We start from the raw sequence: 57671 nt of genomic DNA on the forward strand, positions 1-57671 counted from the left end.
GCTTATAGGGTCATTAACCCAAATACTTGTCATGAATTTCTTTAAAATTTACGCCTGTCAAATCAAGATATTGTAAAGTTGTGTTCATGGAACTGTGGCCAAGAAATATCCGTACATCGTTAATGTCCATTCCGTGCTTTAATGCCAATGTTGCGGCTGTCCTCCTGAACTTGTGCGGATGAGCATGCCTCACATTCGCCCTTTCAGCAATAACAGAAATCATTTTTTGAATGCTAGATACATCCATTGGCGTTCCTTGTTCACGCCCTTGAATAATCGGCCCGCTATTATGCCCCGATTTATTTAGATAATTATCAATGGCAACTTTAGCTTTTGCATTAACGAATGCAATTCTTTCTTTGTTGCCTTTTCCGATGACTGGAATCGTCCCACGGTCCCGGTCATAGTTTTCTAAGGTGAATGACACTAACTCGCTTACTCTACAACCTGTAGAAAGTAACAGCTCAATTACTGCCTTTTCCTTTAAGCTAGTAGCCGCATTTCTCATAAGTTCAATCTCAATCGGCGTAAAAGCTTTTTTGATTCTTTTTTCTACTTTTATTTCCTCAACCCTTAACCCAGGGTCTTTCGACAGATATTCTTCTTTGTACAACCAAGTAAAAAATCTACAAATGCACCCACGTTCTCGGCTCAAAGTGGCACTAGAGATATGATCGATCATATTTCGATTCGCGATGAACATCCGAATATCATTTGTTGTAATATCCGCAAATGGCCTTCTTACAGTCCTCATGAATCTATCAATTGTGGACTTGTACAGATTCAAAGTCCCTAGAGACAGCCCTTGCAATTTTTTACTGACGAAGTATTGCTTGTATGCTGCTATATCACTTGTTTCATCGTAAATAATTAAGTCATTTTTTGACTCTTCAATTTGGTACTTGTTCAAGTTTAATGTCAAAACTATTTTTAGTTTTCTTAACTGATCCACTTCTAGCTCTGAATCCATTCCCCTAACTACAGAATCTATGAATCTTTCAGTCGGTTCCATGATGGTCCCTCCTATTTGCTTTTGTTTGTTCGTTTTTAGTTAGCTAGTCTAATGGTTCAAACAAAATTGCATAGTCATCAATGTCCAGGAGTTCTGCTATTTCTTGCGCTCTTTTTAAGGAAACATTCAATTTGTGAGACGTTGCAAGACCACTGTTTCCTCCAACAAGCTCATACCAAGGTATTTTTTTATTTTTTCGATGCCAGTCTACATTTTCCCAAAAAACATCTAAAATATTCATCCATGTCTCACCTCCTAAAATGGTAAATCATCATCCGAAATATCAATTTTTTCACTACCAAATGGATTATCTTCTCGATCAAAATTGGGCATATTGTCCTCAGCTGGCTGCTGGTTATTTTGCTCTTTATTATATTTACTTGTAGAACCGTCACTGGCATCCATATGAGGATTGTTTTGACGTTGGTCATTCGCTGACCGAGTCTCTAACATCTGAAAGCTATCTATAATTACTTCAGTCACATATACTTTTTGTCCTTGCTGATTCTCGTAATTTCTCGTTTGGATCCGTCCAGTAATTCCGACCAATGAACCTTTTTTAGCAAAGTTCGCAAAGTTTTCTGCAGCTTTCCGCCAAATCACACAATTAATAAAATCTGCATCACGATTACCACTTTGGTTTGTAAAATTACGATTCACTGCTAAAGTAAATGTCGCTACTGCTTGTCCACTACTTGTGTATCTTAGATCAGGTTCTTTCGTGAGACGACCAATCAATACAACATTATTTATCATCTGCTATTACCCTCAAGCCTTTCTGAGTTAAATGTAGGGTTCGAGATGATTGCTTAATAAAATCTAGATAACCTTTGTCTTTCAATCGATGAAGATGTCCAAACATAGTAGAAGTTGAAGCTATTTCCATTTTTTCCATCACTTCCCTTGTTGTCGGCTGATAACCATATAAGCAAGAAAAGTCATTTATAGATGTCAAAATTTTTATGTGTCGTTCTATTAACATATAATCCTCCTTTTTCTTTCATATTAGGCTTTGCAATCATCTAACATCTTTTTCTGATTAATTTCCTCATACTGTTTATTCCCTAGTAACTTGATATATCGCCCAGATTCTGTAATGATAACGTCAATTTTATTACCGTCTGGATCAAACACTACTGACTGCAATTGTTTCTTATTCTTAACGTTGGGAACCAATTTGAATATGCACCAGCCAACTAAAGAACAAAAATTTCTGAATTCTAATTCCAGTTCTTTTCTAGTAAGTTTCATAGGTAATTGCCTCATTTTGATAATTCAAGAAATCTATGAATCCAGGTGTTTTAACTGCAAACTCTTTTGCTTCAGACTCAGTCATATATAAACGCCCATATCTTTTCTTCATATCACACCAAATTTTCCAAGGTATAAATGCATACACATTCTTAATCCGAATACACACACCAGTTAATGCACCGTTAATATAGTGATAATTCAATTTCTTCTTTTGTTCTTTAGAAATCACACTTTGTTTGATGTGATCGTTCGTTGTTGCTTTAGCTTCAAAAACAATTGATCTTCCTCCCTGTAATGTGCCGGAAAAGTCTGGTTGAGCTAATCCAGTAAATCTGCCTGAGAAAGAACCATCCCTATTTGCCTTTACCACACGGAAGTGTTCTGGAATGCGGTTGATCTCTGCCAACTGCTTTTGCCGGTAATGCTGACAACCAGCAAGAATTAATTCTTCAAATTGCTTTCCTATTTGATTGTTTACGTTGCTTTGAAAGCTTCTTGAGTATTTTTCCACTCCTAGCCCCTCCCATTATTTTTAAAAATGTGCTATAGCTGGTTTTAGAATCAAAACTTGCGTAATCTTCAATTTTTTTACTTTCTGCAATCTCAGTCCATTTAAACTCACTATGGATATGTTGCATCTCATTGATGTCTTTAAACATTAGAACCATCTGGTTATTAGTGATGGTCCAATTTTCCTTGTCCATCTTGAATGCACCTAGAAAGGAAAAATTTAGTCTGATAAGTAAGTAGTATTCTTTTATTTCCTGAATCTTGTCTTCTTTGTCTAAACAAGCTACTAGATAATATTTTGTTTTCATAAATCTCACCTCTTAATCATTTGTAAATAGATATGCCAACCTTTTCTATCGTTATAAACAGGTTCAATACTTGTTATATGGTATTTGGCATACTCTTTTTCAAAGTACTCGAATCCATAGTCATTGGATAAGCTGAATTTTTCAACTTTTCTCCTGGAGTATTTATTATTATTAACCTGCTTTACAGGCTTTTCTAGATTCCTTGAACCAGACCAAGTTTTTACTCCTTTTTTCCAACGAGGTTTCTTTTTTAGATAGTTCACTAAAGCTTGAATCCCGTCAGAGTCCGGTTGAATGATTTTTGTATTTCTCCTGCCTAATGATTCCTTCTTCTTTCCCCTACCAACAGACCAACACTCCTCTACTACATCCCTGCTAATACCACTACTCATTAAAAAATGAAAATGAATCCGTTCAATAGAATTCCCATCTTCATCTTCCTGATATTCCATTACAAACAAGTACTTTAATTCTTTACCAGCTTTTTTAAATTGATATCTTACTTTCCGAATAAAGGTATCCTTAAAAATCTTCTTTGCTTCTTCTGGATTACTTGGTAAATACTTTTTTGAAAAAGTATAAGTGCCATAATAGTCTCCTTTTTTAAAATTACCCTTTGCTAGTAATCCAAAATATCGCCTACTTCTTTTATCATTATTATTAGCTTGTGCTGGTCGAGGTAATATTTCTTTTCTTTTTTTAGTTTTCTTTCTGCTAGTGTTGGATAAAGGAATGATGTCTACTTCTTGATAGTCACCTATTGACAATCTCTTCTCTTGAATAAACATAGATGCCACTCCTGATATTTCTTCTGCTCTTGTGTTAGTACCTATTACAAGGACGATAAAACACTGATGTTCAGTGTTTTTTTGAAAAAAATATCCAGAAATGCTATACTGTAGGTATATATATTTTCATTTCTGGAAAATTATTTAATTTTTCGTTTAACTGCATGCTAGTACATGCAGTTTTTTTATGCGATTACAGTAATGATTTCTTTTTCTACTAAATCCTTCAAGTTACTTTCCAAATATTTTTTTATAGACTCTTTTGCTGTGCTCTTCCATAAGCCACCATCAGCCTCAAACAACGCACAATCTCCACGATCGTTAATTCTGAAAATGAAACTACTCTCTGGTTGATCCACTTCTAAAAATGTTCTATACGGTTTTAAAACAGCTGGACTAGGAACCACACCATCACCCACAGTACTAGCTCCTGTTTTAACGGTCGCCATCTGAGAAATCCCATCATCTCTCAAATCTGAGCTACCTTCTAATCTGATAGCACTAGCAAATGCTAAAATGGCTTCTGCATCATCTGTTCGGTCAAAAAGAGCCATCATATTAATTTTGAAACGTTCTTGATCAAGGAAACTTTTGTATGGGAATACATCAAGTTCAGCATTTGCTGCAATGAGACTTTCACGTCTTCGCTCTTCATCTAATTTTCCTAATACCGAAACCTTTGTGGGTGATTCCACATGAATAATTAATGAATCTGGTTTTTCCGCATCCTGATCAAACATGGATTGTAAGTACTGAATCAACCCTGTTAACGAGTTTACTTCTAATGTCCCTGCATACTTCTTCGGAAACAACTCTTTCAAACTGGCTTTACTTGTGTCATAAAAAGTTTTTCCTTCTTCTTTAAAAATGACTTCTTGTTTTTCCCGAAGTTCAACGGCATAAGCTAAAGCTTCACTAATATTTTCTGACATACTTTTTCCCTCCTAGTTATTTCTTCTTTTTTTAAAATCTATTACTTCATTTTTTTCTTGTTCTTCTATTTCATCTACGGATTCGCCAACATCTGTTTTAATTTTTAAATCATCTGGGTCCATAAATAGCTGACCTCTTGCACCAGAGACAAGCTCACTGGCTTCAATGAATCCGGAACCACTATTTCTTCCAAAAAGTATTTTGGTTGAAGTTTCATCACGAGGAACAAGTTTGCTTTTACTGCTGATATTTAGAACAACTAACTCACGATCTTTGTCTGGTATAACATCAACAGTTAATGTTACTGTCCTTTTCTTTGTTGCTTCAGTATTTTTATCCAAAATATTTTCGAACACTTTTTCCATTTCGTATTCAAATTTTTCTTGTGCTGCACATTCATTAATTTCAGATAGATTTAAACTGATATTTTTCATCATTCCACCTCCCTTCATTTATGCTTTGATAGTTAATACCAGATAAAAATGATCTTTGATTGATTTTTTTAAATCCTCCAACTGCTTATCTGAAGAAATAAAGTAGAATTTGACTACTTGATTTTCATCATTTGAAAATGAATAGTTCTCAATCTCTGCATTTGTATCAAAATTGTTCCAGAGAATGTTTTTAATCTTAGAAATTACTGATTTTACATAATTTTTTTCTACATTTATTTCAAGTTCCTGTTTCTTAAACATCTGATCTACTCCTTTTTATGTACATATATTTTGTTCATGATAGTATTTACGTTTAACTTCATAAGAAATTTCTGTGTAAATTAATTGATGGCCAAATGCCAAAATAGAAGAAACTATTTTTAGCCAAGTGGGAACGTTGCCGGTCAATAGTGCTCCAATAACTAACATGAACAATAAAAGACCAATTCTTCTAAACATAAATATTCTTTTCACTGATTTATCCTCCTTTTCATTTGCACTCCCCACTAGAGATCAATTAGTAATCCAATCATCAGCTTGCAAATCTTCTGCAGTAGGCTGCCAACCTTGAATAAGATTCTGTTCTACAGGCTTTCTAGTATCCATAAGAATCATACATGCAGATGTATTGGTAGGAATTACCCATAACATTCTTTCCTCTTCTATCCATGATTTCTTTGTGATTGCATTCCCTTTTGGTAACGCAACATCTATAGCTTCTTTTATATTCACTACTTCAACCCTTTCTAATGACTTATTGAAACCTAATTTCCATCTAAACCAAAAGGATCTTCTTTCATCTTTTCGATTGATTCTTGCAGCATATCAACATTAGAAATAAGAGTTTGTTTCAATTCTTTATTAGTCTTAGTTTCTTCTGCCAAAGTACTAAGGCTATTTGCTATACTTTCTAGTGAATCAATTGCTCGGTGTATTAACTCTGCTGGTATTTGATTCATGAAATTCCTCCTTGTGATAGCTGAAGATATTTATTGGTTCTAATTGATCATTTTTGAGTTTCATAGATATGCACTCCCGAATATGGAAATTATCGAGAGAATTAGACTAATTATTATTAATACAAATTTGAACTTGTCTTCTTTATTCATCTTGATAGGTCTTCTTTCTTGCAACCAATTCAAACAATGCGATGGAATTAAATTTCCATTCACTAGCAATCTTTACTCCAGGAATCTTTCCAGCTTTTACTTCCTTGAACAATGTTGGTAAAGTAATTTCTAGATAATCCGCTGCTTGTTTCGAATTCCATGTTTCATTTGGAATAGCTTTTTCTGATATCAATACTTTCAATTCATCTAGTGAAACTAACGCAAGGTTTTGCATTGATAATCCCTCCTATCTTATTTTGTATTTAGAAACAATATTCGTAATCTGTTTCCAATGGTCATCTGGGTTATTCAAAATTTTTCTTAAATACTGCTCAGTAATATTCATCGCACTTGCAACATCTGGAATGCTCCAACCATTGTCTTTGAAATGATTTAGAATTTTTTGCTTTGTTTCTTGTGCATCAGCCATCTGTAATACTCCTCTCATATAGAATGTAAACGAGAACGGCAACTATTTTCTAAACTATATTGACATGGATAGATAGATAATCTATACTTAGGGCATAGTTAAACAAGACATAAAAATACTGTTAAATAGCTTTCTTGGCGGTCAGCTTTCAATATGCAGTTTTATTTTATGTTGTCTTTTTTGTTGGCGACTCGTTTACAAAAACTAGTATAGATTATAAATGTATATTAGTCAAACTATTTTACATTATTTATCTAAACTATTTTTGTAAGCATTCAGAAAGGTTGATTTATCAATGAATACTTACGAAAGAATAAAAGAATTAGCAAAATTAAAAAAACTATCCATTCGACAATTAGAAATTAATTTCGGTTATTCAAATGGATATATAGGTAGTTGGAAAAAACAAACACCTAGTTCAAAAGAACTGGCTCGGTTAGCTGATTATTTCGATGTTTCTGTAGACTATCTACTTGGCAGAACAGATAATCCCTCACCAATAAAATCAGAATTAAATCAAGATGATAAAGACCCTTTAGAAGAAGAATTACTTATTGCTTTTCGTTCTCAAAGTAATGATATGACTTCTGAAGAAAAAGAAAAATTTAATGAGTCTCTGAAAGGTATGATGAAAATAGCTCGAGGATTACTGGATGATGATTCTAATTGGAAAGAATAAAATGGTGTTTTCCTATGGCAAAATTTGAATATCGACAAATTAACTTAGAACAATATAATGATTATTCTTTCAAAGCTAATCTACTATTACAAGAAATTAGTTCCTACTACAAATTATCTATAGAAGATATACATTACAAGATGATCATACGTTTTTTTCAAGAAAATTATAATCTACATTTTTGTTTTTATGATGTTAATCCTTTAGAGCGTTATGGAGATAATGAATGGACGAAAACAAGACCCACAAAAAATTTTATAAAATATAAAACTATTATTAAAGGAGCAAATTTCTGTTTCTTAGATTCTGATATTGTTGACAGAATATCCGGTTTTACCATCCCAGAGAAAAATAGAACTTTAATCATGATCAACCAAAGTTGTGTTAAATCGCGAATAATATTTACAATTTTACACGAGTTATGCCATTTTTATTTTCACATAAGAAATGGATTAAAAAAGGAAATTTTTGTTTCTCTGACAAATGATAAAATCAAAGGATTGTATTCTGATGAAATGTTACCTTATGAAGACGAAGCAAACAATATTGGGTCAATGTTATTTTGCTCAGAAAAATCCCTTGAAGAAATGATACTGCATAAAGCTAATTTTAAAGAAATGTGTCATCAAACTGGAATGAGTGAGCCAGCAATGCACAATAGACTTTTAAATTATTTTCAACATCGATTTAAACTTAATCACTCCATAGCCTTAAATTATGTTATTAAATTCAGAAATCAAAATGTGAATATTATCAATATTATTTGTCGAGAGGTTTCATTAATTCAAAGAAATAGAGCTGATAACGATAAAAAAAAAGTGCTCTCTGAAATACAAGCGGATTACATTGATGATTCTCAGGAAAGGTTTTTCTTCTTTTTCTTCGATGAAAATGCTTGAATAATTAGCACTCTAAACATAGGGATTAGTCATATGACCGAGATATGAAAAAAATGCGACAGTGTTAATATTGTTTGATATCGCCTCTTTTCCCCACCCTCGTTAATTGAAATATAGGTGCAATTGCTATAATAAAAACTAAGATCGACATAGATTTTAAATTATTTAACAAATAAATAGCCCACGCTGCAACGTGGACCAACAACCCTATTGCTAGGATATTGCTTACAAATATTATATCAGAAATGGAGAAATGGGGGTATAAAATGAAAAAAGTTTGGATAGTTTGTTTGGTCTTTCTAGGTTTTGTCACAATTGGAATAATTGCGGTTAATGTTTATAGCAACATGGTTATTAAAGCTGCGGAAGAACAATATGATTTAGACGAAGATGATGATGAGTACGAAGGACTTGGAGAGGTTGTAACAAAATCTACCAACGCTCCACAAACTACCTCATCCACTCAAAAAGATGAAACGGATAAAAATTCGGAAACACAGATCCACTCTGCATCGACTGAGCAAAAGAATACTTTAATTTCGTTCACTCAACTTGATGCTGAAGATAGAAATTTTAATCTCACTTATGAGGGGGAAGATTTGTGGAATGTTACTCTCAATTATATTGATGGAAAGAATACATGGATTGTTACTACTCAGGACAAAAATTACGGACGTGTAAAGTCCATTTATGATTGGGATGGAAGTCAGGATTCAGGAGCAACGCTTTCGTATCTTTTGATTGATGGAAAAGAGCTTGTAAATAATCTTAATTAAAAAACACATCCCGCCCGACCAAGAACGTGGATGTGATCTGAAAAAAAGCATACGCTTATTTAGCTATGCCTATTTTATCAAATTGAAAGGATTGATACAAATGGCAATTGAAAAAGGTTCCGTTGACAAATTACCTAGTGGCTCATTTAGAATGCGTGTCACAGTTGGCTACAATGAAAAAGGTAATCCTGTTCGACTTAGTAAAGTATCAACCGCTACTACCCTGAGAAAAGCATATAGTGAATTAGATGAATGGATCGAATACCTTGAAGAACATGGATATGAAGATGTCTCCTCCATTACGTTTAAAAACTTTTACGAAGGCATGTGGAAGAAAGAAGCTCGGACCATTTTAGAACCACGTACAGTCAGAGAATACTCTGATATTATAGAAAAAAGATTTATTCCGACATTCAGTAATAAAAAAATAATAGAAATTAGACCCTATCAAATAAAAGATGTAGTATTAGCCGCCCAACCAATAAATGAAAGTAAGAAAGAATTATCTAGAAAGACAAAAAAGCGCTTTTTAAACGCTATTAGTAGTGTTTTCTCAGTTGCTAAAGATCAATATAGAATAATAAGCCACAATCCAGTTTCAGATGTTAAACTACCTAAAGAATCAATGAAAAATACTCTTATTCCAGAACCTTATTCCATTGATGAAGTTAAGCTAATGCTGCAAGCTCTCGATGAACATGCATCTGATAAAACAAAAGTTCTTGTTTTGACAGCCTTTCTTACTGGTGCTCGCGAAGGTGAAATAGCAGCCTTAGAAGAAAAAGATATTGATTTTAATAAAAATACAATCTTTTTCCACCAACGTATTGTTTTAAACGAAGAAAAAAAGTACGAGAGACGTGATGGATTGAAGGCATCGCAGTCCAAATTAATTCCAGTTCCTGATCACTATCTACAGGTTTTAAAAGAATATATATCTATAAATCAGGAAGCTAGGAAAAAACTAAAGATTAATCCTAAAAACAAATATGTTTTTGGAAGTCCGGAAGGTCAATTTGAATTACCAACCTCATTGTATCGAAACTGGTATAGATTTGTGAAACGAGCTGGCCTCCGTAAAATTCGTTTTCACGACCTTAGACACACTTCCGCCTCTTTCTTGCTGGCTGATCCTGAAATCCCTATTAAGACCGTTCAGGAGCTTCTAGGGCATAAAGACTATCGTACTACAATGAACATATATGGGCACGCTTTGGAAGAAACAAAAAGAGCTGCGAGCGACCGTTTTTCAACACTTCTTGAATAATTGTGAATCGTTATTTTATTTTTTTTATTTAAAATCTCTGCCCACGCCTCTGCCCACGAAGCAGATTTTCAAATAAAAAAGACTGATATAAAAAGGCTATAAACCTTAATATATCAGTCTTTATAACTAGTGCCAGCTGCAGGAATCGAACCTGTGACCTACGCGTTACGAGTGCGTTGCTCTACCGACTGAGCTAAGCTGGCAAACTACAAAAAAATTATAGGAAACTTTTCAAAAAAAGTAAAGGCAAAACTTCGAAAAAGTCCCATAGATGAAAAAATGGCTAAAAAATGTTATAATATAATGTGAACACTAAAGGAGGCGAGTTTTTTTGGCAACATTTGGTAAAATGGACACGCAGATCGACCCTTCCGAATTAGGAAAAACTTTTCCTATTACTACGCAAGTTACTTTTACTGTTCATGGCAAGAAACAAACTGGTAAGGTAACGAAACAACTACGTAACGCAGCAATTGTTGAGATCGATGAAACAACAGCAAATACAAATTTGATAAATGAATCAAATGGTGTCGCTGTAATTAACTACAAACAGCTAGAAAAAATTTAAAGCTGATAAGATAAAAGACCGATTCTTTAAAAAGAATCGGTCTTTTTCTTATTTAGTACCGAATAAACGGTCGCCTGCATCACCTAAACCAGGTACAATGTATCCTTGTTCATTTAAATGATCATCTAATGCTGCAGTATAAATATCAACATCTGGATGAGCATCTTGTAATACTTTTACGCCTTCTGGAGCAGCAACTAAACAAACGAATTTGATGTTAGAAGCGCCACGTTTTTTTAATGAATCAATTGCCATGATCGCAGATCCACCAGTCGCTAACATTGGATCGACTACGAATAATTGACGAGAATCAATATCTTCTGGCATTTTAAAGAAATATTCGTGTGGTTTTAAAGTTTCTTCATCACGGAACATTCCCACATGACCTACTTTGGCAGCTGGAATTAATTCTAAAATACCATCAACCATTCCTAAACCTGCACGCAAGATTGGCACAATTGCCACTTTTTTCCCCGATAAAGTTTTTTGAGTGGACATAGTGATTGGTGTTTCGATCTCTACATCTTCTAAAGGCATATCGCGAGAAACTTCATAAGCCATTAACATGGCAATTTCGTCTACAACCTCACGGAAAACTTTTGTACCACAGTTTTTATCGCGAATAATTGTTAATTTGTGTTGAATTAAAGGATGATCGATTACTTGAAACTTACCCATTTTTAATTGCTCCTTTTGTGCTCATTTTGTCTTATTATAAGCTATCTTTTTCCATAAGAAAAGTTTTTCTTACAAAGGATTTTTCTGAGTGAGTCTCAACACTTCAGCTTTAACTTTATCTAATTGTTGGCTGTCGCCTTTTGATTTTAGTGTAGCGATAATTGCTTGTGCCACAGCTTTTGTATCTTCTTCATCAAAACCACGAGAAGTAATCGCCGCTGTACCGACACGAATGCCACTGGTTTCTCTTGAGCTTTTTGTTTCAAACGGAATTGAATTTTTGTTTACAGTAATATTCACTGAATCCAGCATTTCTTCAGCTTCACGTCCACTAATCTCAAAACCAGCTAAATCTAATAAAAGTAAATGATTGTCACTGCCGCCTGAGACAACTCGCATTTCTGGCGTATCATTGAAAACAGTTTCCATCGCTTTAATATTATTTAAAACTTGTTGGCTGTATTCTTTAAAATCAGGCATTAAAGCTTCTTTAAATGCGACAGCTTTAGCAGCAATTACGTGCTCCAATGGGCCACCTTGCGTTCCTGGGAAAACAGCACTATTGATTTTTTTCGCTAACTCAGGATTATTAGTTAAAATTAATCCACCACGAGGTCCTCGCAAAGTTTTATGAGTCGTAGAAGTAACAATATCAGCATATGGCACTGGATTTGGATGTAATCCAGTCGCAACCAATCCAGCAATATGGGCCATATCTACCATTAATTTTGCATCCACTTCATCAGCAATTTCTTTAAACTTAGCAAAATCAATTGTTCTAGAATAAGCACTTGCTCCTGCGACAATTAATTTTGGTTTGTGTTCAAGCGCTAATTGGCGCACAACATCGTAATCAATAGTTTCAGATTCTGGATCAACACCATAGCCTACAAAGTGATAGGTTTTCCCGCTAAAGTTTACAGGAGAACCGTGAGTTAAGTGACCGCCCGCTGATAAATCCATTCCTAAAACTAAGTCACCAGCTTCAATCAGTGACAAATAAGCTGCTTGATTGGCTTGAGAACCAGAATGAGCTTGAACATTCGCAAATTTTGCATCAAATAATTCCTTGGCACGATCAATTGCTAAATTTTCTACAATATCAATAAATTCACAACCACCATAATAGCGACGACCAGGGTAACCTTCTGCGTATTTATTCGTTAAAACGGTCCCTTGCGCTGCACGAACAGCCGTTGAAACAATATTTTCTGATGCGATCAATTCTAAATTGTTCTGTTGGCGCTCCTCCTCTAAGGAAACTGCTCGCCATAAATCTGGGTCTAATTCTTTGTAATTCATCAACACTCCACCCCTTAACTGTTTAGTAGTTTTAAGTATACGAGATTTGTAACCTTTTATCGAATATTATGCCAAATTATTTTTTGAAGTATTTTTGTCCTGCCGCTTTTTTTAATCGATTCATATAAGCCAAACCTAGATCTGTCTCAGAAAAAACATTAGCAAAAATAATGTCAACATCTTCTCTCTGATCCAGTGCTCGTAACCCACTAAACAAACCATGAGTAGCTGCTTCAATCGAATCGTTCTCAAAAATAAAATGATTCAATCCAGTAAATTTATCACTTATCGCTGGACCTGCTAAAATACCCACTCGTAAATTCTCACTTTTTGCCCAATCAATAGCGGCTGACCAATCAGAATTTTCCACCATATAAACCGGTGTGTCCGGCGAGTAATGTTTATATTTCATCCCCGGTGCTTTTGGCGTTTCAGTTTCTTTCACCAAATGAGCGTCCAAAGGAACCTCAATTCCTAAAACATCTTCCAAAATTTCCTTAGTGACTGCTCCCGGTCGTAAAATAGTCGGTACGTCACCACTTAAATCTAATACGGTTGATTCAACACCAATTTGTGTCGCACCGTCATCTAGAATCCCTGCTATTTTTCCATTTAAATCGTGATAGACATGTTCAGCTGTCGTTGGACTCGGCTTGCCAGAGGTATTGGCACTAGGTCCGACTAAAGGAAATCCCGCTTCTTTTATTAATTTTAACGTTATTTTATTGTCTGGCATTCGAAATGCTGCTGTGGATAAACCACCTGTAACAACAGGATTTAATGCACCTTTTTTTAATTCAAAAATTAATGTCAACGGTCCTGGCCAGAATTCTTTTATGATCTGTTGAGTTAAAGGATGATACTTTTCCACAAATTGTTTCGTCATTTCAAAGTCCGATACGTGCACAATTAAAGGATTGTCAGCGGGACGTCCTTTGACCGCAAAAACTTGCTTGACAGCTGCTGGTAAAAGCGCGTCAGCACCCAATCCATAGACAGTTTCCGTGGGAAAAGCGACTACCTCGCCGCTTTTTAATAAATCAATCACCTGCGGCAAATCTGCCGCTTTAAATATTTTTGTTTCCACAGTTTATCCACAACTCCTATTATCTTGATTTCCCAATTTTCCAAACACTTATTTTAAGTTACCCACGACTTGTGGATAAATCTTTTGTCAAGTGTGCATAACCTTGTTGATAACTTTTAATTCGTTTTCAAGACTGATACCATCAGTTTTTTTATAAATTATGAAGGAAAAATAAAATTTTTATCCCCAGATTTTATTCAACGACAATCATCCGATCCAAACCAAACAAATCTTTTTTCAGATTGACTTCTTTAGCTGGAAAAGCTTGTTGAAAGATTTCTTTAACAGAGTCTGCCTGTTGGAAGCCAATTTCTAAATAAATTTTTCCTTGAGGATTTAATAATTTTGGTGCTTCTTCAGCAATTTTCTGATAGATTGCCAATCCTTGATTATCGGCAAATAATGCTTGTTTCGGTTCAAACTTACGGACACTGACATCCATTAATTCCCATTCATCAGCTGAAATATATGGCGGATTACTAATAATGATATCTTGTTTTTCCGTCAATTTTGCTAGAACATCACTTTTTTTAAAATGAACTTCTGCAGACAAATTTTCAGCATTCATTTTTGCCACTTCCAGTGCTGCTGTTGAAATATCTAATGCTGTGACTTGCCAAGAAGGTCGTGCTAATTTCAAACTAATGGCAATCACCCCTGTGCCTGTCCCGATATCGGTCACTTTTAAATCTTTTTTAGGATTGTCAGCTAGACATAAAGCAACTAATTCTTCTGTTTCAGGTCGCGGAATTAAAGTGTCTTTAGTCACTTTAAAAGTTTGACCATAAAATTCTTCATAACCTAATAGGTATTGGGGTGGAATGTCTTTCATTAGCTCAGCTAAATCAGCTTCAATGATTGCTTCATCAACCGGTGAGATTGACTTGCGCATATTTAATAACCAAGTGGTTTTATCCCAATTTTTGCGTGCTAAAAATAAATATTCTATTGCATGGCCTTCTTTTCCATGACGCTCTAAAAAAGAAGAAGCCCTGGTCAGGACTTCTAAATAGCTGTTAGACATTTTGTAATTCTTCCAATTTCTTCGTTTGATCGTAAAGAATCAAGGCATCAACTACTTCATCTAATTTACCAGCTAAAATTTGATCTAGTTTTTGGATTGTCAAACCAATCCGATGATCAGTTACTCGATTTTGTGGGTAATTATATGTTCTAATTCTTTCAGAACGATCACCAGTACCGACTGCTGATTTTCTTGATGCATCGTATTCGCTTTGAGCTTCTGATGAAATTTTATCGTACACTCGGGCACGTAAAATCTTCATAGCTTTTTCGCGGTTTTTTATTTGTGAACGTTCATCTTGCATTGCTACTACCACTCCAGTTGGAATATGTGTTAAACGAACAGCCGATGCAGTCTTGTTGACGTGCTGCCCGCCGGCGCCTGAAGCATGATAGATATCTGTTCGAATATCTTTATCAGCAATATCAATTTCAACTTCTTCCGCCTCTGGCATGACTACCACTGTCGATGTTGAAGTATGAATCCGACCTTGCGATTCAGTCGATGGTACCCGTTGCACTCTGTGGGCACCACTTTCATATTTTAATTTTGAGTAGACATTGTCACCAGTAATCATCATGATAACTTCTTTATAACCGCCGATGCCTGTTACATTCGCTTCTAAAACTTCAGTGCGCCAGCCTTGGCCTTCAGCATATTTTTGGTACATATTAAATAAGTCACCAGCAAATAAAGCTGCTTCATCACCACCAGCTGCACCACGAATTTCCATAATAATATTTTTATCATCATTAGGATCTTTAGGTAGCAACAAAATTTTGATTTCGTCTTCTAATACTTCTTTTTCTTTTTTTAAATCCGCTAGTTCTTCTTTTGCCATTTCAGCTAGTTCAGCATCTAAGTTTTCACCTAGTAATTCTTCGGCTTCACTGATTCCTTCAACGACCTTTTTGTATCGACGATAAGTTTCAACGATCTCACGAGTATTTGCTTCTTCTTTTGACAATTGCATAAAACGATTTGTATCAGAGATTACCGCTGGATCACTTAATAATTCTCCGAGTTCTTCATATCGATCTTCAATTGCTTGCATTTGATCGTACATGGATTATGTTTCCTCCTTAATTTCTGGGTGTAAATAGTGGTTACGACAAACTGGGTAATAAGCTTCATTTCCGCCAATTTGCACTTGGTCTCCTTCATAAACGGGTTTGCCATCAATATAATGCAAGTTCATGATTGCCTTTTTGTGACAGAACCAACAAATGGTTTTTAATTCTTCTAATTTATCTGCATATAATAAAAGATATTTTGAGCCTTCAAATAGTTCATTTCTAAAATCATTTTTTAAACCAAAGGCCATCACTGGTATGCCCAACTGATCAACAATTTTAGCAAATTCTAAGACATGATGTTTCAGTAGAAACTGTGCTTCATCAATTAAAATACAATAAGGCTTGTAGTCTAACTGCCTAATTTCCTCAAAAACATTGGTCTCTGCAAAAATTGGTTGCGCCTCACGACTTAAGCCGATACGACTAGCAATTCTGCCAACACCATCTCTTGTATCTAAACCACTTGTCATTAAGACAACGGGTTTGTTTTGTTCTTCATAATTGTGAGCAACTTTTAAAATCTCAATAGTCTTTCCACTATTCATTGCGCCGTATTTAAAAAAAAGCTGTGCCATTAGTATCACCTTTCCAAATAGTTCCTAAAATATCATAGCAGAAAAAGACTGATATTTACAGATTTTTCTATTGCTTCACTACCATTCACTGTATTTTGTAACGATTAAATAAAATACAAGCTGTTATCTCTCTTCTTAAATTAAAATTAAATAATATAAAAATGATAATCTTTTCAATTATTTTTGATCAAAGAAATGCGTTGTATAATAAATTAAGGGCATTTTAAAAAAGTCCTTAAAATATAAAAGGAGTTGTTAAAAATGGAAGAAGTCCCACAAAAGAAAAAGCGTTCATTTCCCAGTGCCTATACGGTAATTATCATCGTATTAATTATGGTACAAGCCCTCACCTTTTTTATCCCTTCAGGTAAATACAGTACTTTAATGTACGATGGTGAAAGCGATGAATTTGTTATTACTGCACCTTCTGGGAAGGAAGCCACAGAACCTGCAACGCAAGCAACTTTAAATGATTATGACATCAAGATGGACGTGGAAAAATTTAGGGATGGGACGATCTACCGTCCAGCAGCGATTCCTGGATCTTATGAAGAGATTGAGAAGCCTGCACGGGGAGTTACAGGAACAATCTATCAATTTCTATCTGCCCAAGTCCAAGGGATTGCCGACAGTATTGATATTATTATATTTATTTTAATTCTAGGTGGTGTCATCGGTATCGTTAATGCTACAGGTGCGATGAATGCCGGTATGATGCGTTTATCAGACAAACTAAAGAATAAACAAAAATGGTTAATTGTCATCGTTTTAACTTTAATTGCTTTAGGCGGTACTACTTTTGGTTTGGCAGAAGAAACGATTGCCTTTTATCCCATTTTGATTCCGATTTTCCTATTAGCTGGTTATGACACACTCACCGCGGTCGCCACGATTTATCTGGGAACAGCTATTGGAACCATGGCATCGACTGTCAACCCCTTCTCAACAGTTATCGCTTCAAATGCTGCTGGGATAAACTTCACCGAAGGAATGGGTTTACGGGTTGCAATGTGGATAGCTGCTGTTGGTTTATCCATTGTTTATACAATTCGTTATGCCGAAAAAGTTCGTTTAAATCCCGAAAAATCATTGGTGGCAGATACTGCTGGTGAAGATCGGGCGCATTTTTTAGGCGATTTAGATTTAGAAGAACGTTCCCTTTTCAGTGGTCGTCAAAAACTTACGTTAATTACTTTTGTAATGGGCTTCGTGGTGATGATCTGGGGCGTGCAGCAATTAGGTTGGTATTTCACTGAAATTGCAGTAGTCTTCTTGGGCGTCACTTATATCTTGGCTTTTGTTGCTGGCTTAGGTGAAAAGAAATTCATCAACAGCTTTGTGGCCGGTGCAGCTGATTTATTAGGCGTTGCCTTAACTGTCGGGATTGCTCGTTCCGTCGGTATCGTAATGGAAAACAGCTTTGTCAGTGACACAATCATGAACTTCTTTAGCAATAAAATTAGTGGCATGAATAGCGTATTATTTATTTGTGTCTTATTCTTTGTTTATATTATTTTAGGTTTCTTTATCCAATCATCTTCTGGCTTAGCGGTACTTTCAATGCCGATTATGGCACCGTTAGCTGATGTGGTTGGGATTGATCGAGCAATGATAATTGATGCCTACAACTGGGGCCAAGGAATCATTGCTTTGGTGGCGCCGACCGGTTTGATTTTGGTTTCATTAGCCATGGTCAATGTCGGCTTTGATAAGTGGATGAAATTTGTCACGAAACTTTTGGCAATGACTGTTGTACTTATCTTAGTCTTCTTAATTATTGGTGTGTTGATTTAATAAAAGTTAATGTTAGACGAAGATTGATAAATAATCTTCGTCTTTTTTGTTGACAATTTTAATAAACAAATTATAATTATGTTTGACAGGGGTGTATTATGGATATTACTAATTTATCTTTAGAAGCAATCAAACAAGGTTGGCATCAAGATGATAATAAGTATCATTGCAATTATTGCGATGCCGTTTTTGCTAAAGAGGAAATATTTCAAATCGGCAAAAAATTCTTCTCAGCTGAACAAGCAGTCATTCAACATTTGATTAAAAATCATGCAGGTAAAACGAATCCTTTAATTCATCTGGACAGTAAATACAATACTTTGACAGATAAGCAAAAAGATTTATTAACGGCTTTTGCTAGCGGAAAAAAAGATGCTGAAATTGCCGAACTTTTTAAAGTCAGCCCATCAACCATTCGACATCAAAAATTTACCTTCCGTCAAAAAGCGAAACAAGCCAAACTATACTTAGCAACCTTTGAAAATGTCTTTCAAAAGGACGATTATTTACCAATTCCACTAAAAGCTACTGATGTAGATGATCGCTTTGCAATTACTGAAGAGGAATATACAGCCTTAATAAAAAAATACTTTGATTTTTCAAAAGGCGTTCAATTAAAACAACTACCTAAAGGTCAAAAGAAAATCATCGCCATCTTAAATCGAGTGATTGAGGAAATTCCAACAGAAACCATGCTGACAGAAAAGGAATTGAACCAATACTTGACTGAGATCTATTTTGATTATGTGACCTTAAGACGCTATTTGATTGACTACGGTTTTTTAAGTCGTACAACCGATGGAAAAAAATATTGGCGGGAAAGTAACAAATAAAGGAGATTTAAGATGGATTCAGCGAGAAAAAAAGCATTATTGCAAGAATACAAACAGCAAAAAACATATTACGGCGTCATTCAAATAAAAAATAAATTAAATGGAAAAATCTTTATCAAAGTCGTTCCTAATACAAAAAATCGTTGGCATTTTTATCAATTAAATTTAAATAATAATTTTTATCATGGCACACCACTACAAGAAGACTGGAATCAATTGGGAGCAGAAAATTTCAGTTTTGAAGTTCTTTGGGAAAAAGACACTGATAAAGTCACTAATATGAAGCAAGAATTAAAAAAACTGCAAAAAGAATGGCTGGAAAAGCTACAACCTTTTGCTGATAAAGGTTACAATAAACCAGTAAATGATTAAACGCACTGATTTTCAGCGCGTTTTTTTGATTGTCTGCTATACTAAGATTAAGAAAAAAATTTAGGAGTACCCCTATGCACTTAGAACAACGCTTCGACTTTTTGAAAAAACAGTGGCAAAAATTAACTAATCGCTTTTCGTCGATTCAAATTATTGTTTCCTACTATATTGTAATGACAATTTTAGCATTAGGCTTATTTTATTTGCCGATTTTTCGACAACCAGATTCCCATGCTTCTTTTTTAGATATGCTGTTTATGGCCATTTCAACTATATCAGTAACTGGTTTAACGACTTTCAATATTCACGAAATATTTAATGATCGTGGCGTTGTTTTATTGGAAATTCTATTTCATGTTGGTGGTTTAGGGATCATGATGATTAGCACTTTCTTTTTCATTGTTTCTAAGCGTAAAATCACCTTAAAACAAAGGCAACTAATTATGACTGATATGAATCAACCTCGTTTAAGTGGGATTGTTAATCTAATCAAGGTTACTTTTAAGATGATTCTGTGGGTTGAATTGATTTTTGGCATTTTATTTTCTCTTCATTTTTATTTAAGCGGTTCTTACAAAAAAATCAGTCAGGCAATTTTCTATGGTTTTTATCAAGCAATTTCGGCGGTTACCAATTCAGGTTTTGACGTGACTGGTGATTCGATTATTCCCTTCGCGAATGATCATTTTTTCATTCTAACGGTTATGCTATTGATTTTTATCGGTGGGATTGGTTTTCCAGTGATGATGGATTTTCATGGCTGGGTTTTTCACAAAATAAAAAAAGACCGAATGCCTTTTCGTTTTTCACTCTTTTCTAAAATTGCCCTTTTAGCTTTCGTAATTTTATTTATCGGCGGCGCATTAATTATTTGGTTACTAGAAAAAGACCATAGTTTTAATCAGATGAATTTCTTAGACCAATGGTTAAATGCTGGCTTTTATTCCATGACTACCCGTAATGCTGGCTTACAAATTCATGATTTAAACCAATTCCAAGGTACTACTTTGATTGTCTTTTCCATGCTGATGTTTATTGGCTGTTCACCTAGTTCCGTTGGCGGTGGTGTTCGAACGACAACCGTTGCAATCATCGGATTATATCTCTATTCTTTCTTGAAAAATGAAAATGACATTAATGTTTTTGGTCGTAAAATTCCACCAGAAGATGTCAGAAAATCGGTTGTAGTTTTTATGCTTTCAGCTGGAATGTGTTTTTTTAGTATCTTATTTTTGACTGCTACAGAAAAACATTCTTTGGTAGCAATCATTGTCGAGGTTACTTCCGCCTTTGGAACCACCGGACTATCATTAGGCATCACACCAGATTTATCTATAACAGGTAAATTGATGATTGCTTTATTAATGTTTATTGGTCGAATCGGCATGCTGTATACTTTAATGCTCTTTGTACCAAAAGAAACCCGCGATATTGGTTACGAATTTCCTGAAGAAAAAATTATTATCGGATAATCAGCACAAAAAGTTTAAAGGTTATCCAAAAATTCATCGTATTTTATTCATATTTCTTCGTTAATATACAAACATACCAAATAATCCTATTTCTTTTTCATCCTTACTCCTGACCCGATGTTCCCCTGACATCGGGTCTTTTTTGGTTAAAACTTAAGAAAGAGAAAAGCCGTTTAAATTTTTTTGGCAAATATGATAAGATACAACTAAATTTGTAAATAGACACGGAGGATTTATGATGGGGTTAAAAAGTCAACTAGCGATTACCGCTGGCAAGACGGCACAATGGGTTCTAAAAACCTTTTTCAAAGGAGGTTCCAGCTATCCGGGGAAACTAGCGTTAAACTTAGATCCAAAAGTGCTGGATGCCCTTGTAAAAGATTATAAAGTGGTGGTTGTTACTGGAACAAACGGCAAAACTCTAACAACCGCTTTAACGGTAAATATTTTAAAACAAGAATACGATTATGTCTTAACCAATCCAACTGGTGCCAACATGGCCCAAGGAATCGTATCTACTTTTTTAAATGCCAAAGGAAAACGTGGCGATAAAAAAATTGCTGTCTTAGAAATTGACGAAGCAAGTTTAAGTAAAGTGACTGAATATATTAAACCTGAACTGTTCCTATTCACCAATATTTTTCGCGATCAAATGGACCGCTACGGTGAAATTTACACCACTTACAAACTAATTGTCGACGGCGCCGCAAAATCGCCTACAGCGCCAATCATTGCTAATGGGGACTCACCAATTTTTAACTCAGTAGAAACTGTGAATCCTAGAAAATATTATGGCTTCGATCACGAACCTGATCATGAACAAGATGCCCATTACAATACTGACGGTTTGCTTTGTCCAGTTTGTCAGCATATCTTAAAATATCAAATGATTACTTATGCTAACTTAGGTAAATATTTCTGTCCTAACTGTGGTTTCCATCGTCCTGAATTAGACTATCAATTAACCGAAATGGTAGCTATGGATAACCAATCCTCTGAATTCGTGATTGATGGACAAGATTATAAAATCGAAGTCGGTGGTCTTTACAACGTCTACAATGCACTAGCGGCTACCGCTGTAGCAGAATATTTCAACATTGCTCCTGAAAATATCAAAAAAGGCCTTGGTTATGATGAAAAAGTTTTTGGTCGCCAAGAAGAATTTGAAATTGAGGGTAAAAAATGTACCTTAGTTTTAGTGAAAAATCCGGTGGGTCTAAACCAAGTAATCGATATGATTGGACTAGCACCCTACCCTTTCTCACTAGTCTCTTTACTAAATGCTAACTACGCTGACGGGATTGATGTCAGCTGGATCTGGGATGGTAATCATGAAGCATTTGCTGAGATGAATATTCCAGCGGTAATTGCAGGTGGCGATCGACACAAAGATATGGCTTTGCGACTAAAAGTGGCTGGGATTCCTACAGAAAAATTAACTGAAGCCGAAAGCTTAACTGAAGTCATTGAAGATATCAAAAAATTACCTACTGAACATGTCTATATTTTAGCGACTTACACAGCAGTCTTACAATTGAGAAAAGAATTGGCACAAAAAGGTTACATTGATGGAGGAATGGATCGTGGCTAAATACGAACTGAATCTAGCACACTTATATGGTAATTTACTCAACACATACGGCGATAACGGCAACTTGTTAATGTTGAAATATTATGCTGAAAAGATGGACATTGACTTGCATACTGAAATTGTCAGTATCTACCAAGACTTCGACGCTGAGAAATACGATATGGTTTTCTTCGGTGGCGGACAAGATTATGAACAAATGATTGTCTCAAAAGATATCCAAAATAAAAAAGAAGCCATCGAAAAATATATCGAAAATGATGGAGTGCTTTTAGCTGTCTGTGGTGGCTATCAATTATTAGGTCATTATTACGTCGGCGCTGACGGCGAAAAAATTCCCGGTATCGGTGTAATGGATCACTATACTTTGAGCCAAGACAATAATCGTTTTATCGGTGATATCATTATTCATAATGAAGAATTTGACGAAACCTATTACGGCTTTGAAAATCATAATGGTCGGACTTTCCTTGGTGAAGGTGAACGACCACTCGGTACGGTAAAAGAAGGTAAAGGGAACAACGGCGAAGACAGCGGCGAAGGCGTCATTTACAAAAATGTTTACGGCACGTATTTCCATGGTCCAATTCTTTCTCGCAATAAAGCCCTAGCTATCCGTTTATTACAAACTGCTTTAAAAAATAAATACGGTGAAAATATTGACTTACCAGAAATTCCTGAAGACTAAAAAGCGTGGCTACGAAAAAATCGTAGTCACGCTTTTTAACTTTAATTTTCTGGTGGATCCCAAATCATAAAGGTCCACGGTACTTGATAAAGCGGTTCGGTATCAGCTTCATTTTGATAAGCGCTAAAGACAATTTGATATTCGCCATTTAAACTTTGAGCTAAATCATTCGCTATCTGAATATTCCAGGAACCAGTATCAGCTCCCAAAATCGGATTCAAATTAGCAAAAATTTGATCTCTCACTGCATCCTCCACCACTTTATATTGACTGCCATTTTTCACTTGAACTTCAGCCGTTACTTTTGAAATATTGGTTTTAGAATAGTTTAAAGTAATATCTCGAACTGAACTGCTGTTGTATAGTAGGCGGTCATTTAGGTTTGATGTGACTCTTAAACCAGTTGAAGGCTGCTGGGCTATCATAAAAGCTCCACTAATCGTATTAACAACTTTCCCATTGAGTGGATAGTCGCCTTCATAATTAGTTTTTATTTGCAAGTTCAGATTATAAAAGCCAACTGGTAATGGATCGACTGGTGTGGTGATTTTAAAATTATATTCAAACAATGCCCCAGTGTTAGTCAGATCTCCTAATGGATAAATAAATATCAGCTGGTTACCAACTCTGCGGGTTTCAATAATTTCGCCCTCACTGTCTGTAAGTAACGTCCCTTGAGGCCAATTGACGGTATCCCCATTCATCGCACTGGTCAAATCAATAACCATTGCTACAGACTTATCTGTATTAAAAGCATCTACACTACCAGTCACATCGTTTACATCGAGGCTACCACCTAAATTTAGTGCTTCATTTTGTTGCACACTAACAGGTGGAAACTCAGTTTGATTATGGGTGAAGATACGCTCAGAATTTATGTTATATCTTGGACTTTCATAAGCTGCACTTGTCGCAAACTCTAAACTAATATAATTATCAGAAGTAGTTATAGGGGCGTTGCCTTGTCCAAAATCTATAATAAACAAATAGGAAAGTTGATCATAATCGACCGCCCAATTCTTCATATCCGCGATAGTTAAGGTTTCGTTCGTTGTCCCAGTCCGAATAAATTTGGTGAGATCAACCTTAGTTAATGGACTACCAGTATCATTTCTATAGTAATAATAAATTGGGTCAATAGGCTCACCATCTTTTCGTGACTGATTCTTCATCAAGATTGTCGCTCCTGCTGGTAGATTCACTTCAGCTGAAGTCGATCCATCGGATTTATTAAAAGATAGGAAAGTGTCATTACCAATTGCTGCACCAACATTATTTTCATTCACTCCTGTCACATCATAAGCAAATTGAACAGTAAAAGCACCATCTTCTAATGTTGTAGTAGCATCACCTGGAGTTATTGTAGAATATTCTTTCCCAGCAACCAAAGCAGTTTCTGGTGTAATTTTGGACAGCCGTCGTCTAATGTTTAGAACTACTTGAAATTCAAGATCATCCGAATCTTTTGATTGATAAGTAATTGTCACTTTTCTTGCATCTAATACATTATTGATATTGTTTGTATTAAATATTTCGTAGTTTAATTGATTTCCAGTTTGCGAAATATTACCAATCGAGGTAATACCATTGATTGAAGCCAACTCTTCTATTGAACCTCCACTAAATCCATTATCAATCGCAAATGTTCGATTACCATAAGTTACGCCATTATTTAAATTGTTACTAATTGTATTTTTTGTCTCTAAATCAACATTTGAGGTAGTTTCTACACTCTTTATTTGCAAATTAGATCCTGTTAAATTCTCAAAATCTGGTAAATCGACAGTTTGTATTCTTGGGGTATTTTCAGTTTGCCAATTTGGATAATCTGTTTCATTAAAAGCATAAATGTCACGCTCAAAAGTTTCACGGTAGCGAATCCTAACTTGCTTTACTGGAGCGATATTTCTAAATTCATTGGTTGCGCCATCAAGTGTGTACCGTTGAATCAAATATGGCTGCCACGAGGTAAGTTCTTTAGCTTTTGTATCAAATTCTGTCTTGGAACCATCATAGATAACAGGCAAACTTGCAGTCATTTGTTCTCCATAAGGAACAAGGGTATTATTTGCTCCTCGAACTTCTGCAACAACTTTGACCATTGTCACATCTGCTAAACTATCCTGAACATCTTCATAGGGAACATATTTGGCAACAGTGGCACTTCCTCCAATCGAAGTATCACCACTATTATAGAGCAGATCTTTATCCGTGGAATAATACACTTGATAATTAACATTTGCCGAAGATTCTATTGATACCTCTCCATTTAACTTCAGGGAATATTGGCTAGTTTGTTGTGAATCATACCATTCAGGTAAGTTCGCATTTGCAGTTGTTTTAGGAATTGGTAAGTAATAAAAAAATCTACCTGTTGGGCTGACTACATATCCAGGCTGACTAGTATTATTCATGGAAAAATTCATGTCAAAGGCTGTTTCGTTACTGTCTAACATGCCTATTCCAGCATCATCTTCAGGTACTTCTTCAGATAAATCAGTTCGCAATCCAAAATCTAGTTCAGCTTGCACAGTATTGAACATATAGTTTCCACTATTATTGGCACCAGATAGTCTGTAGCCTGTTTGAGATGGATCATTATTTGAATAGTAAAAAATTTTCGCTAAATCAGTTTTTTCAGCTGTTTCAGCTGTACTTATTGCTTCACAGACTCCCCAACGATCCGGTACCATTGTTGCAAGATTTTGACCTGCATAGCCAGATGCTAAATTCTTGTCTGTTATAAACAATAATTCTTGATAATTTATCGCTTCGGCACGGGCAGAGATATTTACCTGCATCTGATAATTAATTTTAATATTATTACCTATTGTCTCACGGTCTTCATTATAATATCCTATACCTTTTTCTGTCTGTGGCGTGACCAGATAAACCTTACCATTCACGCCATTTTCTCCTAAAAGAATAGGGTCACTCAAATCATAGGTTAACGCCTCGCCGTCTTGGGTGAGGCCAATTGTCGAAGGCAGTAAATCCATATCAACTGGCGTTCGAATGATAAAAACTGGATCAGGAGAATACTGTCCATAGGCGTACGGATAGAAATAATGGAAAGCTTGGGCAGCTACATTTACTCTCTCACCAACCGCCACTCGATCATTTGTTGTTGTTAATAATCGATCCTCATCATTTTTAACTGTCATATCGTTAATCCCTAAGGAAACATCTGCTTGGTTAGCAACAAAACTATCCGTAATAATTTGTGTACGGATACCATTATTAACATATTCATTACTTTCAGTACCTTCTATACCTTTTATACTAAATGTCGTTAAAGGTCTACCATTCCCACCAGCAGTCTGAAAAGTCTCGCCAAAAAAGTTTCCTCCATTGTTTCTAGGCTGTCCATCACTTCCACTTGTATAATTTCCACCACCTCTTGTTGGTGTAATTGCTAAATCATAAGTTAAGGACTTAATGTAATAGTCGTCAATATCCCCGGGCACCTCATCTAATCCTTTTGTTAACATTTCACGATTGACATAATAAAATCCTCGTTCGTCAGGATATCCGAGTAACGGCTCTACCTCTTTTGAATTGACATTACCTACAACGCTATGACTATAGTTTCGGGAAATGTTCACACCTGCATACTCTTGACTGGGTATTAAAGTGTATTCCCCTTCTAACACATTTTGACCTGCACTAGATCCTTTTTTCTGAAGTTTAAATTTAAAATTATAGAGATACTCTCTCGCTGAAGCAATACTACCGCCATAGTCAGTATTTACTGTCCAGAATTGGACAGTTGTAACACCCATTCGCCACGGTGTTCCAGTACCAAATTCATAATTTACTTCAGCAGTTCCGCTACCACTCGTCGTTTCTTTAATTAAGTTAAAACCTAACAAATTTTGTTGCCCCTTTGTATTTGTTAATGTTGAAACCCAACTGCCGCTAATACCATTAGGATTTAGATTGGCAAAGTCTAAAGGCACATTTTCGCCCTTAATAGACACTGAAATCGTTGAATCTCCTAAAAGCCAAACTTGATTTCTTTCCATATTCATATTACCGTCTTCATCAGCCTGATAATTCCCAAAATCCCAACCTAAATTTTCACCGGTAAATAAAATTTTATCACTAGTAGAAAAATTCTTGCTAGGATCCGGTTCTTTTGCTTCTGAAGGTAGTTTATAATGCATCTCTAGTTGATTGACTAATAATAAATATTCTTGACTTGTATCGGCAAAAGAATAATTCACGATAACTCTGCCATCCGCCTGCGTTTCAGTAGAATACGTTAATACTGGTTTTCCATTTGCTGCAGTCAATCGATCAATCCAGGCTTGCATTCTTGTACCATCTAAAATAGCCGATACATATGTTCCGTCTCCTAAATCTTTGTAAGGAACATAAGCTTGCCAAGAAACATTACTCATATAATAGGCATTTCGGCCAAGACTCTCATTCGTTCTTCTTAAGCGCGTTTGAATGTAAATACTTAAATCTGTATCTAAAGTTTGCGGATTGGGTTGTCCACTTCCTGGTGTTGATCCAGTAACAACCGATGCCACTGCTGGTGAAGGCATATTAATATCATCTAAGGTTCTTTTTTCAACCGACGTATCATCTTCAAACATTTCAATTGTTAATGGAAGGCCTCGAGTAAGACTGCTATTCTCCACACCGGACCAATAAGATCGATTATCGTGACCAGTATCCATATAATTGGGCAACAGACTTAGAGATAAGCCCGCAGTTTCAAATGAAGGATCTAGCTCAATAACAATCTTTGATCCAGTTATGTAACTAGTATTATAAGGATTATCTTCATTACTAGAATCAAGAAATTCTGACTCATTAAAGGTTGTATCCATTTGATTAATTACACGTGGGTTTCTTTCTTTGATAGACCAGTTAATTACATGAGGAGAGGCGTTAGAACCAGCTATATCATCTAATTGCGTTCTTCTTATCATAACGCCATAAGGAATATCAACTTCTACTTGTCTAGTAGCTGCTGAAGTTGTGTAATCATTCAACTGAATATTTAGATTATATCCTTGTGTATCTACACCCAGCCAGTTTGTACTAACGTCGAGTTCATCGTCTTTTCGAAAATAAGTTTCTGAACCATTTTCTCCAGCAACCCTTGAAAAAAATCGATCATTCACAGCTTGTTCTGATCCAGTTTTGGCTTCGGGCATTTCTATGTCTGCTGCCTCTTGTTCAGTATCTTCTTCAAATGATATTTCCGGTTCTTCAGAAGAAGTACTTGTTGCTTCATTTGCTGGTACCTCTTCATTTTTTGTATATGAATTCAAGGTACTAGTTTCTGTCCCAGAAGTTTGTCTTTGACTAACAGCAATCGAAGAAATATTAGCAAACGAAGAGACTACTAATAAAAAAGTGATGACTGATATAACTATAGGTCTTATTTTTTTCATAAAATCATCTCCTCAAACTTTCCTCGAGTTACTAATTATTTACAGCTAATCCACTTACAAAAAATACATCTGCTGATTGATTTGTATAAACTTCATCAGGCCTGTACTTCAGCATATAAAAAACAATTGATTCTCCTGAATTCAAAGTATCTAACTGGATAGATCGAGCATCCCCGATTCCATTCACGATGGTTTTTCCAAAAAAGATCGAATTTGTCTGATCAGGTGCTACAGTATCGTTACTCCAGGATAAAGTTAAAGCTGTAGCTGTATCTGCCGTAACTGTTACTTTGGCATAAGGACTGCTAGCTGAATCTTCTACCGAGTAGGTATAACCACTCGCTGCTTTCTTAATTAAAAAATCAGCTGACAATTCATAACGATAAGGAGCTGTTACTGTAGCTTTCACTCGAACTTTTCTTTCCTCTACTCCCGATAAAAAGTCATCAGGCAAAATAATATTTATATCATCAGTTGTCTGTCGTGTTTTCACATCAGAAGCAGCTAGAGTATTACTGTAACTTGTATCATTTGCACCACTAGCTTCTGTTCTAAAACTCGTTACACCACCATCAAGTATGATTGTGTAATCAATCGGTACCTCGGTAAAACGTTCCGCATCTGGAAAGTTTTTTAATTTCAAACCGATGCTGTCTCCTGCAATCCAGTTTGACAGAGTGTAATCAGCTTCTGAACTAGGATTATCCTCTAATAAATAATTGCTATTAAAATACATATCACGAGCCTTAATCGGTTGGTCCTCAGATTGTACCTCGATATATTTTGCGTAAGCGAACAAGCCTATGAAAAGAATTGATACTACCGCAATCGCACCAACTATTTTTTTGTTTTTTAGTATATTCTTCATCTTATTCACCTAATCCAGTTGTTGCGTATCTAATCTCAAGCGCAATGCTTTCAATTGACCTGCATAACTATAATCATTCATGTCTTCTGGCCAAGTAACCGTGAGTATAAATTCATCTGTTAACTCTTGTTTTTTTCCAGGCGTCATTTTTCCACTGTACAGCAATGATTCCGGTACACCATCTTTTTTCAAAGTCCATTCCAATGGTAGAGAAGCAAAATTTTCTAACGATAAGTTATATGTATACGACGTTTCGGTTTGACTTGCGCCTTTAAAATTCGAAATGCTCACAGGAATATTGATTGTTTCTCCCGGAACCATCTCGTCATCATCTGTAAGATTTTCAACAACCATTCCATCGCCTAAAAACAAAGCGACACGAGAAGTTTTATTATTTTGGACACTTTCTTGATATTTTGAATATGTAAAACGAACTAGAAAAGAGAACGAAATCAGAATAACTGAAAATAAAATAGCAATTAAATAGCGATTGTCTTTTACAAACTTATTCATTTGTCTCTTCCTTTCTTTTTCGTTTAATAATTAAAACTATGCCAATTAATAAAAATCCGGTGTAAACCCACCCGTATTGCAAGGCCTCACCCGTTTTTGGTAAATATCTGAGAATTCCCGAATCTCGATTAGTTTGACTGCCTGAACCACCTCTTGTATTAGGAATCTGCATCAACGGTATGTTTCCATCACCATTCTGATCATCACTGGCAATTCCTTCCTCATTCAAAATGGTGATAATAAATTTGTAATACAAATCTTCATTTTGTGCCTGAATGCCCAAATCAGTATCCCGTGGATTGCTAACATAACCGTCCCACTGCCACCTAATCTCATAATTTTCAGTCTTACCTCTCGCCAGACTTCGATCACGACTTAAGGTCCCATTCAACTCTTGATAATTGGCCTCGCTGCCAAAAATCAACTCATTATTTCGATAGATTGCATATTCAATTGGAATATTGTGCTGATTTTCAGTAGCCATCGTTAGGCGATAATCTTGTCTAACATCGGTAATATTTTTAATTGTAAAACGGAAACTGCCATCTTTGGTTGGGTATAATAAAGTATCACCATTTGATTCGGGGTCGCCAAATAGAGGGAATTTTTCATTCTCTTGCCAAAAGACATTGTTTTGGTCTTCAATTTCTAAAAATTCTGATGCCCTTACTTCTTGTGCCATTCCGAAAAAGAAAAAGAGACACAATCCGCAAAGGAAGTATTTAATTCTTCGCATCATTGTGCCCCCCTATTAATTAGTCAAGTTGTGTAAATGCAACATCTACTTTTAGTTGGTATTTTGATAATTTGTCATAGTCATTATCACCAGTTATTACTTCGTTTTCGTTTGTTGCATTCTTTGTACCTAAATTTGTGTCTAATGAATCATTAGTAGCAACAGGTTCTCTTTCAAATAACCAACGCCAAGCTACAGCCACTGTTTTTGTTGTTGATGTCCCACTAGCTGGTTTCATTAAATCATAGGTACCTAATCCAGATGCAGTTGAAATTGCTGTATTTAAAGCAGCAATTGTACCCCAATCAGATGAAGTATCTGGTTGACCACTAGCATTATAAGTAATTAATGAATACTCAATTGGAATACTGTTCGTATTTGTTTCACTAAGAGTAATGTTAGAAGCTCTTACCGCAACCTCTGAATTGTTTTCCAAACCAATTTCAAAGAAGCCTGATGTACCTGGTGCTAAAATATTTTTGTCAGTGTTATTTGACCAAACATCTTGTTCACTAGGATCACCAGCTGTGTTAACAGCTGTCGGCGTTTGCAAAACATTACCTAAAATGACAGGTTTTTCTTTCCAATCATCATATAAAGAATTTAAATTAAATACATCCTCTGTAAAACTACTACCTACTTCAAATTTCGCCACCCGTGCTGATGCATCATGAGTTGCTGTGCCTGTATACTTCGCCAACGTTCCTCCAACTAAACTTAAAGTGACCACAACGAGTGCAGTGACTATGCCTGCGCGTCTGATGTTCTTATCCTTCTTCCGTTCCTTCATCACTTGTTCCTCCTTTTCTTTTATGCATAAATGATCGAATTCGATCATAAGCCAAAAATAATAAAATCGGTATGCCCACTGTAATTACTAGTCCAATTGGTGTTTGTAAAAACAGCAAGACGTCGCCAAGCTTTGGGATGGTAATTGTGCTGCTCCCTAAAACTTGCTCAGGTGTTACTAGATTTTGGTCGGGTGTATTATTGGCCCGCCCTTGTGTTTGATAGGCTATTTCTCCATCTTGTTCTTGAATCGAGATGACCTCATGGGTAATGTACTCATTATTTATTTCATAAGTGATAACATCTCCCACTTGGAAAGTTTGACCATCCGTTTTTGTATCAACAATGACCAAATCACCCACTTTGATACTGTCAGCTTGTCCATCGTCCATCGATCCAGACTGAACAATTAATGGTGTTTTCCCAAAAATTTGTGGAGGAATATCAGGATTAGCATAACTCTTATATAGTAAGTAACAATTCATAATTAATAATGGAATCATTATTACTAATAATATTTTCCCAATCAAACCAGAAATTGAAAACTTTTTTTTAACACTGGATTCCAATTTATTAACCTCCTTTTATTTAATTTAAGAAACAAAACCTCACTTAATTATAATAGAAATCAAACAAACCAACAAGATTATTATCTAATTTCCAAACAAAAATCACTTTTTATAACTAATAGTTATAATTAATTAAATTTATTTATTCTATTGACTGTTATATCATCTTTTTAACAGAATTAATTTACTAAATTGATTCTTCACACTTGTGTTTATTTAGCAAAATAAACACAAAAAAAAAGCCAGAGATATTAATAAAAATTACATCTCTTGCTTTAAAAAAATATTATAATATTTTTAAAATAAATTTTAAAATAACAATTATTAAAAATTAGAATTTTTTAATGTTGTGGTGTAGAAGCAATTATTTTGCATTCTCCAGCGATTTTCCAGTCTTTTATTTGGTTTGGTACGATGAAACTGGTTCCCGCATTTAGTTCAAAAGTCTTTCCTTCAACAGTCATTTCGCCGTAACCTTCAATAACGGTCGCTAAAGTGTATAGGCTAGTTTGGCTCAAGTTTAATTCACCCATGATTTGCCATTCATAAATATTGAAGAAATCTGATTCCAAATAAGTAATAATCGCTGAATTACCTTTTTTTACTTCTTTGATCTGTAATTCAGGTGTAGTTGCAGGAACGGTCATAACATCAATGGATTGTTGAATGTGTAATTCACGTAGCTTTCCTTGATCGTCTTTTCGATCATAATCATATACTCGATAAGTTGTGTCAGAACTTTGTTGGGTTTCTAAAATCATGATGCCTTTACCAATCGCATGCATCGTCCCACTAGGAACATAATAAAAATCGCCCGCTTTTACCGGGATTCTGCGTAATAATTGATCCCATTTTTCATCATGAATCATTTCAGCTAATTCTTCTCGAGTTTTTGCATTGTGACCATAAACGATCGATGCACCTGGCTCAGCACTGATAATGTACCAACATTCTGTCTTGCCTAATTCACCTTCATGAGCCATTCCATAAGCATCATCTGGATGAACTTGAACGGATAAATCATCTTCGGCATCTAAGATTTTTGTTAACAAAGGGAACACTTCTCCTGATTGATTACCAAATAATTCTCGTTGATTTTTCCATAGTTGACTGATTTTTTGACCTTTAAACTCGCCATTTTCGACAATGCTTTCTCCATGAGGATGCCCACTAATTGCCCAGTCTTCTCCGATTTTATCGTTGGGTAAATCAAAACCGAAGACAGTGTTTAAACGATTGCCACCCCAAATTTTTTCTTGAAATACAGGTTTTAAGAATAATGGTTCCATAATGTGCTCCTTATTTTTGATAGATTTTTTTTCGTTCTGATAAATAACTAGTAATAATTTCGTCTCGTGCCAAAATATACTTTTCTCGTTCATCAACTGGATGAACACGATTAGATAAAAAGATAAATCCTGACTGATGGTAACTGTCTAACAAAATAAACGTACCGGTATAACCTGTGTGAAATAATAACGGTGCTTGATTTTGATCACTAAACTTTAGATCCCAACCAAGTGAACGCTTTCCCGAAAAATCTGGTGTTTGATCTTGATAGAGTTCCTCAATCGTTTCTCGCTTCAAATAATCTGTTCCAAATGCCAAATACATTTCAACAAATTTGGATAAATCTGTTAAAGAGCTGAATAAACCGGCATTTCCAGCATGCGTTTTAAGTGTTCGCGCTTTAGGATCATGGGTGACGCCTTTTAAGATTTCCCCAGTCACTAATTTTTCAGTTGGTACAAAACGTTTGTCTATATTATTAGGTAAAAAACAGCTTTCTGACATATCAAGAAGTTGCAAGACTTCTGATTGAAAAACATCAGTCACATCTTTTTGAAATATTTCTTCTATTAAAAAACCCAATAAAATCGTTCCAGCATCTGTGTACTGCACTTTTTTTCCTAAATCTTTCCCTGGTTGAAGTTTCAAATAAGCAGCTTGTAATTCTTTGGCCGATAAGCGGTCTCGTTGAGGAATATACGTCTGAATATCTGAAGTATGGGTTAACAAGTGGCGCAAAGTAATCTCAGGATTTTCGAAGTTAGGCAAATATTTTTTTAAAGGTTGATCCCATTCAATTTGCTTTGCTTCATGCAATTGCAGCATCACCGTTAGAGTGCAAACGACTTTTGTTAAAGAGGCTACATCAAATAATAAATCTGCTGTCATTGGCTGTAAAACTGGTGCAATTTGCGAATAGCCCAATGTTTGTTGGAAGGTCGCTTGATCTTCCATAAACTGATAGACTACCCCAGGATAGATTCCTGCTAACATTTTATCCTTAATTAATTCTTGTGTCTCAGGATACATAATTTCACCTTTTCGTTTAAAAAAGAGTGGTTTCCCACTCTTAAAGTTTCCAACTGGTTACAAACCACCATTCAATCCCAATCGGATCATAAATCGTAACAAGTGTTTGTTTTTTATCCGCGAAAAATTCGCGCTTTTCTTTTTCTAAGTTTGCAATTAACGCCACTAGGTTTTCTTGACTGATCTTAAATTGTAAAAAGTCTAGACCTAACACTTTATCAGTCGGTAAATCAATGACACCGCCATCAACTTCGGATAGTCCGACGTTAAAATCACCACGATTAAGTGCCACCACTTTATCAGTTTCTGTCTGAGTTTTTAAGCCCAATACTTCTTCTAGAAATTTTTCTTGTTGGGTTAGGTTGTTAACATTTAAGTGGACTTTATCAAAATAAGCTTCGTGGATTTTTTCTTTATCTGTCGCTTTTTTTAATAATTTTTCAAAGTCAACTTGAATAATTTCAGCAGTCGATCTTTCTTTACTAGGCGCGTAGAAAATTTCCACTTGATTGCCTTCAGGATCTTCTAGTAATAAGCCTTTTTCTTCACCGCTGGCTAAAGCACTTTTTACTTCATAATCATTTTTTTTGATGCGTGCGTAGACATTTGCTAGTTCTTCTTCATTTGGTACAACTAATGAAATACGAGCCAATCTTTTTACTTCTCCAAAATGTTCTTCCGCTCGGGGACTTTCTTCAAGCCATAATATTTCGCGGTAAGGTTCTTTATAACCTAATATCGCTAATTCGTTTTCTTCCCGTAACAAATGAAAACCGATAATATCACGATAAAAATGAATTAATAAGTCACGATTTTTTACTCGAATGGCGATTGTCTTCAACGACATTTCACCTAAATCAAAATTTTCCAATGGATACACCTCATCTCGATTTAATTCTACCGATAGCCTCCTAATACCGCAAGTAATATCTTTCTTCTTTTTACGCTTTTTAAAGCATTTTGTAGAAAAAACCGAACAATCACTAGATTGTCCGGCTTTTTCTATGCAACTTCTTCTGAAAACTGACTATTATATAAATCTGCGTAAAAACCATTCTTTTCCATTAATTCTTCGTGATTACCAGTTTCAACAATCGCTCCATGGTTCATAACGATAATATTGTCAGCATCCCGAATCGTTGAAAGGCGATGTGCGACTACAAAACTTGTTCGTTTTTCTAACAAACGGCTCATAGCTTTTTGGATTAAGATTTCAGTTCGTGTATCAACACTGGAAGTAGCTTCATCTAAAATCAAAACATCCGGATTTGCCAAGAAGGCGCGAGCAATTGTAATCAATTGACGTTGTCCTTGAGAAATGTTGCTAGCTTCTTCGTTTAAGACAGTCTGGTAACCTTCAGGTAATTTACGAACAAATTCATCTACGTGAGCGGCTTTAGCTGACCGAATAATCTGTTCTTCCGTCGCAGTCTCATTACCATAGCGAATATTATCGTAAATTGAACCAGTAAATAGCCAAGTATCTTGTAAAACCATCGAGAAATGACTACGTAATTCATCACGAGAAATATCTCTGGTATCGACACCATCATATTTAATTGATCCATCTTTCACATCATAAAAACGTTCCAATAAATTAATTAAGGTCGTTTTTCCTGCCCCAGTTGGTCCAACAATTGCCACCATTTCTCCTGACTGAACATTTAAATTAAAGTCGGTCATCAATAATTCATCATCCGAATAACCAAACTGTACATGCTCAAATTGGACTTTATAAGGAGAATTTTCTTCTACAGGAATTCCTGATGGATTATTTTCCATTTCTGCTTCGTCTAATACTTCAAAAACCCGTTCCGCTGAAGCGACCGTCGATTGAATTGTGTTCATTAAGTTAGCAATTTGAGTGATCGGTTGTGAAAATTGATTGGTATATTGTAAGAATGCTTGCACATCCCCTAAGGTCATATTTCCGTTTGCAACCTTTATCCCACCTAGGACAGCTACAAAGACATAGCCTAGATTTTTTACAAAATTCATTAGCGGCATCACAATTGCAGAAATAAATTGTGCTTTCCAACCAGATTTATATAAAACTTCATTTTCTTCTTCAAATTTTGCTTGGTCGGCCACTTCATGATTAAAAGTTTTAACCACTGTGTGTCCACCATAAGTTTCTTCTACTTGGTTATTTAGCAGTCCCAAACTCTTTTGCTGACTCGCAAAGTACCGTTGTGATTTAGGTGCTACAATCATTACCACGATTAAACTTAACGGAACAGTTGCCAAAGCTACCAAAGTTAATTGCCATGAAATAGACAGCATCATCGCTAAAACCCCGATGAAGGTTACGACACTTGTAATCATTTGGGTCAAATTTTGTTGCAAAGTGCTGGCAATATTATCCATATCATTGATTGCTCGAGACATGATATCTCCATTTGAATGGGTATCGAAATAAGAAATTGGCACTAGATTCATTTTTTCTTCTAAATCCCGCCGTAATTCGTAAACCGTTCGTTGAGATACACGAGTCATAATAAATTGTTGCATAAAATTGAAAATAGCAGAAATCACATACATGGCAATTACCATCATGATGATCTGTGCAATTTTATCAAAATCAATTGGGAAATTCTTAACTGGAATCCCCATCTTCATTTGCTGATAGCCCTTCATTACTCCTTTAAAAATTTCAGTAGTTGCTTGTCCTAAAATCTTGGGTGTTTGAATTTGAAAGACTACAGCAGCAATTGCCAAAACTAAAACGGCAACAATCGCTACAATGCGATGAGACATATATGAAAACAAACGTTTTACAGTCGACCAAAAGTTTTTTGCTCGTGGCCCTTGTTTGCCGATATTTCCAGCTGGTCCATGACCTCTTCCTGGTTGCGCCATCTATAAGTCCTCCTCTCTCAATTGAGATGAAACAATTTCACGGTAAGTCTCATTAGTTTCCATCAACTCCGCATGCTTACCTTGACCAACCACTTTACCTTCTTCTAAGACTAAAATAGCATCAGCATCCATAACAGTAGAAACTCTTTGGGCTACAATTACAACTATGCTATCGGTGATTTCTTGGTTTAATGCTTTTCGTAAATTGGCATCGGTTTTAAAATCCAAAGCTGAAAATGAATCATCGAAAACATAAACATCCGCTATTTTAACCAAAGCTCGTGCGATGGCTAAACGTTGCCGTTGTCCGCCGGAAAAGTTCCCGCCACCCTGTTCTACTCGAGCATCTAATTGTTTAGGCAGTTTACTAACAAAATCTTTGGCTTGAGCAATTTCTAGTGCTTTCCAAATGGTTTCATCACTTGCATCTGCTACACCATACTGCATATTTTCCCGGATGGTTCCAGAAAATAGAACCGCTTTTTGTGGAACAAAACCAATCAGCTCTCGTAGATCATGTTGTTTCATCTCACTAATTGATACGCCATTCAAACGAATCTCACCAGATTCAATATCTAATAAGCGGGGAATTAAATTAATCAAGGTTGTTTTCCCAGAACCAGTTCCCCCGATAATCGCCACTGTTTCGCCAGCTTTAGCTTTAAAATGAACATCTTCCAAAGCCAAATTTTCAGCCCCGTTATAGCGATAATTCACATGATCAAAGACCAATGTCGTTTGATCACCCGCAGCTTCAATCGCTTTCGGTACTGTTGGATCAAGAATCTTATCTTTTGCATCCAATACTTCATTTATCCGATCAGCTGAAGCTTGTGCTCTAGGCACCATAATGAAAATCATAGATAGCATCATAAAGCTCATTAAAATTTGCATGGCATAAGTCATAAAGGCAATTAAATTACCAACTTCTAAAGTTTGTTCAGCAATATAATGTCCGCCGAACCAAGTAATGGCGATATTGGTACCACTCATAATTAATGTCATTAACGGCATCATTAAAGCAACAATGGTATTTACTTTAATGGCGGTATTCGTGTAGTCCAAGTTGGCATTGTTAAAACGGTTTTCTTCATATTTTGTTTTATCAAAAGCCCGAATCACTCGAACACCAGTTAGTCCTTCACGAAAAACCAAATTCAAACGGTCAGTTTTCTTTTGCATACTTTTAAATAAAGGAACTGCCAAAAACATAATAATACCGACAACAACTAACATAATAGGAATAACTACAAAAAATATTTTTGTTAGTTGTGCGTCTTTTTGATAGGCTAAAAAGCTAGCACCGACTAACATAATCGGTGCATTAATCATAATCCTTAAAAACATCTGTGTGACCATCTGTACTTGTGTCACATCATTGGTCGTTCTGGTAATCAATGAAGCAGTTCCGAAAGAATCAAATTCTCGATTAGAAAATCTTTCAACTTTTGCGTAAACGTCACTTCTTAATTGTTTCCCTAATTTTTGTGATTCTCGCGTAGCAAAATAAGTATTCCCCACTGCAGCTAAAATACCTAAAAGAGAAATTCCGATCATCACAAAACCAGTGTGCCAGATATAATCAATGTCTCCTTTAGCTACACCATTATCAATAATATTTGATGTTAGTGTCGGTAAATACAAATCAGCAATAACTTGGAAAAACATAAATAAAATTGCTAGAATCGCCGCACTATAAGAAACACGTTTTAATAATTTCAGCATTTACTCTCCGTCCTTTCGATAGGCACCATCTCGCAGCCACGACAAACCTAGCTTGAGATTGGTGACAATTTGTTCAATTGGATAATCTGGATTTTTCATACGTTCATGATAGCCTTGACCGATTGTAGTAAAAAACATATTCATTAGATAGCGGATTAAGACTGCTAACTGTTCATCGTTTTCAACTTTTAAAGGTTTTTTATTAATGATTAAGAGCAATTCAGGAATGACTTTATGTTGATGAGTACGCTGTGATTGCCCCTCAGTCACTTTACGGCTGGCACGATAATCCATATGTAAAAATAAATTGCGATAAAAAGCCGCATCCTTGCCATTGAATAAATCAGAAATAAACGCCGAAAAATAATGATCATAACCAGTAAATAAATCACCATCAGCTGCTTTAATTGCAGCAATTAGTTCTTCACTACGGTCTTTTCTTAATTGATCAAAATAATAAAAATATAAATCTTCTTTATCTTCAAAATATTGATAGAAACTTCCTCGTGGCACCTCTGCCAAGCGAATAATTTCGGCTATCGAAGCATCTTTTAATGGGTGCTTCGAAAATTCAATTTTAGCGGCCTCTAATATTCGGTCGCGCTTTTCTTGATTTAAGCGAAAAAAAGTATCTTTGGGCATAAAAAAACTCCTTTTTTAATGACACTCTGTCATGTGACACCATGTCATTATAGCATATCTCATTTTTTTTACAAATATGACGATTTAAACTGAATTGTGTTAGTTTAGTAACGTTTTCCTAAAATTTTCTGAGAGCAACTTTAATCGCTTGATATAAATCTTGATTCATATTATTATCCAAACATATCAAAAAAAAGAGGTTATCGTTATGTTGCACACAATTACAACTCAAGAATTTAAAACTCTAGTAGATACTGCTAACGTGGCAGTAATTGATCTACGTGATCCAGATTTATTGGAACCAGAAGCATTAAATGAATTTAACAATAGTTTACAAATTTCATTTACCGAATTACCAAGTCGAATAAATGAATTAGACAAAGAAAAAACTTACTATTTGATCAGCCAATTTGGTGGACGGACTAAACCGATCGCTCAATATTTAAGTGAAAAAGGATTTGATGTTGTCAATGTTATTGGTGGCGTCAATGCCTATCATCAAGCTGTATTGGTCTAAAACAATTACAGATTATGACGTAATGCCTAGGCATTTGTCATGATCTTTTTTTATATTTTGATTTACTTACTTTTTATCAGACAAATAAATTGTTTTTTGTCATTTTTTTATGTATCATTTACGAGTAATGAAAAAAAGGAGTGTATTAGATGTCAAACGTATTAGTAATTAAAGCTCACCCATTAACCAAAGACGAGTCACAATCAGTGGCTGTTTTGGATACATTTTTAACGGAGTATGAAGCAAAAAATCCATCTGACGTAATTGAGGTAGTCGATTTATATGATACAAACCTACCAGAAATCGATAAGGATATTTTATTAGGCTGGCGTGTTTTACAAGCTGGTGCTGATTTCACTAGTTTATCCGCTACACAACAAGAAAAAATTGCGACATTTAACAGCTTTACCGAACAATTTTTAGCTGCTGACAAAATCGTGATTGCCAATGGTATGTGGAACTTAAACATCCCAACCCGCTTAAAAGCTTGGTTTGATACGGTCAATGTAGCTGGTAAAACTTTCAAATATACTGCTGAAGGACCAGTTGGTTTAGTTGAAAATAAAAAAGCCCTACACATTCAATCTAGTGGTGGCGTGTATGGCGGAGAAGATTTCTCTTCATCATATATTAAACATATTCTAGCCTTCATCGGGGTAACTGATTTTGAAGCGATTTACATCGAAGGTGCGGATTACAATCCAGACGACCGTGAAGCTATCATGGCGGCAGCAAAAGATGCTGCAAAACAATTAGCAGATACATTTTAATCAACAAAAAAACGTCGCTAGCCTAAGCTAACGACGTTTTTCTTATTCTTGTTCTGCTTGTGAATCATCATCTGTATATAAGCCAGAAATACGTTTATACCAATCAAAAATATGGATCGCAATAACTTTAATTACTGCATAAAATGGAATACCTAAAATCACACCGGCAATCCCAAATATTTTCCCAGCCGTTAATAAAACAAACATAATCGTGACTGGATGAATCTTTAATTGTGTCCCTAAAACTAACGGTGATACAATTCGTCCTTCAATCGTCTGCTCAATAATAAAGACCACAATTACTTTGACTAACATCAGCGGACTGGTTACTAATGCCAGAAAGACAACCGGCACCATCGCCAAGAATGATCCTAAATAAGGAATCAGGTTTAAAAATCCTGCCAAAACGCCTAAAGTAATAGCATAGTTTAAACCAATAATTGAAAATCCTGTCACAAACATAACCGCCACCGCAAAAGCCACCGTCAACTGTCCTCTAATATAAGACGAAAGTTGACTATTCATTTCAACTAACACTTTACCTGTTGGTTTGCGCATCTTTGTTGGTAAAAATGAGATTAGATATGGTGCTAGGTCTTTGCCATCTTTTAATAAGAAGAATAAAATAATCGGCGCAGTAATTAGCGCTATAACAATGGTTGCTACTGTCGAAACAACACTGCCTAAGCCTTTGATCGTAACCTGAGAAATATTTTTAGTGATGTCCGTCACTGATTCAAGAATTTTTTGAGCGCTATTTTCTAGATGCTCTTGGATCGGTTTAAAAGCTGGATCTTTAAAAATCTGATCGGCTTTAGCTGTTAAAGTATCAATGTACCCTGGTAAGCTTTGAATAAACAAACGGACTTGCTGTTGAATCTCGGGAATAATGACCACAATCCCCCAAATAATCAAACCAACTACTAAAATAAAAAGTAATATAATGCTGTAGGTTCGCTTAAGTCCCTTTTTCTCTAATAAATTAACTATTGGATTCATTAAATAAAATAAGATCCCCGCGATTACTACCGGCAAACCGACTATCGCAAAGAATTGCCCCACTGGTTCAAACAAATAGGAAACTTTAGTAAATACAAAAATAATAGTTAGTAAAAGTAATACGATAATTAAAGCGATCACTACTTGATTATTTAAAAACCATTTCCAAAACCACGATGTTCGTTGACTTAATTTTTTCTTGTCCAATCTCACCACTCCTGTATCAAACTCTTTAAAACTTTATTGAATTTGCGTAATTTTCACGAATAAATTTTGTTTTATTAATCAATCTCTTGCCATTAATTATAGCATAAACTATTTGAAATACTGAGATATCTGGTACAATAAAAAGAGCAAATTAGAGGAGGCATTTTATGATACAAAAAGTATTGTTAGGCACTTATACCCGTAAAGATAGTAAAGGCATTTATGAAATAGACCTAGACACTGATAAAAAAACACTGACTAATTTAAAATTGGTCGCAGCCGAAAATAGTCCAACCTATTTAACAAAGAGTCTGGCAAATAACCTTTATTCTGTCACTACCGTTCAAGAAAAAGGTGGTGCTTCAGCTTATGATCCACAAAATAATTTCATCAATGCTGTTACTGAAGATGGTGCTCCCTTGTGCTACGTGGCCGTTGATGAAAAAAGACAACTTCTTTACGGCTCTAATTATCACAAAGGTGAATTAAATTCTTACAAAATTGAGAAAGATGGCAGTCTTACAGCAGCTGATCATGTCTTCCATCAAGAAGCTGTTGGTCCCCATCAAAACCAAGACCATGCCCATGTGCACTACAGTGACTTAGCGCCAGATGGTCGACTAGTTGTCTGTGACTTGGGAACTGACGGTGTCTACACCTATGATGTTACTGATGATGGCAAATTTTCGTTAGTTTCCCTTTTCAAAGCTGAACCAGGTACTGGACCTCGTCATTTAGTTTTCCATCCAACTTTATCGATTGCTTATTTATTTGGTGAATTAAATAATACTGTCCGAGTTTTAACTTATGAGAATGGCGTTTTTACTGAAATAGAAAGTCTTTCTACTTTACCAGCTGATTTTAATGGCGATAGTAGCGGGGCAGCGATTCGTATCTCACAAGACGGTCATTTTTTATATACTTCAAATCGCGGACATGACTCAATTGCTGTAATGACGATTGATCCTAATGGAAAAAATTTGGCTACTATTCAAATCATTTCCAGCGAAGGAGCTATCCCGAGAGATTTCAACTTAGATCCAACAGATGAATTTTTAGTCTGTGGGCATCAAAACAGCGATAATTTAACCTTATTTTCTCGTGATAAAAACACTGGTTTACTGAGCTTATTAGAAAAAGACGTTTACGCACCAGAAGTTGTTTGTGTTTATTTCGATTAGGAGGAAAACAATGAACCGCGAAGAAGTCATAGAGCGTTTAAAAGAAGAATTAGAAATCCCATTATTCAATGGAAAAATCGAAGAAAAAAATTACAGTGAAGAAGAATATCAGAAGATCAAAAAAGATTTAACTGATTATTTCGATAACTATGTTAGAAATGTAGAAAATTAAATTATTTTAAAATCTTGGGTCGTTGATCCAAGATTTTTTTGTAAAAAAAAGACCACCGGTGGTTAGTCGGTGGAAAGGAGTTGATTACCTAATAGTAATGAAAAAGAAAAGGGTTGTTATTGGTATGAATGAATCATATCATCAATTCTAATTTCAGTATTTAAAATAACATTATAATTAAATTAAAAAACCTTTGTTGTCATAACTTAATTTATTTTAATAACAAATTAGTAATTTTTTGAATCACTTTGTATAAAGTATCTGTAGCTAAATCTTGCACTTTTTCAGCTTCGTTAAAGGCATCAACGTTCACTTCTCCAGCTAAACTGTCAGTCATCGCTTGGCAACCGTTAACATATTTCTCATATGCTTTTTCGAATGTTTTATGATTTCCCATGACTTTTGCAGGTGGCTTTAATAACTTAATTTTTTCGAAATTTAAACGATAAAATTGCGTTCCTTCGTCAAAAAGTTCATGAATTTCTTTAATGTGGGCTTGATCTAAGTCAGCTAGTTTATCCTCATCAATTGCTAAGCGGATTTCTTCATAGCTAGGGTGTAATTGTTCTCCCATTTTTTCTGTATTTTGAATAATCTGATTTATTTCCCTTGCATAAAAACCTTTATTTGGACGCATCAAGACTTCCTCTCTTTCTTGTAAACTATATCTATTTTACGTTTTTTTATTAACAAATGCAAAAAAAAATAAGGGAAAACTAATTCCCTTATTTTCATTGACTAAGCATCCTTATTAGTAGCTCTTTGAACCGCCTTAACAATTTCCACAATCGGAATAATTGCAAAGGATGCACCAATCACAATTCCCCATTGATACAAGTCAAGATGGGCTACCCTGAAGATATCATTTAATCCTGGCACGATGATAATAACCATCATTAAAGCAAATGAAAGTAAAATCGCCCAGTTAAAGGCTTTGTTTCTAAATGGCCCCACTTTAAAGATACTTTGATGCACAGATTTCACATTAAAAGCATGGAATAGCTGCATCAAACCTAAAGTTGCAAAAGCCATCGTCAAGGCATCAGAATGAATGGCATCATAAGTTGCATGGACCGGCCATTGAATAGCTGACCAATAAACAAATAATACTGTAGCACCTTCTAAAATCCCTTGGTAGATAATACTTGAAAAGACTCCGCCGGAAAACAAGTTAGAATTCCGTCCCCGTGGTTTGTGGGACATTAGGTCTTTTTCAGCTGGCTCCATTCCCAAAGCAATCGCTGGGAAGGTATCTGTTACTAAGTTAATCCATAATAAGTGAATCGGCAATAAAGTGTCCCAGCCAAACAATGTAGCTAAGAACAACGTCAAAACTTCACCTAAATTGGCAGCTAATAGATATTGAACTGATTTTTGGATGTTTGAGAAGACTTTCCGACCTTCTTCAACTGCAACAACAATTGTCGCAAAGTTATCATCAGCTAGGACCATGTCAGAAGCACCTTTAGAAACTTCTGTCCCCGTGATACCCATACCAATCCCAATATCAGCTTGTTTTAGAGCAGGTGCATCATTGACGCCGTCTCCGGTCATCGCTACAACCTTGCCTTCATGTTGCCAAGCTTTCACGATACGAACTTTATGTTCTGGAGAAACCCGTGCATAAACTGAATAATTGCCAACTTTCTCAGCAAATTCATTGTCGCTCATTTCATTTAATTCAGCTCCAGTTAATACTGCAGCGTCATCACCAGCCGCGATAATGCCTAAACGAACCGCAATCGCTTCAGCCGTATCTCGGTGGTCTCCGGTAATCATAATTGGACGAACACCCGCATCTTTAGCCACACGCACTGCTTCAGCTGCTTCGGCTCTTTCTGGGTCAATCATACCGACTAAACCAGCAAAAATTAAATCATTTTCGATAATTTCTGATTCTAATTCAGCAGGAACTTGGTCAATATATTTATAAGCCATTCCTAAAACACGTAAGGCTTGTTTCGCCATATCCGTGTTGTTTGTTAAAATATCATTTTTTTCTTTTTCGCCTAGAGGAAGAACTTCTCCATTTAATAAAACGCGATCTGCGCGAGTTAATAAGACATCTGGTGCCCCTTTAACTGCGACTAAAATCTTACCGTCAGCTTGTTGATGCAAAGTGCTCATGAGTTTACGATCTGAATCGAAAGGAATTTCTGCCAAACGAGGTTCAGCTTTTACTTTTTCACGAACATCAAATTGATTGTTTAAACCAAATTGGACCAACGCTGTTTCGGTTGGGTCACCGATCAATGTGCCTTCTTGGGTAAATTTAGAATCGTTGGCGTAGTTCATGATTTTCATACCCATGCTATCAACTGGTAATTCGCCATCAGCATCATACTGATGATTATCAACATACAATTTTTCAACTGTCATTTGATTTAAAGTTAAGGTACCTGTTTTATCAGAAGCAATAATGTCAGTTGAACCCAATGTTTCAACCGCTGGCAATTTACGAATGACTGAATTCCGTTTGGCCATTACTTGCGTTCCTAAAGCTAAAATAATCGTTACAATCGCTGGTAAACCTTCTGGAATTGCCGCAACTGCTAGTGAAATAGAGGTTAACAACATATCCACCCAAGAAGTATTGTTGAAGACTATCCCAACGAAAAACATAATCACCGCAATAATAATAATTGCAAGCGTTAAAAACTTCCCTAGTTGATTCAAGTTAGTTTTTAATGGTGTTTCTGTTTCATCAGCTTGAGCTAACATACCGGCAATTTTTCCGACTTCGGTGTTCATTCCAGTATTAACAACCACACCTTTACCACGACCATAAGTTACATTTGAATTTGAATAAGCCATGTTGACCCGATCACCAATTCCGATTTCAGTATCATCAATTATGCCTAATTCTTTTTCAACTGGTACAGATTCTCCTGTTAAAGCTGCTTCTTCAATTTTTAATGAAGCGACTTCTAGTAAACGTAAATCCGCTGGTACCACATCACCAGCTTCTAGCATCACGATATCACCTGGTACTAAGTCAGTTGATTTAATCGAAGCGATATGATCGTCTCGTAAAACATTGGCATTTGGCGTCGACATTTCTCGCAACGCTTCGATGGCTTGTTCGGCTTTTGATTCTTGCACCACACCCATCACCGCATTAATGATAACTACTGCTAAAATAATAATTGAATCGACTACTTCATGCGAAACAACGGCTGAAATAATGGCTGCAACGATCAATACTACAATCATCAAATCTTTAAATTGCTCAAAGAATCGAGCGAATAGACTTTTCTTTTCACCTTCATCCAATTCGTTTGAACCATACTCAGCTAATCTTTTTTGAGCTTCAGCTGAAGATAATCCTTCGTCTGTCGTCTGCACCTCAGCTAACACTTGTTCTTCGGCTTCAGCATGGAAAGCTTTGATTAATTGTTGCTTTCTTTCTTCTGACAATGTTTTTCCCCCTGTTATTGTGTATTGATTCATTTGGTGTAACAAAAAAAGACTCCTGTATGCATACGGGCACATACACAAGTCTCACTATTTAAGACAACACCAGAAATTTCGTTTCTTGTTGGTGGCATTGCCACAGATATACATCTGCCAGTTACTCCCTCATGAATAATCTTTGTTAGTATATCATAAGAAACAACTTTTATTCAATCATCTCTCAAAGGAATTTATGATTACTTTGATTTAAATATGACTCTTTGTCCAAAAATCTGCAGCTGTTCCTTGCTCTATCCCCATGATAAATTTTTGCCGAATATCGGGATAAGTTTTTGACAGATTTGTTACCAGTTCTTTGATTTCTTCTCGTTTGGTTTGTTTATCTACCGGACAAGGGTTGAAAATAACCGGTAAGTCCTCTCTTTCAACGTAGCGAATAATTGATTTTTCTTCCACATAAATCATTGGTCGGATCAAAGTGACCCCCGTTTTTGACAAATAACTTTTTGGTTCAAAGCTATTCATTTTGCCGTGGAATAAAAAGTTCATCAAATAAGTTTCAATCGCATCATCTAAATGATGACCTAAAGCCACTTTTTGGCAGCCTAATTCTGCAGCTCGTCGATATAAAATGCCGCGCCGCAATTTTGCACACAGTGAACAAGGGGATTTTTCAGCCCGAATATCAAAAACAATCTTTGCAATATCCGTCGGGATTACTTCTAATTCATAGCCTAAATCAGCGACAAATTCTCTAAGAGGAGAAATATCAAAGTCTTCAAAGCCTAAATCCATACTAATTGGCACCAATTCAAAAGAGAAACCTAGCCTATTTTGTTTGGCAATCTGATCCAAAAAATAAAACAAACTGGTACTATCTTTTCCGCCGCTTAAGCCTACTGCTACTTTATCACCAGCGGCTATCATTTCGTGATTTAAAATACCACGGCGAATCGGATTAAAAAATATTTGATTGTCTTTTTTGCTAAATGACATAGGTTTTCTCCTTCTATTAATTATTGGTCCTAAAAAAGTTTTCTGCTAAACTATATTGTTTGCCAGCAACGATGTCGTATTGAATCAATTGATACGCTTGATAAATTTCTTCTTGGCTTTGATTCAAACTTTTTTCTGTGCGGAAACTCCCATTACGATAATACATTTGTTTTTCAAAGGCTGGCATAATTTCTTGCATCTGTAACAGTAATTGTTGAAAGCCGCTAGTTGGTAATTGTGCTTGCTGAAATAAATCCGCCGCAAAATAAAATGGGCTAGTAACGACATCTTGTTGATTTTCTAATTGATGGCGGTTATCATACATCAAAAATTCTGTCTCATGAAGGGTTGTTCCTTCATTTTCCGCTTGCAACTCCTCTGAATAAATCCCTGGTAAATGATCTCCCCAGAAAACCACCAATGTTCGCCGATCAAGCTGATCGACTTTGTTTAAAAATTCATTTAAAGCTTCGCTACTGTAAGCAATATCTTGCAAATAATTATTTACAGCGTCAGTATCTTCACCGATTGCGGTATAAGGACTATTCGCATATTTGTTACTGTAAGGCATGTGCGTCTGCATCGTCACTAGATGGACAAATTGTGGATCATCAGTTTGATTTAGAATTTCCATAATTTGCTGATAAGCCGCTTCATCAGAAATATAGGGATTATCTTCGATTGTATCAGTGAAATCCATCGTATTTTCATCTAAAAATTGATCAAACCCAAACGATTGATAAACACTTTTACGTTTATACATGGATGTATTATAAGGATGAATCGCAGTAGTGTCATAACCTTCTTCTGATAATGTATTTACGATTGATGGAAACTCCGTAAAATTTGGAACCAACATTGTATAAGGCGTCGTCATTTGAGCATTAAACATTTCCATTGAAAAACCCGTCAAAGCTTCAAATTCAATATTTGCAGTACCGCCGCCATAGTTTTGCGATAACATTTGACCACTATAAGTCTTGTTAGCCACACTACGATAATCAGCTAGTGGATCTCCGCCTTCAATTGTGATACCCTTCAAGCGACTCGTGTCAGAAAAGCTCTCACTCATAACATAAATAATGTTCGGGCTATCTTCCTGATTTTCACTTTTGGTTTGTTCGGTTGTATATTTTTCAACAATCTCTTTGATGGTAGCTTCAGAATAATTATCTGGTTGATCCATTGGAATAATCTCTAGATTATATAAAAAACCACCAATAAAACCCGTATTATAATAATTCATCTTTTGACTGTACGGAATCCACAAAGCCGTTTTATTATAAGCTTGCCGCAACAAATTACTTGGTTGATTAAAATTGCTGGCATAAATTAAACCAGCAAAACTAATTACAAATAATAGCCCACGAAAAATTTGGAAACTTCTTTTTTTCTTAAAGCTACGGTAAATACTGTAAATTATTAAGCCAGCACCAGCTATTAGCAACAGGACAAATCCTAAGAATAAAGGCCAACCTGCAATATCTTTTAAAGTAGCGAATTCAACAATCATCTTTAAATCATCGGGATATAACGGTTCTTGCCGATATTGCATCTTTAAGGCATCCACAATCCCAATCCCAAAAATCAAGAGACTGTAAAATAAACCACCATAAACTAATGAACCTAATACACTGCTAATGAAACCCCATAAAAAGAATAACACTAAGCAGGCTAAAAAGAATTTTTCTGTATGCCATGAAAAAGCAAAATTAAACGCCAAACTTAATGACCAAGAATTCTGTGCCAATTGTAAAAATAAATTGGAGCCGACTATTAATAAAAAGATACTTAACACGATAACTGCAATTTTTAGTGGCTTTTTTTGCCACCATTTGATAACGAAATTTCTTAACGAAATCATTTTTTTATTTTTTAAAAAGTTCATTCTATTCCCACCTATAAAAAATAGTGTAGCGAGATTCAGAATAAATGTAAAGGCGATTTTGATTCCTTAAAAAAACATTCAAGGAAGACCTTTTTCTTCACAGCTTTTTGCGTATAATATTAATGATAGGAAATGAGGCTATTATGGAAAATTTACTAACATTACTTGAAAAAACTTTTGGTTACACCAGCTTTAGACCTGGGCAATTAAATATTATTGAAAAAATTCTAGCTAAAGAGCCTGTTTTGGGAATTATGCCGACTGGTGGTGGCAAATCGATTTGTTACCAGCTTCCTGCTTTGGCCTTGCCGGGTGTGACTTTGGTCGTTTCCCCTTTGATTGCTTTAATGAAGGATCAAGTTGATAGTTTACAAGAAATGGGCGTTCCAGCAGCTTTTATTAATAGTAGTTTAAATTATCAAGAAGTCCAAAATCGGATGCGTCAAGCCCGCAATGGCGAATTAAAATTACTTTACGTGGCACCTGAACGACTAGAATCAGAATCTTTCCAGCTACTGCTAGAAAGTTTGCCGATTGATTTAGTAGCGATTGACGAGGCTCACTGTATTTCACAATGGGGACATGATTTTCGTCCCAGCTATTTACGCATCCCTGAATTATTACAAGGATTACCGAAAACTGCTACAGTTGTTGCTTTAACAGCTACTGCTACGCCAAAAGTTGCTGAAGATATCTGTCAGTTATTAGCTATCTCACCAAATAATCGTGTTCAAACCGGTTTTGCCCGCGAAAATTTGGCTTTTCAAGTAGTCAAAGAACCAAAGGATATTTATTTACGGGAATACTTAAAATTAAATAGTGGACAATCAGGTATCATTTACGCCGCCACCCGCAAAGAAGTTGACCGCTTATATTATATTTTGAAAGACGCCAAATTTTCGGTGGGACGTTATCATGGTGGCCTGTCAGAAAAAGAGCGGACAGCCAATCAAGAGGCTTTCTTATTTGATGACATTCAAGTAATGATTGCTACTAATGCTTTTGGGATGGGGATTAACAAAAGTAATGTTCGCTTTGTGATTCATGATCAGATTCCAGGTAATTTAGAATCTTATTATCAAGAAGCCGGACGGGCTGGACGAGATGGCTTACCCAGTGAAGCAATTTTATTATTTGCTCCCCAAGATTTACAAGTGCAAAAATTCTTTATTGATCAGTCCCAAGGCACAACTGAATATCAGCAGCAAGAATATTTAAAGCTCCGCGAAATGGAACAATATGGTCATACTCAAAATTGCTTGCAAAAATACATCCTCCATTATTTTGGAGAAGAAAGTGGCGATTGTGATCGTTGTAGTAATTGTCTAGATCAACGGGAGAAAGTCGACGTCACTTTAGAAGCACAAAAAATCCTCTCTTGCATCAAACGAATGGGAGAACGATTTGGTAAAGCTCTCGTCGCACAAGTCTTAAACGGCTCAAAAAATCAAAAAGTTTTGCAATGGCATTTTGAAGAGTTATCGACTTATGGTTTGATGAAGGATTGGTCGCAAAAAGATCTAACTCAATTAATAGATTATTTATCAGCTGAAGGTTACTTAGTGGCCTCAGACGGACAATTTCCCGTTTTGAAATTATCAGAAAGCGGCGTAAGTGTCTTAAAAGGTCAGCAAAAAGTCTATCGGCGCCAAGCCCAAGTTAAACAGTTAGTAGCAGATGATGCCTTGTTTGAAGCACTCCGTGGCTTGCGCTCTGATTTGGCGCAGCAGCAAAAATTACCGCCATATATGATTTTTTCCGATAAAACATTACAGGAAATGGCTGAAAAACAACCCCAAAATTCATTAGAGTTCCTAGCAATCAATGGTGTGGGGCAAAATAAATTAGATAAATATGGTGCAGACTTCATCGCGTTAATAAATGAATCAGCATAAAAAAACTTTGATCCACAGTCCAATGAGTCTGTTGATCAAAGTTTTTTATGATTATTGAATTTTTAATGGGTGAAGCCATATTTTTTTACTTCGGTTTTTTCATGATATACCAAATGGGCTTGATTCAAGTCAGCGATAGCTTGTTGCATATCTTGAATATAATCAGCTACCATATTCATCCCGAAATCTCCCCGCACCACAATCCGTTGAATCACTGTTTGATCTAGATTTTTTGGCAACGGATAGGCAGGAACTTGCCAGCCCTTCATCAATAAGCGATCCGATAAATCATAAAGGGTCCACTCTTTATCAAAATCAGCTTTTAACTTGTAACAAACCAATGGCAGTTGTGAACCGTCATTAATAATTTCAAATAAACCTGTTTCTTCAATTGCTTTGGCTAAATAAACGGCTACGTCATGGGTTCTTTGATGGATTGCTTGATATCCTTCAAAGCCGTAACGAATAAAATTATAATATTGACCGATTAGTTGCGCGGCACTGTGGGAAAAATTAATCGCCATCGTCGGCATTTCGCCTCCTAAATAGCTAACTTTAAAGATCAATTCTTCTGGCAAATACTGTTGATCTCGCCAAATGACCCAGCCAACCCCAGGATAAACCAAACCATATTTATGACCTGAAGCATTGATGGAAATGACATTGTTTAATTGAAAATCCCAAATTAAATTCGGTTCAACAAAAGGTGCGTAAAAACCGCCAGAAGCTGCGTCCACATGAATGAATACTTTGTAGTCAGTTGTTTGATTGTATTGTTCGACCAAATCATTCAAGGCTTGAATATCATCATATCGCCCAGTATAAGTAATCCCCAAAATGCCCACAATCCCAATCGTATACTCATCCACATAATCCATGACCTTGTCTAGATTAATCGACATATGGTCTTGATCCATCGGCACTTCTCGCATTTCAATATCCCAATAGACACAGAATTTTTCCCAGCAAACTTGATAACCTGATGAAATCACCAAATTAGGTTTCTGCGCATGCATATCTAAGCCTAATTTTTCAGCCCGTTTACGCCAAGAAAATTTCATCGCCATGCCGCCAAGCATGCTTGCTTCCGAAGAACCAATCGTAGATGTACCCATAAATTTCTCATCATTGCCTGCATGCCACAAATCTGCAATCATGTTGACACATCGATTTTCTATTTCCGCCGTTCGAGGATATTCTGATTTATCGATGACATTTTTTTCCAATGTTTGACTCATTAGCTCCACAGCTTCTGGTTCCATATAGGTTTGGCAAAAAGTCGCAAGATTTAAACGAGCGTTGCCCTCATCCAGCATTTCATCTTTAACCAATTGATAGGCTATCCGCGGCTCAATCGACTCTTTATTTAATTTATATTTAGGCAAATCCATCTTTTCATCTTTTGAACCAAAAATAGGCTCTAAATAATCTGCTTCTTCTCGATTTTCTTTTCCGTATAACATAAAAAAGCCTCCTTAATCATCTAAAAATTATATTTAATATGTACAAACTCAGCTATCTTAATTGTTTCACGTTCCCTCTTTTTATGCAATTCATATGTAAAACAAAAAATAGACAAAGAAGCATCCACTCTTCCTTGTCTATCATTCAAATCTATTTCCAAAAATCATCAAAAATTGTAATTGGCAAATGACGTTTATGTTGCGTCTTGTTCCACCAGTTTTCAATTTTTGTTTGAGCGTCAGTCGATATTTCACGACCTTCTAAATAATCATCAATATCATCATAAGTCACACCTAAAGCGACTTCATCCGCTACTAATGGTTTGCCATCTTCTAAATCAGCTGTTGGTACTTTTAGATAAATTGCTTCATCGGCACCCAATTCTTTTAACAACATTTTTCCTTGGCGTTTATTTAAACGGAACAAAGGTAAAATATCCGCGCCACCATCACCGTATTTAGTAAAGAAGCCAGTAATATTTTCAGCCGCATGATCGGTCCCAATCACAGCACCATTGTTTTCGCCAGCCACGGCATATTGAGTAATCATTCTTTGGCGAGCTTTCATGTTGCCTTTATTGAAATCAGAAATAGTCAAATCATTTTCTTCAATCGCTGCCACTTGGGCATCAACTGCGCCTTTGATATTGACGCTTAAACTCACATCCGGTTGAATAAAGTTTAATGCCCGAGTCGCATCTGCTTCATCTGCTTGTTCGCCATAAGGTAAACGAATCGCGATAAATTGATAACTAGCGTCACCGGTTTCCGCCCGCATTTCTTCCATCGCTAACTGTGCTAGACGACCAGCCAATGAAGAATCTTGTCCCCCACTAATGCCTAATACAAAGCTTTTTAAGAAAGGATATTTTTTCAAATAACTTTTTAAAAAATCAATACTTTTACGAATTTCTGCTGAGGCATCAATTTCTGGTGAGACCCCTAATTCTTGAATAATTTCTGCTTGTAAGCTCATTTAATCATTCCTTTGCTGCTGCATTTTTGACACTTGTTTGCGAACCTCATCGATGATTTTGTTCTTGTGATTCCAACAATCAGTCGAAAGATCGACAGGATATTTTTGGGGATTCAAATCACGTTTGTATTCATCCCAAAGAGAATCTAGACGTTTCGCTGAAGAGGCTTTAATCTCTTCTAACGATGGTAAATCATAAACAAGTGCACCGTCAACATAAATATCTTGCAAGATTGGTCGTGCAGTAAAGTCCTTAACTGTCTTGTTGATGTAAGGATAGACCGGATGAAACATGAAGATTTCCGCTTCTTCTGGTGGATATTCATCCCACAATGTCACATAGTCTCCTTGTGATTTATGATCAGAATTTCGTGTGATGCGCCAGACTTGTTTCTTTCCAGGGGTCGTTACTTTTTCAGCATTGCTAGACAATTTGATGGTATCGATCATCTTGCCTTCTTTATTTTCAATTGAAACTAATTTAAATACCGCACCCAATGCTGGTTGATCATAAGCGGTAATTAGTTTTGTGCCAACACCCCAGACATCAATCTTGGCGTGTTGCATTTTTAAGTTCAATATTGTGCTTTCATCTAAATCATTAGAAGCATAAATTTTTGCTTCAGTGAAGCCCGCCTCATCTAATTGTTGGCGTACTCGCTTAGAAATGTAGGCCATATCTCCGCTATCAATTCTGACTCCTTGGAAATTAATTTTGTCGCCCATTTCCTTAGCAACTTTTATCGCATTTGGGACACCAGAATTTAACGTATCATAAGTATCAACTAAGAAAACACAATTTTTATGGGTTTGCGCATAAGCTTTAAAGGCTTCATAATCATTTCCATAAGATTGCACTAGTGCATGAGCATGGGTACCACTATCTGGAATACCAAATATTTTCCCTGCCCGTACATTACTAGTAGCGTCTGCGCCACCAATATAAGCCGCTCTAGTTCCCCAGATAGCTGCATCTAATTCTTGCGCCCGGCGAGTACCAAATTCTAGTAAAGGATCGTCACCAATGACTGATTTAATTCGGGCAGCTTTTGTCGCAATCAACGTCTGGAAATTAACAATATTTAACAGCGCCGTTTCAACTAACTGACATTGAACTAAAGGACCTTCCACTTGAATAATCGGTTCATTATCAAAGACCAATTCACCCTCCACCGCCGAACGAACGGTACAAGCAAATTTAAAATTCCGTAGATACTCAATAAACTCAGTCGGATAATTTTCAATTTCTGCCAAATAAGCTAAATCACTCTCGCTGAAAGTCAACTGCTCTAAATAATCTACTAATCTTTCCAAACCGGCAAAAATTGCGTAGCCATTATCAAAAGGCATATTTCGGAAATAACATTCGAAGACTGCATTTAAGTTTGCCCGTCCCGTTTCCCAATAAGTTTTCATCATATTGATTTGATAAAGATCGGTATGCAAGGTCAAACTATCGTCTTCATATCGTTTAGTCATAAATAGGCTCCTTTTTGGTATTAAAAACTAATATGTCCATAGTATAACAAAAAAGGTGCCTAGAGACTAATTATCTTTGTCTCGGCACCATAAAATTTTGCTTATTTGTAGTAATAAGTGATCGAGATGATATCTTTGTAATCACTCTTTGGTCTAACACCCGCAGCCAACATTTGTTTCTTATAACCAACATTGACAGTGACATCTTCACGTCCAACTTTTAACAAACGATGAATAATCGTATCGACATCTTCATGTCGTATTTTTCTGTTTTTGTTGGCTAATAGTAATTCTATGCGATCAAATCGATCTAAATAGATGATTTTTGTACGATCATAAGCGTATAGTTTATAGACTTTCACAGCTGTTTCTTTTTCAAAAGCAAACTTGGAAATATTGGGATACATTGACTCAAAATCAAGATTGCTTTTTATTGGTGTTTCAATTAATTTCATACATTTCTCCCCTTTTCATTTTTGTTGTAAACGTTTTTTCTATGTAATCTAAATTAATTTTAACATATAAAAAAACATTTTTCTTTAGATTTGCTCATATTTTTTCCAAAAAATCAAAAAAAACCAGCGAACTCAATCGCTGGCTACGCATTAGTCAACTTTAATCAAAGTCGTATAAGGCTGTAGATAAATAACGCTCACCGTTATCTGGAATGACAGTTAACACTTTTTTACCTTTGCCTAGTTTTTTAGCAACTTCAACCGCGGCAGCAACTGCGGCACCACTAGAAATCCCACCTAGAATACCTTCTTTAGTTGCAATATCTCGTCCCATTTGAATCGCTTGATCGCTATCAATCTGAACAATTCCTTGGTAGATTTCTGTATCCAGCACACTAGGAATGAATCCAGCAGAGATTCCTTGAATTTTATGGGGGCTATGTTGTCCGCCTGATAAAACAGGAGATTCAGTCGCTTCAACTGCATAGATTTCAATATTTGGATTAGCAGCTTTTAAGACTTCACCTACGCCAGTAATCGTGCCACCAGTTCCGACACCAGCAACAAAAGCATCTAAGCCATCATTGCCAAAAGCTTCCAGAATTTCTTTACCAGTCGCTTGACGATGAATCTCTGGATTAGCTAAGTTATCAAATTGCATTGGTAAGAACCAGCCATTTTTTTCAGCCAGTTCTTCCGCTTTGGCAATCGCGCCCTTCATTCCTTCAGCACCTGGCGTTAAAATTAATTCAGCACCATAAGCTTGAATCAAGCGGCGGCGTTCCACTGAAAATGTGTCTGGTAAAACAATCACCACTTTGTACCCTTTGGCAGCACCGACAAAAGCCAGACCGACACCGGTATTTCCAGAAGTTGGTTCGATAATTGTGCCACCTGGTTGTAGCTTGCCATCTTTTTCTGCTTGCTCAACCATTGCTTTGGCAATCCGGTCTTTAACAGATCCACCAGGATTGAAAAATTCAACTTTTGCATAAACGTCAGCTGCACCTTCAGGAACCACTCGGTTTAATTTTACAATCGGTGTTTCGCCTGTTAGATCTAAAATATTATCTACTACTTTTACCATGAACATTCTCCTTTTTTGTTTAATATTCTTTAATATTATGCTAGAAAACTAGCAATGTAAAAAAATCTGTTTAGGAATTAAATAATTCTAATGCGGCAATTCTCTTTACCGCTTCAATTAGACGCGGTTCTTCAATCGTTAAGCCTACCCGTACATAGCCTTCACCTTGTTCTCCAAAACCATTACCCGCCGCCACAGCGACACTGGCTTTTTCCAACAATAAATCCGCAAATGCTTCACTAGTATAACCTTCAGCCACTGGCATCCAACAATAAAAGGCACCGC

The 57671-nt window shown here is 35.9% G+C and carries 61 protein-coding genes and 1 tRNA gene (1 of these 62 running past the window's edge); 16 read left to right on the forward strand and 46 right to left on the reverse strand.

Annotated elements, in window-relative coordinates; all coding sequences use genetic code 11:
- Positions 1–13 precede the first annotated feature (13 nt).
- The 16 genes from ID741_RS00005 to ID741_RS00080 form a co-directional block, all read right to left on the reverse strand.
- Complete coding sequence (locus ID741_RS00005; protein WP_438718655.1) at positions 14–1012, reverse strand: tyrosine-type recombinase/integrase; 999 nt, start codon at positions 1010–1012, stop codon at positions 14–16.
- Positions 1013–1055: 43 nt separating this feature from the next.
- Positions 1056–1253: a hypothetical protein gene (locus ID741_RS00010; protein WP_218326106.1), complete on the reverse strand. Its 198-nt coding sequence runs from the start codon at positions 1251–1253 to the stop codon at positions 1056–1058.
- 14 nt (positions 1254–1267) lie between these two features.
- Entirely contained in the window at positions 1268–1768 is a 501-nt protein-coding gene (ssb, locus tag ID741_RS00015) for a single-stranded DNA-binding protein (protein WP_438718656.1), read from the reverse strand.
- Positions 1758–1994: a hypothetical protein gene (locus ID741_RS00020; RefSeq protein ID WP_438718657.1), complete on the reverse strand. Its 237-nt coding sequence runs from the start codon at positions 1992–1994 to the stop codon at positions 1758–1760. Before ID741_RS00020 ends, ssb begins: the two co-directional genes overlap by 11 nt.
- Positions 1995–2017: 23 nt before the next feature.
- The gene (locus ID741_RS00025; RefSeq protein WP_438718658.1) at positions 2018–2263 is read right to left on the reverse strand and encodes a hypothetical protein; all 246 of its coding nucleotides are present in this window, start codon (positions 2261–2263) and stop codon (positions 2018–2020) included.
- Positions 2250–2777, reverse strand: a complete 528-nt coding sequence (locus tag ID741_RS00030; protein WP_438718659.1) for a Holliday junction resolvase RecU — start codon at positions 2775–2777, stop codon at positions 2250–2252. The genes ID741_RS00025 and ID741_RS00030 overlap by 14 nt, the downstream gene beginning before the upstream one ends.
- Positions 2716–3084 (reverse strand): hypothetical protein, encoded by a 369-nt coding sequence (locus ID741_RS00035; protein WP_438718660.1) that lies wholly within the window; start codon positions 3082–3084, stop codon positions 2716–2718. The genes ID741_RS00030 and ID741_RS00035 overlap by 62 nt, the downstream gene beginning before the upstream one ends.
- Before the next feature lie 5 nt (positions 3085–3089).
- Entirely contained in the window at positions 3090–3872 is a 783-nt protein-coding gene (locus ID741_RS00040; RefSeq protein WP_438718661.1) for a rolling circle replication-associated protein, read from the reverse strand.
- Between the two features lie 185 nt (positions 3873–4057).
- Positions 4058–4804 carry a hypothetical protein gene (locus ID741_RS00045; RefSeq protein WP_438718662.1) on the reverse strand — a complete coding sequence of 249 codons (747 nt, stop codon included), beginning with the start codon at positions 4802–4804 and terminating at the stop codon, positions 4058–4060.
- Positions 4805–4816: 12 nt separating this feature from the next.
- Positions 4817–5239, reverse strand: a complete 423-nt coding sequence (locus ID741_RS00050) for a hypothetical protein (protein ID WP_438718663.1) — start codon at positions 5237–5239, stop codon at positions 4817–4819.
- A gap of 18 nt (positions 5240–5257) precedes the next feature.
- Complete coding sequence (locus ID741_RS00055; RefSeq protein ID WP_438718664.1) at positions 5258–5500, reverse strand: hypothetical protein; 243 nt, start codon at positions 5498–5500, stop codon at positions 5258–5260.
- 15 nt (positions 5501–5515) lie between these two features.
- Positions 5516–5713 carry a hypothetical protein gene (locus ID741_RS00060; protein WP_438718665.1) on the reverse strand — a complete coding sequence of 66 codons (198 nt, stop codon included), beginning with the start codon at positions 5711–5713 and terminating at the stop codon, positions 5516–5518.
- A 39-nt stretch (positions 5714–5752) separates the two neighbouring features.
- Positions 5753–5971 (reverse strand): Thoeris anti-defense Tad2 family protein, encoded by a 219-nt coding sequence (locus ID741_RS00065; RefSeq protein ID WP_438718666.1) that lies wholly within the window; start codon positions 5969–5971, stop codon positions 5753–5755.
- A 32-nt stretch (positions 5972–6003) separates the two neighbouring features.
- Positions 6004–6198: a hypothetical protein gene (locus ID741_RS00070; RefSeq protein WP_438718667.1), complete on the reverse strand. Its 195-nt coding sequence runs from the start codon at positions 6196–6198 to the stop codon at positions 6004–6006.
- A 142-nt stretch (positions 6199–6340) separates the two neighbouring features.
- Positions 6341–6583, reverse strand: coding sequence for a helix-turn-helix domain-containing protein (locus ID741_RS00075; protein WP_438718668.1), 243 nt, complete (start codon positions 6581–6583; stop codon positions 6341–6343).
- 12 nt (positions 6584–6595) lie between these two features.
- Positions 6596–6778 (reverse strand): hypothetical protein, encoded by a 183-nt coding sequence (locus tag ID741_RS00080; protein ID WP_438718669.1) that lies wholly within the window; start codon positions 6776–6778, stop codon positions 6596–6598.
- Between the two features lie 295 nt (positions 6779–7073).
- Here ID741_RS00080 and ID741_RS00085 point away from each other — a divergent pair, with 295 nt between their 5' ends.
- From ID741_RS00085 to ID741_RS00100, 4 genes are all read left to right on the forward strand, one after another.
- Complete coding sequence (locus ID741_RS00085; RefSeq protein WP_438718670.1) at positions 7074–7457, forward strand: helix-turn-helix domain-containing protein; 384 nt, start codon at positions 7074–7076, stop codon at positions 7455–7457.
- 14 nt (positions 7458–7471) lie between these two features.
- Positions 7472–8356 (forward strand): ImmA/IrrE family metallo-endopeptidase, encoded by an 885-nt coding sequence (locus ID741_RS00090; protein ID WP_438718671.1) that lies wholly within the window; start codon positions 7472–7474, stop codon positions 8354–8356.
- Positions 8357–8622: 266 nt separating this feature from the next.
- Entirely contained in the window at positions 8623–9132 is a 510-nt protein-coding gene (locus ID741_RS00095; RefSeq protein ID WP_438718672.1) for a hypothetical protein, read from the forward strand.
- A 100-nt stretch (positions 9133–9232) separates the two neighbouring features.
- Positions 9233–10399 carry a tyrosine-type recombinase/integrase gene (locus tag ID741_RS00100; protein ID WP_438718673.1) on the forward strand — a complete coding sequence of 389 codons (1167 nt, stop codon included), beginning with the start codon at positions 9233–9235 and terminating at the stop codon, positions 10397–10399.
- A gap of 130 nt (positions 10400–10529) precedes the next feature.
- Here ID741_RS00100 and ID741_RS00105 read toward each other — a convergent pair.
- Positions 10530–10602 (reverse strand) — tRNA-Thr (locus ID741_RS00105).
- Positions 10603–10748: 146 nt separating this feature from the next.
- Here ID741_RS00105 and ID741_RS00110 point away from each other — a divergent pair.
- Positions 10749–10967, forward strand: coding sequence for a hypothetical protein (locus tag ID741_RS00110; RefSeq protein ID WP_218324815.1), 219 nt, complete (start codon positions 10749–10751; stop codon positions 10965–10967).
- Between the two features lie 48 nt (positions 10968–11015).
- On the opposite strand, the gene upp is transcribed toward ID741_RS00110, so the two are convergent.
- The 6 genes from upp to ID741_RS00140 all read right to left on the reverse strand — a co-directional run bounded on the left by upp (position 11016) and on the right by ID741_RS00140 (position 16709).
- On the reverse strand, positions 11016–11645 hold the full coding sequence (gene upp, locus ID741_RS00115; protein WP_218324502.1) for a uracil phosphoribosyltransferase: 630 nt from the start codon (positions 11643–11645) through the stop codon (positions 11016–11018).
- A 69-nt stretch (positions 11646–11714) separates the two neighbouring features.
- Positions 11715–12947, reverse strand: a complete 1233-nt coding sequence (gene glyA, locus ID741_RS00120) for a serine hydroxymethyltransferase (protein ID WP_438718674.1) — start codon at positions 12945–12947, stop codon at positions 11715–11717.
- 76 nt (positions 12948–13023) lie between these two features.
- Positions 13024–14034 carry an L-threonylcarbamoyladenylate synthase gene (locus ID741_RS00125; RefSeq protein WP_438718675.1) on the reverse strand — a complete coding sequence of 337 codons (1011 nt, stop codon included), beginning with the start codon at positions 14032–14034 and terminating at the stop codon, positions 13024–13026.
- A gap of 193 nt (positions 14035–14227) precedes the next feature.
- A complete protein-coding gene (gene prmC, locus ID741_RS00130; RefSeq protein ID WP_438718676.1) occupies positions 14228–15058 on the reverse strand; it encodes a peptide chain release factor N(5)-glutamine methyltransferase in 831 nt (276 codons plus the stop codon).
- Entirely contained in the window at positions 15051–16124 is a 1074-nt protein-coding gene (gene prfA / locus ID741_RS00135; protein WP_438718677.1) for a peptide chain release factor 1, read from the reverse strand. The genes prmC and prfA overlap by 8 nt, the downstream gene beginning before the upstream one ends.
- 3 nt (positions 16125–16127) lie before the next feature.
- Positions 16128–16709, reverse strand: coding sequence for a thymidine kinase (locus ID741_RS00140; protein WP_438718678.1), 582 nt, complete (start codon positions 16707–16709; stop codon positions 16128–16130).
- A 261-nt stretch (positions 16710–16970) separates the two neighbouring features.
- Here ID741_RS00140 and ID741_RS00145 point away from each other — a divergent pair, with 261 nt between their 5' ends.
- The 6 genes from ID741_RS00145 (at position 16971) to ID741_RS00170 (ending at position 23456) form a co-directional block, all read left to right on the forward strand.
- Positions 16971–18503, forward strand: a complete 1533-nt coding sequence (locus ID741_RS00145) for a YfcC family protein (RefSeq protein WP_218324496.1) — start codon at positions 16971–16973, stop codon at positions 18501–18503.
- A 98-nt stretch (positions 18504–18601) separates the two neighbouring features.
- On the forward strand, positions 18602–19336 hold the full coding sequence (locus ID741_RS00150; protein ID WP_438718679.1) for a DUF2087 domain-containing protein: 735 nt from the start codon (positions 18602–18604) through the stop codon (positions 19334–19336).
- 12 nt (positions 19337–19348) lie between these two features.
- Positions 19349–19708 carry a GIY-YIG nuclease family protein gene (locus tag ID741_RS00155; RefSeq protein ID WP_438718680.1) on the forward strand — a complete coding sequence of 120 codons (360 nt, stop codon included), beginning with the start codon at positions 19349–19351 and terminating at the stop codon, positions 19706–19708.
- A gap of 74 nt (positions 19709–19782) precedes the next feature.
- Positions 19783–21180: a TrkH family potassium uptake protein gene (locus ID741_RS00160; RefSeq protein ID WP_218324493.1), complete on the forward strand. Its 1398-nt coding sequence runs from the start codon at positions 19783–19785 to the stop codon at positions 21178–21180.
- Between the two features lie 238 nt (positions 21181–21418).
- Positions 21419–22771, forward strand: coding sequence for a MurT ligase domain-containing protein (locus ID741_RS00165; protein WP_438718681.1), 1353 nt, complete (start codon positions 21419–21421; stop codon positions 22769–22771).
- Complete coding sequence (locus ID741_RS00170) at positions 22764–23456, forward strand: type 1 glutamine amidotransferase (RefSeq protein ID WP_218324491.1); 693 nt, start codon at positions 22764–22766, stop codon at positions 23454–23456. Before ID741_RS00165 ends, ID741_RS00170 begins: the two co-directional genes overlap by 8 nt.
- A 41-nt stretch (positions 23457–23497) precedes the next feature.
- On the opposite strand, the gene ID741_RS00175 is transcribed toward ID741_RS00170, so the two are convergent.
- From ID741_RS00175 to ID741_RS00230, 12 genes are all read right to left on the reverse strand, one after another.
- Positions 23498–28867, reverse strand: coding sequence for a hypothetical protein (locus tag ID741_RS00175; RefSeq protein ID WP_438718682.1), 5370 nt, complete (start codon positions 28865–28867; stop codon positions 23498–23500).
- Between the two features lie 31 nt (positions 28868–28898).
- The gene (locus ID741_RS00180; RefSeq protein WP_438718683.1) at positions 28899–29735 is read right to left on the reverse strand and encodes a hypothetical protein; all 837 of its coding nucleotides are present in this window, start codon (positions 29733–29735) and stop codon (positions 28899–28901) included.
- A 9-nt stretch (positions 29736–29744) separates the two neighbouring features.
- Positions 29745–30248, reverse strand: a complete 504-nt coding sequence (locus ID741_RS00185) for a hypothetical protein (RefSeq protein ID WP_438718684.1) — start codon at positions 30246–30248, stop codon at positions 29745–29747.
- On the reverse strand, positions 30241–30984 hold the full coding sequence (locus ID741_RS00190) for an LPXTG cell wall anchor domain-containing protein (RefSeq protein ID WP_438718685.1): 744 nt from the start codon (positions 30982–30984) through the stop codon (positions 30241–30243). Before ID741_RS00190 ends, ID741_RS00185 begins: the two co-directional genes overlap by 8 nt.
- A gap of 19 nt (positions 30985–31003) precedes the next feature.
- Positions 31004–31774, reverse strand: coding sequence for a hypothetical protein (locus ID741_RS00195; protein WP_218324486.1), 771 nt, complete (start codon positions 31772–31774; stop codon positions 31004–31006).
- Complete coding sequence (locus ID741_RS00200; RefSeq protein WP_218324485.1) at positions 31752–32342, reverse strand: signal peptidase I; 591 nt, start codon at positions 32340–32342, stop codon at positions 31752–31754. The genes ID741_RS00195 and ID741_RS00200 overlap by 23 nt, the downstream gene beginning before the upstream one ends.
- A 341-nt stretch (positions 32343–32683) precedes the next feature.
- A complete protein-coding gene (manA, locus tag ID741_RS00205) occupies positions 32684–33634 on the reverse strand; it encodes a mannose-6-phosphate isomerase, class I (protein WP_438720428.1) in 951 nt (316 codons plus the stop codon).
- Between the two features lie 7 nt (positions 33635–33641).
- Complete coding sequence (locus tag ID741_RS00210) at positions 33642–34661, reverse strand: serine hydrolase domain-containing protein (RefSeq protein WP_438718686.1); 1020 nt, start codon at positions 34659–34661, stop codon at positions 33642–33644.
- 40 nt (positions 34662–34701) lie between these two features.
- Positions 34702–35532, reverse strand: coding sequence for a VOC family protein (locus ID741_RS00215; protein ID WP_438718687.1), 831 nt, complete (start codon positions 35530–35532; stop codon positions 34702–34704).
- 131 nt (positions 35533–35663) lie between these two features.
- Positions 35664–37520 (reverse strand): ABC transporter ATP-binding protein, encoded by a 1857-nt coding sequence (locus ID741_RS00220; protein ID WP_438718688.1) that lies wholly within the window; start codon positions 37518–37520, stop codon positions 35664–35666.
- Positions 37521–39245 carry an ABC transporter ATP-binding protein gene (locus ID741_RS00225; protein WP_438718689.1) on the reverse strand — a complete coding sequence of 575 codons (1725 nt, stop codon included), beginning with the start codon at positions 39243–39245 and terminating at the stop codon, positions 37521–37523.
- On the reverse strand, positions 39246–39887 hold the full coding sequence (locus ID741_RS00230) for a TetR/AcrR family transcriptional regulator (RefSeq protein ID WP_218324480.1): 642 nt from the start codon (positions 39885–39887) through the stop codon (positions 39246–39248).
- A gap of 208 nt (positions 39888–40095) precedes the next feature.
- Between ID741_RS00230 and ID741_RS00235 the strand changes: the two genes are divergently transcribed.
- Together ID741_RS00235 and ID741_RS00240 are read left to right on the forward strand one after the other, a co-directional pair.
- Positions 40096–40404: a rhodanese-like domain-containing protein gene (locus tag ID741_RS00235; RefSeq protein ID WP_218324479.1), complete on the forward strand. Its 309-nt coding sequence runs from the start codon at positions 40096–40098 to the stop codon at positions 40402–40404.
- Between the two features lie 149 nt (positions 40405–40553).
- The gene (locus ID741_RS00240) at positions 40554–41174 is read left to right on the forward strand and encodes an FMN-dependent NADH-azoreductase (RefSeq protein WP_438718690.1); all 621 of its coding nucleotides are present in this window, start codon (positions 40554–40556) and stop codon (positions 41172–41174) included.
- A gap of 42 nt (positions 41175–41216) precedes the next feature.
- Here the strand turns inward: ID741_RS00240 and ID741_RS00245 are convergent, their stop codons facing one another.
- Positions 41217–42380: an AI-2E family transporter gene (locus ID741_RS00245; protein ID WP_218324477.1), complete on the reverse strand. Its 1164-nt coding sequence runs from the start codon at positions 42378–42380 to the stop codon at positions 41217–41219.
- Positions 42381–42547: 167 nt separating this feature from the next.
- Here ID741_RS00245 and ID741_RS00250 point away from each other — a divergent pair, with 167 nt between their 5' ends.
- Both ID741_RS00250 and ID741_RS00255 read left to right on the forward strand, forming a co-directional pair.
- Positions 42548–43561 carry a lactonase family protein gene (locus tag ID741_RS00250; RefSeq protein ID WP_438718691.1) on the forward strand — a complete coding sequence of 338 codons (1014 nt, stop codon included), beginning with the start codon at positions 42548–42550 and terminating at the stop codon, positions 43559–43561.
- Between the two features lie 10 nt (positions 43562–43571).
- The gene (locus tag ID741_RS00255) at positions 43572–43733 is read left to right on the forward strand and encodes a hypothetical protein (protein WP_438718692.1); all 162 of its coding nucleotides are present in this window, start codon (positions 43572–43574) and stop codon (positions 43731–43733) included.
- 211 nt (positions 43734–43944) lie between these two features.
- Here ID741_RS00255 and ID741_RS00260 read toward each other — a convergent pair whose 3' ends face one another.
- The 4 genes from ID741_RS00260 to ID741_RS00275 form a co-directional block, all read right to left on the reverse strand.
- The gene (locus ID741_RS00260) at positions 43945–44370 is read right to left on the reverse strand and encodes a hypothetical protein (RefSeq protein WP_218324474.1); all 426 of its coding nucleotides are present in this window, start codon (positions 44368–44370) and stop codon (positions 43945–43947) included.
- 101 nt (positions 44371–44471) lie between these two features.
- Positions 44472–47150, reverse strand: coding sequence for a cation-translocating P-type ATPase (locus tag ID741_RS00265; RefSeq protein WP_218324473.1), 2679 nt, complete (start codon positions 47148–47150; stop codon positions 44472–44474).
- A gap of 243 nt (positions 47151–47393) precedes the next feature.
- Positions 47394–48143 carry a tRNA 2-thiocytidine biosynthesis TtcA family protein gene (locus ID741_RS00270; RefSeq protein WP_438718693.1) on the reverse strand — a complete coding sequence of 250 codons (750 nt, stop codon included), beginning with the start codon at positions 48141–48143 and terminating at the stop codon, positions 47394–47396.
- Between the two features lie 16 nt (positions 48144–48159).
- Positions 48160–50031 (reverse strand): LTA synthase family protein, encoded by a 1872-nt coding sequence (locus tag ID741_RS00275; protein ID WP_246601345.1) that lies wholly within the window; start codon positions 50029–50031, stop codon positions 48160–48162.
- 143 nt (positions 50032–50174) lie between these two features.
- Between ID741_RS00275 and recQ the strand changes: the two genes are divergently transcribed.
- Positions 50175–51926 carry a DNA helicase RecQ gene (recQ, locus tag ID741_RS00280; protein ID WP_438718694.1) on the forward strand — a complete coding sequence of 584 codons (1752 nt, stop codon included), beginning with the start codon at positions 50175–50177 and terminating at the stop codon, positions 51924–51926.
- A gap of 62 nt (positions 51927–51988) precedes the next feature.
- On the opposite strand, the gene ID741_RS00285 is transcribed toward recQ, so the two are convergent.
- The 6 genes from ID741_RS00285 to ID741_RS00310 form a co-directional block, all read right to left on the reverse strand.
- On the reverse strand, positions 51989–53389 hold the full coding sequence (locus ID741_RS00285) for a glutamate decarboxylase (protein ID WP_438718695.1): 1401 nt from the start codon (positions 53387–53389) through the stop codon (positions 51989–51991).
- Positions 53390–53540: 151 nt separating this feature from the next.
- Complete coding sequence (gene nadE, locus ID741_RS00290; RefSeq protein WP_218324469.1) at positions 53541–54365, reverse strand: ammonia-dependent NAD(+) synthetase; 825 nt, start codon at positions 54363–54365, stop codon at positions 53541–53543.
- Positions 54366–55844: a nicotinate phosphoribosyltransferase gene (locus ID741_RS00295; protein WP_438718696.1), complete on the reverse strand. Its 1479-nt coding sequence runs from the start codon at positions 55842–55844 to the stop codon at positions 54366–54368.
- A 101-nt stretch (positions 55845–55945) separates the two neighbouring features.
- Entirely contained in the window at positions 55946–56299 is a 354-nt protein-coding gene (locus tag ID741_RS00300) for a DUF1827 family protein (RefSeq protein WP_218324467.1), read from the reverse strand.
- Positions 56300–56459: 160 nt separating this feature from the next.
- Entirely contained in the window at positions 56460–57386 is a 927-nt protein-coding gene (gene cysK, locus ID741_RS00305) for a cysteine synthase A (protein ID WP_218324466.1), read from the reverse strand.
- 70 nt (positions 57387–57456) lie between these two features.
- Positions 57457–57671, reverse strand: the final stretch of a protein-coding gene (locus ID741_RS00310; protein ID WP_438718697.1) for a pyridoxal phosphate-dependent aminotransferase. 955 nt of this gene lie beyond the right edge of the window; only the last 215 of its 1170 coding nucleotides appear in the window; the start codon falls outside the window, past its right edge; it ends in the stop codon at positions 57457–57459.

Source organism: Enterococcus sp. AZ103 (assembly GCF_051714685.1).
Lineage (GTDB): Bacteria > Bacillota > Bacilli > Lactobacillales > Enterococcaceae > Enterococcus_A > Enterococcus_A alishanensis.

What these genes read in the sequence shown, in the direction of transcription:
- ID741_RS00155 (WP_438718680.1), top strand. Translation starts at nt 19,349, where the DNA reads ATGGATTCAGCGAGAAAAAAAGCATTATTGCAAGAATACAAACAGCAA.
- ID741_RS00240 (WP_438718690.1), top strand. Translation starts at nt 40,554, where the DNA reads ATGTCAAACGTATTAGTAATTAAAGCTCACCCATTAACCAAAGACGAG.
- prfA (WP_438718677.1), bottom strand. Translation starts at nt 16,124, where the DNA reads ATGTACGATCAAATGCAAGCAATTGAAGATCGATATGAAGAACTCGGA.
- nadE (WP_218324469.1), bottom strand. Translation starts at nt 54,365, where the DNA reads ATGAGCTTACAAGCAGAAATTATTCAAGAATTAGGGGTCTCACCAGAA.
- ID741_RS00040 (WP_438718661.1), bottom strand. Translation starts at nt 3,872, where the DNA reads ATGTTTATTCAAGAGAAGAGATTGTCAATAGGTGACTATCAAGAAGTA.
- glyA (WP_438718674.1), bottom strand. Translation starts at nt 12,947, where the DNA reads ATGAATTACAAAGAATTAGACCCAGATTTATGGCGAGCAGTTTCCTTA.
- ssb (WP_438718656.1), bottom strand. Translation starts at nt 1,768, where the DNA reads ATGATAAATAATGTTGTATTGATTGGTCGTCTCACGAAAGAACCTGAT.
- ID741_RS00180 (WP_438718683.1), bottom strand. Translation starts at nt 29,735, where the DNA reads ATGAAGAATATACTAAAAAACAAAAAAATAGTTGGTGCGATTGCGGTA.
- ID741_RS00070 (WP_438718667.1), bottom strand. Translation starts at nt 6,198, where the DNA reads ATGAATCAAATACCAGCAGAGTTAATACACCGAGCAATTGATTCACTA.
- ID741_RS00175 (WP_438718682.1), bottom strand. Translation starts at nt 28,867, where the DNA reads ATGAAAAAAATAAGACCTATAGTTATATCAGTCATCACTTTTTTATTA.
- ID741_RS00085 (WP_438718670.1), top strand. Translation starts at nt 7,074, where the DNA reads ATGAATACTTACGAAAGAATAAAAGAATTAGCAAAATTAAAAAAACTA.
- ID741_RS00150 (WP_438718679.1), top strand. Translation starts at nt 18,602, where the DNA reads ATGGATATTACTAATTTATCTTTAGAAGCAATCAAACAAGGTTGGCAT.
- ID741_RS00020 (WP_438718657.1), bottom strand. Translation starts at nt 1,994, where the DNA reads ATGTTAATAGAACGACACATAAAAATTTTGACATCTATAAATGACTTT.
- ID741_RS00190 (WP_438718685.1), bottom strand. Translation starts at nt 30,984, where the DNA reads ATGCGAAGAATTAAATACTTCCTTTGCGGATTGTGTCTCTTTTTCTTT.
- ID741_RS00075 (WP_438718668.1), bottom strand. Translation starts at nt 6,583, where the DNA reads ATGCAAAACCTTGCGTTAGTTTCACTAGATGAATTGAAAGTATTGATA.
- prmC (WP_438718676.1), bottom strand. Translation starts at nt 15,058, where the DNA reads ATGTCTAACAGCTATTTAGAAGTCCTGACCAGGGCTTCTTCTTTTTTA.
- ID741_RS00005 (WP_438718655.1), bottom strand. Translation starts at nt 1,012, where the DNA reads ATGGAACCGACTGAAAGATTCATAGATTCTGTAGTTAGGGGAATGGAT.
- ID741_RS00080 (WP_438718669.1), bottom strand. Translation starts at nt 6,778, where the DNA reads ATGGCTGATGCACAAGAAACAAAGCAAAAAATTCTAAATCATTTCAAA.
- ID741_RS00260 (WP_218324474.1), bottom strand. Translation starts at nt 44,370, where the DNA reads ATGCGTCCAAATAAAGGTTTTTATGCAAGGGAAATAAATCAGATTATT.
- ID741_RS00295 (WP_438718696.1), bottom strand. Translation starts at nt 55,844, where the DNA reads ATGACTAAACGATATGAAGACGATAGTTTGACCTTGCATACCGATCTT.
- ID741_RS00225 (WP_438718689.1), bottom strand. Translation starts at nt 39,245, where the DNA reads ATGCTGAAATTATTAAAACGTGTTTCTTATAGTGCGGCGATTCTAGCA.
- ID741_RS00270 (WP_438718693.1), bottom strand. Translation starts at nt 48,143, where the DNA reads ATGTCATTTAGCAAAAAAGACAATCAAATATTTTTTAATCCGATTCGC.
- ID741_RS00035 (WP_438718660.1), bottom strand. Translation starts at nt 3,084, where the DNA reads ATGAAAACAAAATATTATCTAGTAGCTTGTTTAGACAAAGAAGACAAG.
- ID741_RS00165 (WP_438718681.1), top strand. Translation starts at nt 21,419, where the DNA reads ATGGGGTTAAAAAGTCAACTAGCGATTACCGCTGGCAAGACGGCACAA.
- ID741_RS00100 (WP_438718673.1), top strand. Translation starts at nt 9,233, where the DNA reads ATGGCAATTGAAAAAGGTTCCGTTGACAAATTACCTAGTGGCTCATTT.
- ID741_RS00010 (WP_218326106.1), bottom strand. Translation starts at nt 1,253, where the DNA reads ATGAATATTTTAGATGTTTTTTGGGAAAATGTAGACTGGCATCGAAAA.
- ID741_RS00210 (WP_438718686.1), bottom strand. Translation starts at nt 34,661, where the DNA reads ATGTATCCTGAGACACAAGAATTAATTAAGGATAAAATGTTAGCAGGA.
- upp (WP_218324502.1), bottom strand. Translation starts at nt 11,645, where the DNA reads ATGGGTAAGTTTCAAGTAATCGATCATCCTTTAATTCAACACAAATTA.
- ID741_RS00255 (WP_438718692.1), top strand. Translation starts at nt 43,572, where the DNA reads ATGAACCGCGAAGAAGTCATAGAGCGTTTAAAAGAAGAATTAGAAATC.
- ID741_RS00300 (WP_218324467.1), bottom strand. Translation starts at nt 56,299, where the DNA reads ATGAAATTAATTGAAACACCAATAAAAAGCAATCTTGATTTTGAGTCA.
- ID741_RS00045 (WP_438718662.1), bottom strand. Translation starts at nt 4,804, where the DNA reads ATGTCAGAAAATATTAGTGAAGCTTTAGCTTATGCCGTTGAACTTCGG.
- ID741_RS00090 (WP_438718671.1), top strand. Translation starts at nt 7,472, where the DNA reads ATGGCAAAATTTGAATATCGACAAATTAACTTAGAACAATATAATGAT.
- ID741_RS00220 (WP_438718688.1), bottom strand. Translation starts at nt 37,520, where the DNA reads ATGGCGCAACCAGGAAGAGGTCATGGACCAGCTGGAAATATCGGCAAA.
- ID741_RS00095 (WP_438718672.1), top strand. Translation starts at nt 8,623, where the DNA reads ATGAAAAAAGTTTGGATAGTTTGTTTGGTCTTTCTAGGTTTTGTCACA.
- ID741_RS00160 (WP_218324493.1), top strand. Translation starts at nt 19,783, where the DNA reads ATGCACTTAGAACAACGCTTCGACTTTTTGAAAAAACAGTGGCAAAAA.
- ID741_RS00275 (WP_246601345.1), bottom strand. Translation starts at nt 50,031, where the DNA reads ATGAACTTTTTAAAAAATAAAAAAATGATTTCGTTAAGAAATTTCGTT.
- ID741_RS00055 (WP_438718664.1), bottom strand. Translation starts at nt 5,500, where the DNA reads ATGTTTAAGAAACAGGAACTTGAAATAAATGTAGAAAAAAATTATGTA.
- ID741_RS00230 (WP_218324480.1), bottom strand. Translation starts at nt 39,887, where the DNA reads ATGCCCAAAGATACTTTTTTTCGCTTAAATCAAGAAAAGCGCGACCGA.
- ID741_RS00195 (WP_218324486.1), bottom strand. Translation starts at nt 31,774, where the DNA reads ATGAAGGAACGGAAGAAGGATAAGAACATCAGACGCGCAGGCATAGTC.
- ID741_RS00140 (WP_438718678.1), bottom strand. Translation starts at nt 16,709, where the DNA reads ATGGCACAGCTTTTTTTTAAATACGGCGCAATGAATAGTGGAAAGACT.
- ID741_RS00025 (WP_438718658.1), bottom strand. Translation starts at nt 2,263, where the DNA reads ATGAAACTTACTAGAAAAGAACTGGAATTAGAATTCAGAAATTTTTGT.
- cysK (WP_218324466.1), bottom strand. Translation starts at nt 57,386, where the DNA reads ATGGTAAAAGTAGTAGATAATATTTTAGATCTAACAGGCGAAACACCG.
- ID741_RS00145 (WP_218324496.1), top strand. Translation starts at nt 16,971, where the DNA reads ATGGAAGAAGTCCCACAAAAGAAAAAGCGTTCATTTCCCAGTGCCTAT.
- ID741_RS00050 (WP_438718663.1), bottom strand. Translation starts at nt 5,239, where the DNA reads ATGAAAAATATCAGTTTAAATCTATCTGAAATTAATGAATGTGCAGCA.
- recQ (WP_438718694.1), top strand. Translation starts at nt 50,175, where the DNA reads ATGGAAAATTTACTAACATTACTTGAAAAAACTTTTGGTTACACCAGC.
- ID741_RS00110 (WP_218324815.1), top strand. Translation starts at nt 10,749, where the DNA reads ATGGACACGCAGATCGACCCTTCCGAATTAGGAAAAACTTTTCCTATT.
- ID741_RS00185 (WP_438718684.1), bottom strand. Translation starts at nt 30,248, where the DNA reads ATGAATAAGTTTGTAAAAGACAATCGCTATTTAATTGCTATTTTATTT.
- ID741_RS00250 (WP_438718691.1), top strand. Translation starts at nt 42,548, where the DNA reads ATGATACAAAAAGTATTGTTAGGCACTTATACCCGTAAAGATAGTAAA.
- ID741_RS00235 (WP_218324479.1), top strand. Translation starts at nt 40,096, where the DNA reads ATGTTGCACACAATTACAACTCAAGAATTTAAAACTCTAGTAGATACT.
- ID741_RS00285 (WP_438718695.1), bottom strand. Translation starts at nt 53,389, where the DNA reads ATGTTATACGGAAAAGAAAATCGAGAAGAAGCAGATTATTTAGAGCCT.